This window comes from Janthinobacterium sp. 344 (genome assembly GCF_900112025.1).
GTDB lineage: Bacteria > Pseudomonadota > Gammaproteobacteria > Burkholderiales > Burkholderiaceae_D > Janthinobacterium.
This window is the reverse complement of the sequence record NZ_FOKL01000005.1, coordinates 1-57,671: the sequence shown is the minus strand read 5'-3', so window position 1 is coordinate 57,671 and position 57,671 is coordinate 1. Positions and strand designations below refer to the sequence as shown.

Annotated in this window: 45 protein-coding genes and 5 pseudogenes (1 of these 50 running past the window's edge); 29 read left to right on the top strand and 21 right to left on the bottom strand. The window is 53.0% G+C overall.

Going from position 1 to position 57,671, the window contains the following annotated elements:
* The 7 genes from BM193_RS14825 to BM193_RS14800 form a co-directional block, all read left to right on the top strand.
* A protein-coding gene (locus tag BM193_RS14825) for a PD-(D/E)XK nuclease family protein (protein WP_175533297.1) crosses the window boundary here: on the top strand, positions 1–488 show its 3' portion. The gene continues 70 nt to the left of window position 1, outside the view; 488 of the gene's 558 nt are visible here — the last part of the coding sequence; the start codon falls outside the window, past its left edge; its stop codon occupies positions 486–488.
* A gap of 278 nt (positions 489–766) precedes the next feature.
* Positions 767–2,926 carry a type VI secretion system Vgr family protein gene (locus BM193_RS14820; RefSeq protein ID WP_092797256.1) on the top strand — a complete coding sequence of 720 codons (2,160 nt, stop codon included), beginning with the start codon at positions 767–769 and terminating at the stop codon, positions 2,924–2,926.
* 6 nt (positions 2,927–2,932) lie between these two features.
* The gene (locus BM193_RS14815) at positions 2,933–4,390 is read left to right on the top strand and encodes a DUF2169 family type VI secretion system accessory protein (RefSeq protein ID WP_092797255.1); all 1,458 of its coding nucleotides are present in this window, start codon (positions 2,933–2,935) and stop codon (positions 4,388–4,390) included.
* A gap of 77 nt (positions 4,391–4,467) precedes the next feature.
* A complete protein-coding gene (locus tag BM193_RS14810) occupies positions 4,468–5,928 on the top strand; it encodes a PAAR-like domain-containing protein (RefSeq protein ID WP_254786202.1) in 1,461 nt (486 codons plus the stop codon).
* 17 nt (positions 5,929–5,945) lie between these two features.
* Entirely contained in the window at positions 5,946–6,377 is a 432-nt protein-coding gene (locus BM193_RS28410) for a tetratricopeptide repeat protein (RefSeq protein WP_139176078.1), read from the top strand.
* Entirely contained in the window at positions 6,378–6,809 is a 432-nt protein-coding gene (locus tag BM193_RS14805) for a tetratricopeptide repeat protein (protein WP_092797253.1), read from the top strand.
* A gap of 189 nt (positions 6,810–6,998) precedes the next feature.
* Positions 6,999–7,391 carry a hypothetical protein gene (locus tag BM193_RS14800; protein ID WP_139176077.1) on the top strand — a complete coding sequence of 131 codons (393 nt, stop codon included), beginning with the start codon at positions 6,999–7,001 and terminating at the stop codon, positions 7,389–7,391.
* A 1,521-nt stretch (positions 7,392–8,912) separates the two neighbouring features.
* Here the strand turns inward: BM193_RS14800 and BM193_RS28400 are convergent.
* Positions 8,913–10,025 carry a hypothetical protein gene (locus BM193_RS28400; protein ID WP_139176075.1) on the bottom strand — a complete coding sequence of 371 codons (1,113 nt, stop codon included), beginning with the start codon at positions 10,023–10,025 and terminating at the stop codon, positions 8,913–8,915.
* A gap of 244 nt (positions 10,026–10,269) precedes the next feature.
* Here BM193_RS28400 and BM193_RS28780 point away from each other — a divergent pair, with 244 nt between their 5' ends.
* The 9 genes from BM193_RS28780 to BM193_RS14760 all read left to right on the top strand — a co-directional run bounded on the left by BM193_RS28780 (position 10,270) and on the right by BM193_RS14760 (position 19,798).
* Positions 10,270–10,542: a hypothetical protein gene (locus BM193_RS28780; protein WP_175533296.1), complete on the top strand. Its 273-nt coding sequence runs from the start codon at positions 10,270–10,272 to the stop codon at positions 10,540–10,542.
* Positions 10,506–11,135 (top strand): hypothetical protein, encoded by a 630-nt coding sequence (locus BM193_RS14790; RefSeq protein ID WP_139176074.1) that lies wholly within the window; start codon positions 10,506–10,508, stop codon positions 11,133–11,135. Before BM193_RS28780 ends, BM193_RS14790 begins: the two co-directional genes overlap by 37 nt.
* 251 nt (positions 11,136–11,386) lie before the next feature.
* Positions 11,387–12,157 (top strand): translesion DNA synthesis-associated protein ImuA, encoded by a 771-nt coding sequence (gene imuA, locus BM193_RS14785; protein ID WP_254786197.1) that lies wholly within the window; start codon positions 11,387–11,389, stop codon positions 12,155–12,157.
* Between the two features lie 16 nt (positions 12,158–12,173).
* Entirely contained in the window at positions 12,174–13,559 is a 1,386-nt protein-coding gene (locus BM193_RS14780; RefSeq protein ID WP_368087077.1) for a Y-family DNA polymerase, read from the top strand.
* Positions 13,560–13,561: 2 nt separating this feature from the next.
* A complete protein-coding gene (locus BM193_RS14775) occupies positions 13,562–16,711 on the top strand; it encodes an error-prone DNA polymerase (RefSeq protein WP_092797248.1) in 3,150 nt (1,049 codons plus the stop codon).
* A gap of 468 nt (positions 16,712–17,179) precedes the next feature.
* A complete protein-coding gene (locus BM193_RS14770) occupies positions 17,180–17,536 on the top strand; it encodes an RRXRR domain-containing protein (protein WP_092797247.1) in 357 nt (118 codons plus the stop codon).
* Positions 17,537–17,607: 71 nt separating this feature from the next.
* A complete protein-coding gene (locus tag BM193_RS14765) occupies positions 17,608–18,324 on the top strand; it encodes a hypothetical protein (RefSeq protein WP_139176073.1) in 717 nt (238 codons plus the stop codon).
* A gap of 498 nt (positions 18,325–18,822) precedes the next feature.
* Positions 18,823–19,299 (top strand): hypothetical protein, encoded by a 477-nt coding sequence (locus tag BM193_RS28395; RefSeq protein WP_139176072.1) that lies wholly within the window; start codon positions 18,823–18,825, stop codon positions 19,297–19,299.
* Positions 19,300–19,558: 259 nt separating this feature from the next.
* Positions 19,559–19,798 (top strand): hypothetical protein, encoded by a 240-nt coding sequence (locus BM193_RS14760; RefSeq protein ID WP_217638439.1) that lies wholly within the window; start codon positions 19,559–19,561, stop codon positions 19,796–19,798.
* Between the two features lie 198 nt (positions 19,799–19,996).
* On the opposite strand, the gene BM193_RS14755 is transcribed toward BM193_RS14760, so the two are convergent.
* Together BM193_RS14755 and BM193_RS14750 are read right to left on the bottom strand one after the other, a co-directional pair.
* Positions 19,997–20,614: a GAD-like domain-containing protein gene (locus BM193_RS14755; protein ID WP_092797998.1), complete on the bottom strand. Its 618-nt coding sequence runs from the start codon at positions 20,612–20,614 to the stop codon at positions 19,997–19,999.
* A gap of 8 nt (positions 20,615–20,622) precedes the next feature.
* The gene (locus BM193_RS14750) at positions 20,623–21,981 is read right to left on the bottom strand and encodes a DUF6861 domain-containing protein (protein ID WP_139176071.1); all 1,359 of its coding nucleotides are present in this window, start codon (positions 21,979–21,981) and stop codon (positions 20,623–20,625) included.
* Between the two features lie 384 nt (positions 21,982–22,365).
* Between BM193_RS14750 and BM193_RS14745 the strand changes: the two genes are divergently transcribed.
* From BM193_RS14745 to BM193_RS28390, 4 genes and pseudogenes are all read left to right on the top strand, one after another.
* Positions 22,366–22,671 (top strand): cyclic-phosphate processing receiver domain-containing protein, encoded by a 306-nt coding sequence (locus BM193_RS14745; RefSeq protein ID WP_076573160.1) that lies wholly within the window; start codon positions 22,366–22,368, stop codon positions 22,669–22,671.
* Positions 22,672–23,266: 595 nt separating this feature from the next.
* Positions 23,267–24,652, top strand: coding sequence for a KAP family P-loop NTPase fold protein (locus tag BM193_RS14740; protein ID WP_092797244.1), 1,386 nt, complete (start codon positions 23,267–23,269; stop codon positions 24,650–24,652).
* Positions 24,653–24,845: 193 nt separating this feature from the next.
* Positions 24,846–25,650: pseudogene (locus BM193_RS14735) on the top strand (IS5 family transposase).
* A gap of 134 nt (positions 25,651–25,784) precedes the next feature.
* On the top strand, positions 25,785–26,132 hold the full coding sequence (locus BM193_RS28390) for a hypothetical protein (protein ID WP_139176070.1): 348 nt from the start codon (positions 25,785–25,787) through the stop codon (positions 26,130–26,132).
* 517 nt (positions 26,133–26,649) lie between these two features.
* Here BM193_RS28390 and BM193_RS28385 read toward each other — a convergent pair.
* Positions 26,650–27,771: a hypothetical protein gene (locus tag BM193_RS28385; protein ID WP_139176069.1), complete on the bottom strand. Its 1,122-nt coding sequence runs from the start codon at positions 27,769–27,771 to the stop codon at positions 26,650–26,652.
* A gap of 821 nt (positions 27,772–28,592) precedes the next feature.
* Here BM193_RS28385 and BM193_RS14725 point away from each other — a divergent pair.
* Positions 28,593–28,964 (top strand): transposase, encoded by a 372-nt coding sequence (locus BM193_RS14725; RefSeq protein WP_254786194.1) that lies wholly within the window; start codon positions 28,593–28,595, stop codon positions 28,962–28,964.
* Between the two features lie 79 nt (positions 28,965–29,043).
* The gene (locus tag BM193_RS28380) at positions 29,044–29,481 is read left to right on the top strand and encodes a hypothetical protein (protein ID WP_139176068.1); all 438 of its coding nucleotides are present in this window, start codon (positions 29,044–29,046) and stop codon (positions 29,479–29,481) included.
* A 480-nt stretch (positions 29,482–29,961) separates the two neighbouring features.
* Here BM193_RS28380 and BM193_RS14715 read toward each other — a convergent pair whose 3' ends face one another.
* The 3 genes from BM193_RS14715 to BM193_RS14705 form a co-directional block, all read right to left on the bottom strand.
* Positions 29,962–35,265: a sacsin N-terminal ATP-binding-like domain-containing protein gene (locus BM193_RS14715; protein ID WP_092797243.1), complete on the bottom strand. Its 5,304-nt coding sequence runs from the start codon at positions 35,263–35,265 to the stop codon at positions 29,962–29,964.
* A 260-nt stretch (positions 35,266–35,525) separates the two neighbouring features.
* On the bottom strand, positions 35,526–36,461 hold the full coding sequence (locus BM193_RS14710; RefSeq protein ID WP_092797242.1) for a DUF4238 domain-containing protein: 936 nt from the start codon (positions 36,459–36,461) through the stop codon (positions 35,526–35,528).
* A gap of 767 nt (positions 36,462–37,228) precedes the next feature.
* On the bottom strand, positions 37,229–37,933 hold the full coding sequence (locus BM193_RS14705) for a hypothetical protein (protein WP_217638438.1): 705 nt from the start codon (positions 37,931–37,933) through the stop codon (positions 37,229–37,231).
* Between the two features lie 791 nt (positions 37,934–38,724).
* Here BM193_RS14705 and BM193_RS28375 point away from each other — a divergent pair.
* From BM193_RS28375 to BM193_RS14690, 4 genes and pseudogenes are all read left to right on the top strand, one after another.
* The gene (locus tag BM193_RS28375; protein ID WP_139176067.1) at positions 38,725–39,069 is read left to right on the top strand and encodes a hypothetical protein; all 345 of its coding nucleotides are present in this window, start codon (positions 38,725–38,727) and stop codon (positions 39,067–39,069) included.
* Between the two features lie 110 nt (positions 39,070–39,179).
* Entirely contained in the window at positions 39,180–42,671 is a 3,492-nt protein-coding gene (locus BM193_RS14700) for a CHAT domain-containing protein (RefSeq protein ID WP_175533295.1), read from the top strand.
* Positions 42,672–43,085: 414 nt separating this feature from the next.
* Positions 43,086–44,285, top strand: a complete 1,200-nt coding sequence (locus BM193_RS28370; RefSeq protein WP_139176066.1) for a PIN domain-containing protein — start codon at positions 43,086–43,088, stop codon at positions 44,283–44,285.
* Positions 44,286–44,405: 120 nt separating this feature from the next.
* Positions 44,406–44,801: pseudogene (locus tag BM193_RS14690) on the top strand (SDR family NAD(P)-dependent oxidoreductase); the annotation flags it as partial.
* 190 nt (positions 44,802–44,991) lie between these two features.
* On the opposite strand, the gene BM193_RS14685 reads toward BM193_RS14690, so the two are convergent.
* The 3 genes from BM193_RS14685 to BM193_RS14675 are packed head-to-tail and all read right to left on the bottom strand — an operon-like array spanning position 44,992 to position 47,632.
* Positions 44,992–45,855, bottom strand: coding sequence for an HNH endonuclease family protein (locus tag BM193_RS14685; protein ID WP_092797238.1), 864 nt, complete (start codon positions 45,853–45,855; stop codon positions 44,992–44,994).
* A complete protein-coding gene (locus BM193_RS14680; protein WP_175533294.1) occupies positions 45,852–47,207 on the bottom strand; it encodes an AAA family ATPase in 1,356 nt (451 codons plus the stop codon). The genes BM193_RS14685 and BM193_RS14680 overlap by 4 nt, the downstream gene beginning before the upstream one ends.
* A 29-nt stretch (positions 47,208–47,236) precedes the next feature.
* Positions 47,237–47,632, bottom strand: a complete 396-nt coding sequence (locus BM193_RS14675) for a hypothetical protein (RefSeq protein WP_092797236.1) — start codon at positions 47,630–47,632, stop codon at positions 47,237–47,239.
* A 156-nt stretch (positions 47,633–47,788) separates the two neighbouring features.
* Between BM193_RS14675 and BM193_RS14670 the strand changes: the two genes are divergently transcribed.
* Together BM193_RS14670 and BM193_RS14665 are read left to right on the top strand one after the other, a co-directional pair.
* Positions 47,789–48,187: a hypothetical protein gene (locus BM193_RS14670; protein WP_092797235.1), complete on the top strand. Its 399-nt coding sequence runs from the start codon at positions 47,789–47,791 to the stop codon at positions 48,185–48,187.
* A gap of 299 nt (positions 48,188–48,486) precedes the next feature.
* Positions 48,487–49,190 (top strand): annotated as a pseudogene (locus tag BM193_RS14665) (IS3 family transposase); the annotation flags it as partial.
* A gap of 175 nt (positions 49,191–49,365) precedes the next feature.
* Here BM193_RS14665 and BM193_RS28365 read toward each other — a convergent pair.
* From BM193_RS28365 to BM193_RS29365, 10 genes are all read right to left on the bottom strand, one after another.
* Positions 49,366–49,617, bottom strand: a complete 252-nt coding sequence (locus tag BM193_RS28365) for a hypothetical protein (RefSeq protein WP_139176065.1) — start codon at positions 49,615–49,617, stop codon at positions 49,366–49,368.
* A gap of 24 nt (positions 49,618–49,641) precedes the next feature.
* Positions 49,642–50,028, bottom strand: a complete 387-nt coding sequence (locus BM193_RS29370; RefSeq protein ID WP_368087085.1) for a cytochrome c-type biogenesis protein — start codon at positions 50,026–50,028, stop codon at positions 49,642–49,644.
* Positions 50,029–50,038: 10 nt separating this feature from the next.
* Positions 50,039–50,596, bottom strand: coding sequence for a DsbE family thiol:disulfide interchange protein (locus BM193_RS14655; RefSeq protein WP_175533293.1), 558 nt, complete (start codon positions 50,594–50,596; stop codon positions 50,039–50,041).
* A complete protein-coding gene (locus BM193_RS14650; protein ID WP_092797996.1) occupies positions 50,593–52,545 on the bottom strand; it encodes a heme lyase CcmF/NrfE family subunit in 1,953 nt (650 codons plus the stop codon). Before BM193_RS14650 ends, BM193_RS14655 begins: the two co-directional genes overlap by 4 nt.
* Complete coding sequence (gene ccmE / locus BM193_RS14645) at positions 52,542–53,003, bottom strand: cytochrome c maturation protein CcmE (RefSeq protein WP_092797232.1); 462 nt, start codon at positions 53,001–53,003, stop codon at positions 52,542–52,544. Before ccmE ends, BM193_RS14650 begins: the two co-directional genes overlap by 4 nt.
* A 166-nt stretch (positions 53,004–53,169) precedes the next feature.
* Positions 53,170–53,931, bottom strand: a complete 762-nt coding sequence (gene ccmC, locus BM193_RS14640) for a heme ABC transporter permease CcmC (RefSeq protein WP_092797231.1) — start codon at positions 53,929–53,931, stop codon at positions 53,170–53,172.
* 37 nt (positions 53,932–53,968) lie between these two features.
* Positions 53,969–54,607, bottom strand: coding sequence for a heme exporter protein CcmB (gene ccmB, locus BM193_RS14635; protein ID WP_302847648.1), 639 nt, complete (start codon positions 54,605–54,607; stop codon positions 53,969–53,971).
* Between the two features lie 20 nt (positions 54,608–54,627).
* Complete coding sequence (ccmA, locus tag BM193_RS14630) at positions 54,628–55,251, bottom strand: cytochrome c biogenesis heme-transporting ATPase CcmA (protein ID WP_175533292.1); 624 nt, start codon at positions 55,249–55,251, stop codon at positions 54,628–54,630.
* Between the two features lie 7 nt (positions 55,252–55,258).
* Complete coding sequence (locus tag BM193_RS28360; RefSeq protein WP_139176064.1) at positions 55,259–55,939, bottom strand: hypothetical protein; 681 nt, start codon at positions 55,937–55,939, stop codon at positions 55,259–55,261.
* Positions 55,940–56,035: 96 nt separating this feature from the next.
* Positions 56,036–56,410 carry a PhoD-like phosphatase N-terminal domain-containing protein gene (locus tag BM193_RS29365; RefSeq protein ID WP_368087084.1) on the bottom strand — a complete coding sequence of 125 codons (375 nt, stop codon included), beginning with the start codon at positions 56,408–56,410 and terminating at the stop codon, positions 56,036–56,038.
* 657 nt (positions 56,411–57,067) lie between these two features.
* On the opposite strand from BM193_RS29365, the pseudogene BM193_RS14620 reads away from it, so the two are divergent.
* Positions 57,068–57,295, top strand: a pseudogene (locus BM193_RS14620) (IS110 family transposase); the annotation flags it as partial.
* A 23-nt stretch (positions 57,296–57,318) separates the two neighbouring features.
* On the opposite strand, the pseudogene BM193_RS14615 reads toward BM193_RS14620, so the two are convergent.
* Positions 57,319–57,671 (bottom strand): annotated as a pseudogene (locus BM193_RS14615) (IS5/IS1182 family transposase); the annotation flags it as partial.

Genomic DNA, 57,671 nt, shown 5'->3' with positions numbered 1-57,671 from the left:
GTGGAGTGAGACGGCATGCCAGGTGTCGAACGCGCCCCAGGTGGTTCCCGGACGAATTGCGTTACGCCAGCCTGGCTTACGCAGAGCAAACTTTCTCACTCGATCACCCCATCAAACTCATCGCGCGTGTTGATCGAGCCTATCGCCACCAAGGAAGACTCACATTAATGGAGTACAAAACCCGACGTGTGGAACGCGTGTTCATGTCGGACGTGATCGAACTCTCTGTCCAAAAGATGATTCTGGAATTGGCAAGCGGAGCCAAGGTAAACAATTATGGCTTTGTCGTTGTTCAGCACCCAGGGATACCTGAGCGTAGAGCCATGAGGGTTTTCTTACTCAACCACAAACAAATCACCGCGCTTTATCACCGCAGAATGGCTTTATTGAATCAAACGATTTCAGCCAACCACGCGGAATCATCATCGCAATGTCGTCAATGTGAATTCATGAGAGTTTGCAAAACGTATCCTGAAAGTACGCCGTAGGCCATATGCTACTCGGAGAATGCACTCTGTGAATATTGCCGCCTCCGAATCGCTCATTTCCGCCCTTCTTGATGGGTCTTGTCGACAATTATTTGCTGAAAGAGGCCTTTCTTTCACTGAAAACGGACACGAAGTGCTCCGTTGCGCAATAAAAGTATCCTGAGTCCCTTCTTACCCATCCTTTTCTCTGAATGATTTGGTATTGCGACTTCGCAATACCTTTTTTGCTGTGCCCGCTAAAGTCTCTGCTAACGCACTGCAAAGGCCACGAAAGACTCATGAACTTCTTTGACGGCGACACCATTGCACTGGCAGCCATGGCCGATGATATGCAAGGTGACCGCCTGCTGCGCCTGCATTTCCCTGATGGCGACGCGCCCGCCAACACGCTAATGCTGGTCAACAGCCTCGACGCCAGCGAAAGCCTGTCGCGCGATTTTTCCTACGTGGTGGAGGTGCTGTCCGACGATGCCGCCATTGCGCTCGACAAAATCATGGGCAAGATGGTGGCCATCGCACTGGTGCGCGAGGATGGCACCCTGCGCTACTTCAATGGCTATGTGTTCGAGTTCCGTTTCCTGCGCACGGACGGCGGCTTCGCCTGGTATGAAATGGTGCTAGAACCGTGGCTTGCACACCTGCATCTGCGGCAAAACAATGTCGCTTTCCATGGCTTGACGGTGGCCGCGCTAACCGACAAGGTCTTTGAAGACTACCTGATGCGCGACTACAAACTGGCAGCCACCGGTATCGATCCCGCCATCACCTACACCTGCCAGCACAATGAAAGCGACCATAACCTGCTGCACCGCCACTGGGAGCAGCTGGGCTGGCATTACCGCTATGAACACCGGCTTGACGGACACACCCTGTGGCTCTCCGACGACAGCGGCAGCGGCAAGGCCATCGATGGCGAATTGAGCAGCATGCCCTTCCAGCATCAGGCCGGATCATCGGAAGACGATGGCGTGCATAACTGGAGCACGGTGCGGCGCATGGCGCCCGCGCAGATGACACTGGCCAGTTTCAATTTCAAGAATCCGCGCAGCGCCCGCGCCAGCCGCGATTCCCTGAACCGGCAAGGCGCCGTGCCGGCGCTGGAAATCTATGAAAACACGGGCAGTTACGGCTTCAAGAATATCGATGACGGCGAAGCGCTGGCCCAGCGCCGCATGGAAGAACGCGACGCGCAGGGCCAGCTCTTCGAGGCCCAGGGCAACGACCGCACGGCGCAACCGGGACGCTGGTTCACCCTGGACGGACATTTCAACACGGCCACGACAGGCAACGGTGGCAAGGGCGCCAGCGAATACCTGATCCTGTCCGTGCACCACCATGCCAGCAATAACTACCAGCAAGGCAGCCACGCCACTTCCCACTACAGCAACACCTTTACCTGCATAGAGCGTGCCATTGCCTGGCGTCCGGGGCGCAATTTTCATAGCCGCGAACCGAAGATCTATGGCGTGCAGACGGCCACTGTGGTGGGGCCGCCCGGCGAAGAGATTTATACGGATGGGTATGGCCGGGTCAAAGTGCAATTCCACTGGGACCGCCTGGGTAAGTTTGACGACAAGAGTTCGCCGTGGATACGAGTGATATCAAACTGGGCCGGCCCGAATTTTGGCCATATCAGTCTGCCCCGGGTGGGCATGGAAGTGGCCGTGCAATTTCTCGACGGTAACGTCGCCATGCCCATCATCATCGGCTGCGTCTACAACGCGCGCAATATGCCGCCATGGGATTTGCCGGCCAACAAGACGCAAAGCGGCATGCTGAGCCGATCCTCCAAAAAAGGTTCCGCCGCGCACGCCAACGCCCTGCGCTTCGAAGACCGCAAGGATGCGGAAGAACTGTGGCTGCATGCGGAAAAGGACCAGCGCATCGAAGTCGAGCATGACGAGTCGCACTGGGTCGGCAACGACCGGCGCAAAACCGTCGACCGCGATGAAACCGTGCACGTCAAGCGCAATCGCACGGAAACGGTGGGCCACGACGAAGACATCACCGTGCACAACAACCGCAAGGAACGTGTAGATCGCGACGAGCACATTGATATTGGCAAAAATCGGACAGAGGTTGTCGGGAAAAATGAATCGGTACGCATTGTTGGCTTTCGGACCGAAAAGGTCGATCGCGCCAAAACCGAAACGATCACCCTGGCGAAGGTACTTAATATTGGCGGTGCCTATGCTGTTACGGTTGGCGCCGTGATGCATACCATGGTGGTGGGTGCCAAGTACCTGCGCGCCTTGCGCAATGTGATCAAGATCGCGGAAAAGATGGAGATCACGGCGGGGACGGAGTTTGAGGTCACCGTTGGCCAGTCCCACCTGAGCATGTGTTCCGATGGAAAGATCACCATCACCGGTAGCGATATCACCATTGGTGCGACCGGTCCGGTGCAGATCAACGGCCACGACGTAGATATCAATTGACCAGGTATGGAAACCATCAATCACACGCCGTTTCCGGCCCAGGTGTTTGAATCCATCGACCAACATGGGCAGGTTTCCTACGTGGCCACGTTGCGCCAAACCTTCGCCTTGGTCGCAGGGGAACTCGTTTTTAGCGATCATCAGTTGCCCTTGGCCGAAGGAATTAGTCACTTTCAGGAGCGGGTATCCGGCAGTGTCCGCCAGGAATCGGATTATTGTCCCTTCAAACCACACTGTGATGTGCTGATCAATGCCACAGCACATGCGCCGCGCTCCGCAGAGTTGCAGCGTTTTGTTGTCAGGTTACGCGTCACCAGGCCGGGCATCGCACGCTCGTTGCCTGAGCGCCCACGGGGCCTCAGCCCGCATATGTCGCCCGATCCTGCCGTACTCGCAGTCTGGCGACAGGAGGTCAATCGCCTCAACTCCCATCCAGATCCCCTGGAAATCCTGATCGACAAAACGCTGGCGATTACTGGCCGGCGGCACTTCATCAAGAAGCCCCGTTGGGTGCGCTTACTGCACGCCGTCGTCTGGATCGCCGCACTATCGACGATTCGCTTTAACCCCTGGCGACTGTCGCGTCCCACTCCTTTACGTTCGCTCCCCTTGCTCCACGAATATGCATACGGGGGCGAGTGCAGGATGAATGCTGGAACACGGGCAACGCCCTCCTTGCCAGCACGCTACCACCTGACTGCAGCTCAAGTTGCCGCTCACCCGGATGCGTCCTCGGACCAAGCTCCATTGGCACACTGCGTTGATGAGAACAATCCATATGGCACAGGTTTCGCGACACACTGGTATGTGCGTGCCATGCGCCTGCAACAGGTATTGGCGCCGCAGATCGAGGCCACGAGCCAGCAGATGAGCGCGCTACAGTTTTGGAAAATGCAACACAGTTACGAGCTCAATCCACTCGATCGGACAAACTGGAGCGATCCGATTGGCTTGGTGGCACGCCCGAATACCCACCCTACCAGGCGAGCGCTCGCGGGGACCATGGACGATGCCTTTATCAATGGCACTGCCGCGCTTCCTACCGATTTCAGCGAGGCGTACTGGAATTGCGCTCCACGAGACCAACAAATCCCCTATTTGCGTGGAGATGAGCGCGTTGAGTTGACCAACCTGTGTTCACCAGACACGCCGGGTGCAATCATTGACGCGCATGGCAACACGGTTTTGCACTTTACCTTGCCAAAACAATCCACGTTTCTCCTGCTTCGCCAATACGATGGTGTGCTCGCTACCATGAATCTGCAAGCGGACACGGTAATTGTCGAACCAGAACAAGGCATCGTCGCACTGGTCTGGCGCGTGCGTTGGCCAAAAACGTCCACCAGTACTCTGCGTGTGTGCGAGTTCCGTGCACGGATTGGTACGAACCGGGCCAGTTCTGTGGCGTCGTCTGACGCACAGGACTCCTCACTCTCAACAATGCAGCATCCCGCAAACGCATGAGTACCGCTAGGCCTCCTGGACCAAAGGCGGCTGCACCGATACCTGGTGTCTGGTCTTCCAGGGAACACGAGGACGTATTGGCTCAGGCGGTGCAGCATATTAACCAGGACGAAAAAGCGGCAGCTCAACGGGCCGCGATAGTTCGGACATCCGTGCCTAGCGGGACCAATCGCATCGGTGCACGCCGGGACGGCGGCTTTAAAGCCATCAGTACGGCGCCATCAATCAACAAAACTCCCATCGGGCCGGCGATGGTCCCTCTGCCCTATCCCACCGTACAGGATCTGTCCAATAGCATCAGTACTGCCAGCACTGTGCGCTTCAATGGGAAACCAGCCTATGTCCTGGGCGGTAGTACGCAGCCAAAGGGAATGGGAGATGAAGCAGGCACCGGTAAGGGCGTACGTTCAGGCACCGTCGCTGGCGAGATCAAACCGGTCGTCGGCAGCAGCACGGTACGCGTGGAAGGGAAATACATCGTGCGGGACGGCGACGCCTGCACCATGAATGGTGGAAATAATCCTGGTATCTACGTCACGGCCTCAGCGCCTGCCTGTGGCATCAGCAAAGGCAAATTCACCGGAGAGACTAACCCGTTGGTGCATGCACAAACGCCAGCGGAGGAAAGTTGGTTGTCTAGCTGGTGGAAGAACACCAAACACGAACTCAATGAAGCTGTTGAGCATCCTTGGGAGGCGGCGAAGGGAGCGGCCAAAGGCATTGCCAATATTCCCTCTTCCATCGGCGAGCTGCTGATGAAGGGTGCCACTTTGCAGAGTGCCAGCGACATGGAGCAGGCCGCCGCCATGCAAAGCGTGTTTGGCCAGACAGAGGCTGCGCAGAGGATGAGCGCAAGTGCCGAGCAGGTACGCCAAGGCGTCGATGCAATTCATCTTCCAATGTTTGAGATGAGTAACGCCGCTCAAGCGGGAGGTGACAAGATCCTGACGGCGGCAACGCTGGCTGCTGGCGGCGTCGGTATCGCGCGGAGTGGCGTCAAAGGATTGGCGGGGTTAGGCAAGAGCGCCAGCATTGCCGATGCGGAAGCAACAAAAGTCATGAGCACGGGTGCCAAAGCCGCTCAAACGGAACAAGCACTCTCCAAAAGTGCCGTTATGGCGGATGACCTTGTGGCGGCCCCTATCGCCACTCCCGCTGGCAACGGTGTAAAAATTCTGCGTAAGATAAAATCATTGCGTGAAAAATATCTTGGTAGGACTCCTGGCAAAGAGTCTCGCACCGGGCGCGAAGTACAAGCGAGAATGCGTGCGGATAAGACCCTTCGTGACAATGCGTTTACTGGACAGCCAGAATTTCTTGCAAGTGATAATAAATGGTATGAACTGCGCTTTGCTGATATGGCGCATAAAGAAGATGCCGTGTCGTGGTGGAATCGTGTAGGGCGCCAATACGGTGCTCAGGCGCCAGAGGTCAGGACTTGGATGCTAGAGTCAAAAAATTATGTACTCGACCTAAACTCACTGAACCGATCAGCAGGCGCCAAGTTAAAAGTCCGTTATCTACCACCACTGAAATAGAAAGGCAGGAAAAATGCATGATTCCTCTTGCTAAAGAAAAAATGGCAGAAATGCAAGAAATTGGAGGGCGAGCACGAGCTGAAATTGCCGCTGGCAATCCCGATGCCGCGCAAGTTTTGCTTGAAAAAGCATGGCAGTTGATCCCTCTTCCACGTGCGCAATGCCATGACAGTGTATCACTTGCGCGTGGTGCACTACGATTAATGGCCTTTTCTGGCAAGCCTTCGCTCGCACTGCGATGGATCAGTGAACTCAAAAGTTTACCCGTATCAGACCTTGATCCAGGGCCTGACTTTCTCCAAGGGGTCACGTATTATGAACTCGGTGACCTGAACCGGGCGTATGAACACTTCCAACGCTCGTTTACGATGTCAAAAGGTAGATGTTTTGTAGATGAAGATCCCAAATATCTGGCATTTTATAGAGAACACGCAGCAAAAGGAAAATGAATGGACTTACCTTCCAATGTAAGCAAGCAGATCGATTTACTATCAGAAATGGGTAATGACCTGGCCGATCAAGGAGAGTTCTCCCAAGCAGCGGAGAGATGGACGCAGGCTCTTGATCTACTCCCTCCGCCGCAGGCAGACTGGGAAGCGTATACCTGGCTGAAGGCGTCGATTGGCGATGCGCTCTATCAACTTGCGGACTTTTCTGCAGCTCGCGAGGCATTGTTCGATGCGCTCAATGGTCCTGATGGCCAGGAGAACCCGTTTATGCATTATCGGCTTGGACAGACGGAACTGGCCTTGAAAAACGACGAGGCTGGTATCGCGGAGTTGCTCAAGGCGTACATGCTCGACGGTGAGGAAATCTTTACCGAAGAAGAGGATGGGCACATCTTTTTGCAAAAGCTTCGGGATGCCGGCCTGGCCAGTTAGCAAACATGGTGGATTGTGTCGAGGTGCTCAATGCGTAAAATTCTCATGATCGTCGTCGTCATCCTGCTCGCGAGTATCGCGGGATTGTTGGCGATGGACAGATACGACAAGCATGTGGAAAAACAAAGGCAAAAGGCGTTCGACGAGAAGTTTTTGAAATAGTAAATCGGCACGATGTGGGATGTAGCCATGATTGACGAACTTTCGCCAAATCAATTCCGTGTTGTGGTGGAGAATGACATGGATCGGGTGCGCCCGCTGTTGTGGAACAGCTTGCGTAAGGAAATAGAAATGTCGATCATCAGATTTAAGCCCGTGAAGGGAAGCGCACGGTTCGCACATCAGCAAGTCGAAATCGACGAGAAGATTGTGGGGGAGGTATGGCGTGAACAGTCTCGCGTTATCGTCAGCAAGCTCTCCCAGCCTTTACGCCAAGAAATTAGGTGGCGGTGGTTCGGCAAGGGCGAAGGTGATACGAAGACTCTTGGACGCGATCGTCAAGGGCTTGTCGGTCTAGGCTTCACCTCGAAGGATAAAGTTGTAGAGGCGCTGGTGACGGCGGTTGTTTCTAACGCAAATTGATGGTTATTCAGCCTAGAGGGCGTAGCGGTACTCTGAATCGCTCCGTAGATAAACAACGGGGGCGAAGTTTTCGTACCGTTCGATCCGATGTTTGTGTTCAGCGTGTCCGACCTGTCGTTATCAGCGCTCCATTGGAATGTACATGGCCGGGGCCGGGAAATGCGCTTCGACTTGAGCGCCAACAGTCGAAGTTGGGCGATTCTGCTAAACCACCTGTATCAATCACTCCCTCTACCGGAGATTGAACCATAACCGCCTTGAAGAAAACGCCTCCCCCCCCCCCAGAACAGTGCCTACAAATTGGCAGCGGCCACTCGCCGCGCCAAGGTTGCTTCCATGGGTGCGCCGATCATCGGTGAAGTCAAGCCATCCCAGGGCAGGATCCGGGTCACGCTGGGAGGCAAAGCCATCGGCGGGATGCCAGTTCGGCCGTGTTCGGACCGTCTTCGATCGACATTCCGGAATTTTCCAGCGTCCGGAAGCCCAAGTCAGCATAAGGAAGCGGCCAGTGGCCGCTTATTTTTCGCGCGCGACACCCCTCCGGCAGCGCACAACCGCCATGCTCCAAGACGGCCAAGGATCCAAGGAAGCCAAATAGCGACACTCGCTGCCGCGCAGACAACTCCTCCTAGGAGAGGTATCGTCTTCCCGAACAAGCTCAACAGATAACCGATCCAGTACTTCTGTATACCAACCAGGTAGGTCACTTCATCCCTGGCGTTCCAGTTTTTTTAGTTGCTATATTTTTAATATCCTTCGCTTGCGCCGTTTCGCCGGTGCACATCCATTCTGGCATCACGACTCGATCCATGTGCACTTGCATCGTTCGGACTTTAGTGTGCCAAAAGCCCGATGGCGTGGTGGCACCGGGTTTCGTGCTCGCGATGTGAATCGTCACCAGCAACTTAGACTTTCCTGATCCATGGTTCCTGAAAGATGAAAAATCGATGGATCCTGGGGGGGGCTTGGGTGTCCTACCACACTCTCGGTGTGCGATCTCGTAGCTGCCTGATCTAACGGCGAGATCGATGCTGGTCTGACCATCCTCCGTGCTCTGCAGAGACTCCTGCCGCGCGTAATAATGCGACTGTGCAAGTTGATACTCGATTTGCCGAAAAGTGGAATTAATTCTGTTTCATGTACGTCGACAATTCCGTCTATACGGTGAAGACCGGATAACTTAAGGACGCTATCATGAACCAGAAAAAAATCGCCAGTAAAATTCCAGTAGTAAAATCAGCGGGTCGGAGGTCCTCACCACCACCAGCGGCAGTCATCCACCCTACCCCGAAGCCAAACATAAATGCTACCAAGTCATCGGCAACGCAGAGTGATGGATCTAGGCGGAAAAGTGCGCAACCCATGAGCCCTGCCCCAAAGAAAATTGTCATGGACGCGACGACTATTCACAACCGGGAACAACAACTTAACATCAATAATGAACGTTTTTGGACAGGGCGTGGTCACGATAGGCGCCCAGCTAACTGGGAAACGCTAAGCCCGGATTCCCGCCACAAACAATCAACGTAAATCCGACATCCAGGTCTTTACACCAGCGCGTGGTGCATCGAGATGCACCTCAGACGTTTCGCGTTGACGTGCCCACCATTCGAGATAAAGTTCTGCGCCGCCTTCCGCGATCGACAGGTTGTTCTTTTCTACACTTCCGATCACGAATAAGCGTGTCAGAACCACGGCGGCGTATAAAAGAGGCGCTGGTGGTGAAGGACGGCTATGTTCAGGGAAGCGCTTAAACATATCTAGCCAAGCATTGTCAAAGTCGTTCACCGTGAACTGGCGGCCCATGCGCCACTTTGCGAGCATTGGCGACAATACGTCCATCCATATCGCTGCTTCGCTAACAGAGGGGATTTTTGCCGGCCATTTTCCATGTAAGCGGTAATAGCGCAGGCATGCCATCATGTCGAGAAGTTTGCATACTGGCAGCCTAACCTTTCCACGTATGCGTGGGCCACCGCTTTTGCACGCCGTCCGGGCTGGAAATAGTCCATGGAACACTGGTACTGGTTCGAATTTAGGTAGATAGCGCGCGCTGAACTCGTGATCGAGGGTAGCCAGAAGCTGTAACTGGAGGTTAATCAACAATACTGTCGTCGGCAATGCAAGATCCCCCCACTGCATCGCGTGATTCGTACTTTCCCTCAAAGCGGCGGGTCCGAGCTTAAGTTCAGGATTCTTGAAGTGTTCATCCGTCAGCCAGGCAGTATGAAAGAGCTGCACGAATCCGGCCATATCGTTGCGTTCCCGCTGCTCTCCTAGGGCAAGTGAAAGCGCATCAATGCGTCGGGCAAGATCCAGTGCGGCTGGGCAACCATCTTGGCCTCCCCAATGCAGAGTTTGGATGATTGCACTTGCCCCGCCGCGACTTTCCGCAAGCTGAGAAAGGTAGGCTTCGCGCTTCTCCTCCGGCCACTTAGCCGCGATCAATTCCTTTTGTAGCCATGACATGCTACGCCGAACAAAAGCATCCCGTTTTCGGTCACTTGGAACAGCTTTCCCGTTCAACCAATTGCGTATTGTCCGTTCCGACACGACACGTGTCCTTGCGATCATCCCTGGAAATGCTATCCCGTAGAATCGCTCCGCAATTGACAAGAAATAGAGTTCAAACATTTTTCTTTTCGAGGCTTACATTGGTGAACATATGGGTGGTGATGCTATCTAATCCAGTGGGGACGCGCATCCGCACTTGCTCTTTGGGTTTTGTTGGCGGCCAGAAGTAAATAGAAGAATATCATTGCATAATCCGCCACTCTTATACAGCTAGTATTCATGTTCTCACGCAAAGTCACCTGTCCTACAGAGAGTTAGGATAAAGCCAATCATCTCCTGAAAGTGGAAAATGAGAAGGCTGTGCTTGCATGCGTTTGTCATCATTGCATCAGGATGCGCGGCCAGCGGGGATCGCGCACCGGATCATTTGATTGGCCAGAACAGCTTCGTCGCCGCCGCCCGCTACGGCACGCCCGGCAGCTATCGACACGAGGAAGACCTTCTGCAGCTCAACTATGGGAGCGAGGCTGCCGGCTGCCGGATCATTATGTTGGTGGACCAAGCGCAGCGGGTCGTGGGCTGGGCCAGCACTGGCGCTAGGTGCGCAAAGCTATCGAACAAGCCGACCACACCTTGATTTATCCTGTTTCATGGCCGTTATTGGTGGAAGATCTTAATCCAGTTGTGTTACCTAAGTGTTTTCAACACCATTGGCTAATGGAAGACCTCCAGATGTCCCTCGCCCCATCCAAGATGTCTCTTGAGTCGATGCTAAAAATTCTCACGATGATTGGCACAATCCTTGCGTTTTTCTGGGGAGCATATCAGTTTATCGCCACACAGCGGGGCCAGGCGGAAACGCGACGGATCGAAGCCACCAGGCCATTTCTCGACAGGCAATTGAAGCTCTACACTGATGCCACTCAGGCTACGGCCACGATGGCAACGTCAACATCGCAGGACGAGATCGCAGCTGCACGGAGCAAATTTTTTCTACTCTTCTGGGGCGAACTGGTAATGGTGGAGGATCGTAACGTTGAATCCGCTATGGTAGAGTTTAGGAACGCGCTTAACGCAGGTAAAGAAGGGCCAGAACTCGAGCAATTATCACTCGCACTTGCTCGATCATGCCGCAATTCACTGGCGCAATCCTGGGGCGTAAAGCAATGGCAGGACCCGCACTCATCCACACACTCATCCATAGAACAACAAAAACAGCAATTCCTCTAGCACGATCGGCCGCACGGTGCTCGCCTGCGATACAAGTTCCCAAAGTCATGACGGTGACTGAGAGAGGCCTGGCGAGAGCGAATGGTGTGAGACTTCAATAAGACGTACCCACAAAAATGTACCCTGAATGAAGCTTCTCTATTGACTCTTTTACACCATCGCAACTATTAGTTTCAATTCAAGAAATTCATGGGCCTTGCAGTTTTTGACGTCCTCAGCATATACTGTGTTTATGTACAGTAGTTTTGAGAATGCTCAACAACCTCTCACCAGTCGCCATGCTTTCACCTTCCCTTCAACGTAGCAGCCCTACCGCACTGGCCAATAGCGCCCTGTTGCGTGACGTCTGGCGGGCGAGTGAACTGAGCCGAGGAACAGTCAGTACCGTCACTACCGGTCACAGCATCTTGGATCGTGAGCTTCCGGGCAACGGTTGGCCGCAATCGACCTTCACGGAGTTGCTAGTTCAGCAAGCTGGTATCGGGGAAATGCACTTGTTGCGGCCAGTGCTGGCGCAACTATCGCAACATCGCCGGATCGCCCTGGTGCAGCCGCCGTACTTGCCCAACTCCGCCGCCTGCAAATTCATGGACCTGAGCTGCCCAAACCTGCTCTGGATACGTGCCCCCAGTACCGCCGATGCGCTCTGGTCCACCGAGCAGATCCTTCGCAATGGCAGCTGCGGTGCGGTGCTGCTGTGGCAAACCAATATCCGCGACGAAGCACTGCGGCGCCTCAATCTGGCGGCGCAGACAACCGAAACGTTCTTCTGGCTGGTCCGGCCGACGAGCGCGGCGGCCGATGCGTCACCAGCGCCGTTGCGCCTGGCATTGCGCCCTGCCGCCGGTGGCATTTCCACTCACATTATTAAACGGCGTGGCCCACATCATGAGGCGCCACTCTTTATCCCGCTGGCTGACATGCCGGCCCGTCAACGATTTTTGGACGATCAAAATGCGGTTCTGGTTCAGCGTACACCTCCCACTGTTGCCTCTCGAATGCCTCAGGCCGCGCTGGTGTGAGCCGGGGCCGTACGCGGTGGTCGAGAAAGGCCGCACCATCACAGTCTCGCAACAAGCCTTTGCCGAAGGCGTGCGTGTCGGCATGCGCCCTGGCGGCGTGGCGGCTGTCTCGCCAGATACCGTGATCCTGGAGCGTAATGTTGAGCGTGAATTGATCACCAGCAATGCCATCGCGCTCGCCCTCCTCCAGTTTACCCCGGAAGTGGCGCACGCCGGCGACTTCAGCCTGCTGCTCGACGTGACCGCCAGCTTGCGCCTGTTTAACGGACGCGCCGCCATCAGCCGGCGCATTCGCGCTGCCCTGCAAGCACTGGGCGTGACCGCGCAGCTCGGCACGGCGCCGACGGCCATGGGGGCATGGCTGCTGTCGCGCTGGCAGCCAGCCAAACGCCAGGTCATTTTGCGGCGCACCGTGCACATGCGCTCACTCGAGCGCCAACTCGACCGCATGCCCTGCGCGTATCTACCCAGCACGGCGAATCACCTGGAGTGGCTCACCGACATTGGTGCTGATCATCTGGCGGCGCTAAGGCGCCTGCCCCGCCCGGGCATCCAGCGCAGGATGAACAAACTCGTGCTCGATGAGCTCGACCGTGCCTATGGGCTCGCTCCTGAACTGTTTGAATGGATCGCCATCCCCGAGACCTTCTCTGCGCGCATCGAAACCTTTGACCGGATCGAACACGCTGATGCCCTGCTGAACGGCGCCACTGGCCTGCTGCAGCAATTTGTCGGCTGGCTGGTCGCGCGCCAGCAGGCGGTGAGCGTTTTTGTTCTGCTGCTGGAGCATGAGCGCGGCAAGACTGCGATCCCGCCCACGCTGATCGAGCTCGGGTTGGCGGAGCCGACCTGGCGCGATGAACACCTGATACGGCTGCTGAAGGAGCGCCTGGCGCGCACGGAACTGGTTGCCCCGGTCATCGCCCTGCGCCTGGAAGCGCGCCTGCTCACCGCGATGGCACCACCGACACAAGACCTGTTTCCCGAGCCGGGCGGCAACCCCGCCGACTATAAACGCCTACTGGAATTACTCAGTGCCCGTCTTGGCAGCGACAACGTCCTCTCACCTGTCGAGCATCATGACCATCGGCCGGAGGAAAGCAATGCCTGGGCTGCCGCCACCGAAAAGCGCAAGGTAGTCAACGCCGAGGATGAGGCGTTTGAGCGCCCGTTCTGGCTGCTACCTAAACCTATCCCACTGCTGCTGCGCGGCGAACGTCCCTTCTATGGTTCTCCACTAAAAATGCTCAAGGGGCCGGAACGCATTGAGGCCGGCTGGTGGAACGATCAAATCGTGGCCCGCGACTATTACATCGCGCAAGGAAGCGATGCCACCTGCTACTGGATCTACCTGGAGCGGATAGTCGACGGCCGCTGGTACCTGCACGGCATGTTCGGCTGATCATGGACAAACTGCCAGTTTCCACGCTGCCCGACTATGCCGAGCTGCAGTGCATGAGCCATTACTCCTTCCTGCACGGCGCCTCTCCGCCCGATCAATTGGTGGCGCGCGCGGCCCAGCTGGGCTACCAGGCCATCGCCGTGGCCGACGAGTGCTCCCTGGCAGGCGTGGTCAAGGCGCATGTGGCCGCGCGGGAGTGGAACATCCACCTGATCATTGGCAGCCAGATGAGAGTGACACCGGAAGACGGCACGCCACCTTTTACTATATTGATCCTGGCCATGGATCGCGATGGCTACGGCAACCTGAGCGAGCTCATTACCGCTGCGCGCACACGCGCCGACAAGGGGAGTTACCTGGTGTGGCCGCGCGACATCGCCAACCCCAACGGATCTCTCGCTCACTTAAAAGGGCTGCCTGGCTGCCAGCTTATTCTGTGCCCCAAATATAACGCCCCCTATGAAGAGATCGAGCGGCAAGCCGAGTGGCTGGTGCGTAGTGCACCAGGCCGCGCGCGCGTCGCTTTGACGTTGCATCACCGCGCGCAGGATGACCGGCACCGCGCCATGGTCGAAGCCATCGGCGCCGAGTTCAGCCTGCCGGTGGTGGCCACGGGCGACGTCGTCATGCACCTGCGCTCGATGAAAATCATCCAGGACACCATGACCGCGATTCGTCTGAGTACGCCGGTGGCGCAGTGCGGCTATCAGCTGGCCTCGAATGCCGAAGCGCATCTGCGTTCGCGTTTGCGGCTGGGTAACCTGTATCCGCGCGACGCCCTCGATGAAACCCTGCGCGTGGCCCAGCGCTGCACCTTCTCGCTTGATGAACTGCGCTATGAATATCCGGGCGAGATCGTGCCAGAGGGACAGACCCCGGCCAGCTATCTGCGCGAGCAAGCCTATATTGGGGCGCACTGGCGCTACCCGCATGCCATTCCAGACAACGTGCAGGCGCAGCTCGAGTATGAGCTGGAACTGATCGGCGACATGCAGTACGAGCCCTATTTTTTGACGGTATTTGACATCGTGCGCTTTGCCCGCTCGCAAAAAATCCTCTGCCAGGGGCGCGGATCGGCGGCAAATTCGGCTGTGTGCTACTGCCTCGGCATCACCGAAGTCGATCCCTCGCGCGGCACCCTGCTCTTCGAGCGCTTTATCTCACGCGAACGCGATGAGCCGCCCGACATCGACGTGGATTTCGAACACCAGCGGCGCGAGGAGGTGATTCAATACATCTATCGCAAGTACGGCCGCATGCGGGCCGCCCTGACCGCCGTCGTGATTTCCTACCGCCCGCGCAGTGTCCTGCGCGATGTGGGGCGCGCGCTGGGCGTGGATCTATCGGTGGTCGACAAGGTGGCCAAAGCCTCGCATAGCTGGGGCGGGCGGGCCGACCTGCAGCAGCGTCTTACCACCTGCGGACTCGATCCGCACTCCCCCATCGCCGAGAAATGGGCGGCAATTGCCGAGCGCCTGATGCGTTTTCCACGTCATCTTTCCCAGCATCCCGGCGGTTTTGTCATTTCTCGCGGTCCGCTCTCCCGCCTGGTGCCGATTGAAAACGCGGCCATGCCCGAGCGCACTGTGATTCAATGGGATAAGGACGACATCGATGAACTGGGTCTCCTAAAAATCGACATTCTGGCGCTGGGCATGCTGTCGTGTATCGCCCGTACCCTGGCTTTGATCTCGGAGCAGCGTGGCGAGCGTTTTGAACTGGGCGATATTCCCCATGAGGATGCCGCCACGTACCAGATGATCTCTAAAGCGGACACCGTCGGCGTGTTTCAGATCGAATCGCGGGCGCAGATGTCGATGCTGCCGCGCATGCAGCCGCGCGAATTCTATGATCTGGTCATCGAGGTGGCCATCATCCGGCCAGGCCCCATCCAGGGCGGCATGATCAATCCGTATTTGCGCCGGCGCCAGGGACTGGAAGCGGTGACCTATCCGAGCCCGGAGATCGAGGCGGTACTTCGGCGCACGTTGGGCGTACCGATCTTCCAGGAACAAGTCATGTCGATCGCCATGACGGCGGCCGGTTTTACGGCCGGTGAAGCCGACCGACTGCGCCGCGCCATGGCCGCCTGGAAAAGAAAGGGTGGACTGGAACAGTTCGAAGACCAGCTCATGAGCGGCATGGCCGAGCGCGGTTACAGCATCGAGTTTGCCACCTCCATTGTTGGCCAGATACGCGGCTTTGCCGAATATGGTTTTCCGGAATCCCATGCACACAGCTTTGCTTTGCTGGCCTACGCCAGCAGCTGGCTCAAGTGCCATCATCCCGCCGAGTTCCTGGCCGCCCTGCTCAACAGCCAGCCCATGGGTTTTTATAGCCGCTCCTCTCTGGTGCAAGATGCACGCCGGCATGATGTCGAGGTCAGACCCGTCGATGTCTGCGCGAGCGGATGGGAAGCGTCCCTGGAGCCGACGGCGGACGGCAGACTGGCAGTACGCCTCGGCTTAAATAATATCAACGGGATGGTGAAAGAGGCGGCCTGGCGCATTGAGGAAGCCCGCGCTGCAGCCCCCTTCAAAAACACACGCGATGTTGCCATGCGCGCGCAACTCGATGCGGGGGATATGAAGGCGCTGGCCTCAGCCAACGCCCTGGTAACGCTGACGGGTAACCGGCGCATGGCCATGTGGGATGCCGCAGCGAGTGTGCCGGAGCGGGATTTGATGCGCGCGACGACCATTGCCGAACCCGTGCTGGAGCTGGCGCCGCCGACGGAAGCCGATGACATCGTGGCGGACTACCGGCATGTCGGCCTGACACTGGGCCGCCATCCACTCGCTCTCTTGCGCGAGCGCCTCAACAAAATGCGCTTTGTACCGTCGGATATCCTGAACACCTTCAGCGATGCCCAGCTGGCCAGGGGCTGCGGCATCGTCACGGTAAGACAGCGGCCGGAAACGGCCAAGGGGGTGATCTTCCTCACCCTGGAAGATGAATTTGGCACCATCAACATCATCGTCTGGCCCGCGCTGGTGGAAAAGCAGCGGGCCGAACTGATGAATGCCTCACTCCTGGGGGTGTACGGTATTTGGCAATCGAAGAGCGGCGTGCGCAACCTGATTGCCAAGCGGCTGGTCGATTGCTCGCATTTGCTCGGCCAGTTAGATACGAAGAGCAGGAACTTTCACTAACGAGTGCACCTTCGCAATTAATTATGGCAACAAAGTGCCTACTGCAATCGTGGCGATTCACAATGCAACTTCAAATAACCCGTAAAAACGCGAGTATATTTGCCAACAACATAGCGAAAAATGGTTCAACATGGAGCTACGCAGTTGCAAACGAACGTTGGGAGGCTGAACGTCAACTACCCGCCCTAAAGGGAGGAGCTTGAAAGGTGGTAGCCTCAATAGCTCAGTTTGACTCGAGACAGTGCAAGGGGCGATAGCCCTCCGGCATTACGTTGCAAGTAGGTACAAGAGCGACGCCGGGATGCGTCAACCAGTCCCGGATAGAACCGCGCAAGCGGTGCCCTCGAAGTTGCGGTAGCAGACAAGCTACAGGGTATGCACGAAACGGACGTCACTAGGCGCGTAAGCGCACCGGCCACGGGTGTCAGTGACACATAGTATGGAAGGGTCAGAAAGGAGGGAACTGGCATGCCAGTCATCGTTTTGGATAGATACAAGCGGCCGCTCATGCCGTGTACCCCGAAGTGCGCGCGCACACTGCTCGCGGCCTGGCGTGCTCGGTTGCATCGGCTGTTTCCGTTCTGTATCCGGTTCGCCGACCGCCCTCTCGAAATCAGCATCTTGCAGCAGCTGCGGGTACCACTCGACCCAGGCAGCAAGACCACGGGCCCGGCGCTTTACCGTAACGAGGACACCGTCGATCCCGACGACGAACCTGTCATGCAAAGCCAGTTCCAGCTCGCGCTGGGGCACCGCGTTGCCGCATCCGTAATGCACTGCACGTCCGCGCGGCCATGCGGCCATGCGGCGCCGACGCCGCGGTAATCTGCGCCACCGAGCACTGCGCTTCAGCAACCGCCCCTGCCGGATGCTGCAGCGTGCTGTCGGTTACAACTATGCACGGCATTCTCGGAGCAACAATGATGAATCCGTCAAACGCCAACGTCAGCGTGATCCGTCAGGATCACGGTGAGATGAATCAAAAATTGCTGGAACGTCAGGCACCGGCGTCGCTTTCTCCAGTCGAGTCAGCCGGTCGTATAGTCAAAATGAGCCTTTCGAGCCCAGAAGGAAAGCGTCTTTTCCTCCGTTATTTTGATATCACACAACTCCACATGCACTACATTTCCAAAATTGCGCGCCTGTCCTTACCTGACGCCGATATCAAGAAGGTCGAAAAACAGGTATTTGATCTTATCCAGGAAAAAATCAATATCGTTGACAAGGAAATGGTCAGGGTCGAACAGGAACTTCGCAAACACAATATCGACTCATTGGCAACCTATACGATCGTACCCCTTACGCTTGAGGCACGTGTGCTGGGCAAAATTGGACGCCGCCTGTTAGAGTTGACTGGCAAGATCGACCAACTGATGCCTATGCTTGAAACGATGGCGATCGATGAATTAATTTCAGAAAGTCAGCTCAACATCAAGAAAACTTTTTTTAAAAAGTCAGTCCGTTCCGTTGCCAGCGTCGTCCGTACGCTCAAGACCGGCCTGCAGAAGAAAAGCGCCGCGCTTGCCAATACCGACAAAACTGCTGATGGAAAAAATTCCACCGGAGACCAAACCGACCATTCATCATCAAGTGATTTTTGCGTCCGAGGATAACGTTGCCGACGTTGTTATTACTGACACTGTCCTGTCAACCGACATCAGACTCATGACCAATAAATCTGGCAACGAAAACGACACCATTAGCAGGGAGATTACCAAACTGGTCGACGCGACCGAACCCATATAAGTAACCGTAAAAGAGCATACATGAATCGACAACTACGCCTCCATTAACAAAGGCCAAAATTGTGAGAAAAAAATAGGCATTTCCACGATACATCAACAAGTAATTATAAAATCAAGAAGCAACATTTAAGAATGTCGCATTATTGCCGCGAGAAGAAATGATGATGCAATAGTTGCATAACACCTATCGGGACATATAATAATCACAATTGATGTCACAATTTAAATTAAACTAAAATCCAATTTCAAAAATTCAATTGCGATAACATGGCTTCACTATCGACACAAAGATGACAATTTACAGATTGAAAAATATAAACTTCTTTCACCGTTAAGAATATTTAACATTTTACGGAGATTACGCCCATGAAAAAAATACCATACTCAGTTCCTGCCACGTTAAGCGTAGCCGCTATTGGCTATGGCCTGGGAAAATTCTTCTTTGATATGGTAGTGGGACTTTTCACCGAGTGCAATTCGATGATTTTAGCTCTTTCTTCCCTATATTATTATTTGGCTCTCGCATGCGTTTATTTTTGGTCATTTTTGATGAGCATTGTCATAGATTTCTTTTGGAGAAGCAATGTTAAAACTGAAAAACCCTCTGCATTTGCCAGACTAGTTGTTACTAGTATGACTACAGTTGCAGCTATCGGCGCCTTTGGAGTTAATAATGCCGGTTTCGCTCTAATATCTACCGAGCTAACCGTGGCCCAATTATTTTTTGTGCTACCGTCCACGCTAATTTTGACCATTATAGTGTGGTCAATTATTGTGACTATAATTATGCCATGCAATCTCCGCTATCGCCCCATCAGCGTGCTGTGGGAACTTGTTGATTGATAAGGAACAAATAATTCAAAGACATCCACTCGCCCAACCGATCAAAGAATTTTACAAAAAAAAGGATAATTTTAAAAAGAGCCTTCGCTAATAATAATGCATCACGCAAAGACGTTGTCAGCAATTGCGGCGTGCCGACGGTAACGGCTATTCACAGCAAACGACGCTTCTATATGACTGTTGACAGAGGCTGCGACCGCTATGCGGTCGGCGCCTGTCCTCGCGGGAAAGAAGGAACGGGTTTTCGGAGCAATATCAAATGAATCTTTCCGACAAAAACAATATGTCATCCAAAATGGAACAGGTCCCTGTGACCTATGATACATACGGTCGTATGAAATTTCACTCTGACTACCATGGCAGGCAAAAAACACCACGGACGACTTCCGATGAAAAGTTCCTGATCGAAAACTACGCCAAGATTGGACCGGAGCAAGTCAGTTTCGCGCTGGAGCGAACGATTCACACGATCATGACGCGGGCATACGAGCTGCGCTAGTCCGGACGTATGGACAAGCCAATCAAGGCCCGCTTTGGGGCGGAAGCGGACGGAGCCGATTAGCGCTCTGAGGCGCTGCCAGTAGCTCGCTCTCCTGATTAAGGACGCTGCCGGAAACCCTGCACCGATGGGTTCGTGGCGTACCACCGATGGCCGCGACGTGGCAATGGTCATCCCTCGCGGATACTCATCCGGCCATCAAGGCGGCGGAGAAGTAATGACGTCCAATGGCGCGAGTTGTGCAAGCAGCACCAAATGCTCGACGGCCTTCACTTTCTGCAAGTTAGCAGGCGTAGAAGTGCCACCCAAGGCGAGGGCGGGCACGAAACCATACATTTCGTCATGTTTCAGACGCCCTAGTTTTGCTAATGCGGGGGTGAACATGCCAGCAAAGTCATTTGCCTTTCGAGACAGTGCACCAAAAAACAGTCGCATCCCGAAGTCCATTTTCTCGCCAACGAATCGCGATTTGCGAGGGATGCAGTAAGAACCGGGCGCAAAAATTCCCAATGAATCTCCTGTCTTTTCGCCCCAAAAATATAGCTCTCCAAATGCACTTCTGGCGATGAGGTGATAGGCGTCTTGCTCCATGAATGAGGTATCGCCAATCCACGCCTCTAGTACTGGATCATACTCTTGGGGGTCAACAGTCCAAAACAGGCCATTGGCATAGCCGCACCAACCATGCTCTGCCCAATAGGACAACAACTGATCCGGCAGCTTGCCACGATAGCGCTCGATACTTGACGGCGGCACATACCGCTTGTCGAATGCCGGGCCAAAATCGTTCAGGAAACCCGCGAAGTCTTCATCCATTTTTTGCCTCATTTGCATCGTTCAAGTTTTGCATTCATTTTGCTACTACGCATGGCTTCTGGAACTGCGTTTGCCGCCCTGTCCAGTTCAACCAAGCGTTGCCCTTTATTCCATTGCGCGCCAATGCGTGAGTTGATATTCCGATCTCCGAAGTCGCCAATTTTATCCTTGCCTGCGGCAACCATGTCCGGGTTATGTAACGCTGCCAACGTCTTCATTTTATCGGCGGCTATTGCGGCAGATTCAACCTTTGCGTCCGAGAAAGACATTCCTTTTTCACGAAGGCTGTCTAACGCATCTTTCTGCAACAAATTTTGATAGCCCACCCTCGCATTTCGCGCCACGTTCGGATCGCGCACCGAAGTACCGGCCGTAAATGCCTCACGTCCTTTGATATACTCAGCAACCGTCATGCTATTGATGCCAGCCTCTTGGCCTGCGAGTTGGCGGTCAAACTCCGGAACGCCGCCTTGGGGCAGTCCGTTGACCTTAAAGCACGGCACTGTCTTCTTCGGCATGCCATTGGGCCGGGGGCGCCCCGGCGCCCGCTCTGAGCCGCGTCGGCGCGGTGGTGGTGGTGACTCCCCGTGGCCCATACCCCCGCCGCCGCGTGGCCGCAGTTGGGGAAGGCTGTTCAGCTTACCCTGGTTCTGCTCGACCCATTGCGCCACTTTCGGCCCAAGGCGCGGGCTCTTGCTGATCTCCTTCAGCGCCGCCGCTTTGCCGCCCTTGCCCCTGGTGACGTAAGCCAGCAGTACCGAAAGGATGGTGGTGATCATGATGACATGGCCATGAGCCAGGTAGAACGCCCCGGACGATGGGCTGCCCCCTGCCATGCCGTAATGCGACAGCCGGTCCTGCCTGGTCGGCCCCCACGCCTCACGGAAACCCTTTTCGTAATACTCCAGCGCTTGGGGAACGGACTGAACCACGCCTTCCACCAACGATTTCAGGCCCAGCAGCGACAGTACTGCGCCGCCCGCATAGCTGCCGGCAGCAGCGCCGGCAGCAGCGCCTGGCACAGCACCGACGCCGCCCAGCAAGGCCCCGCCGATACCTCCGATCAGCCCGCCTGCGATCACCGATCCCCCGTAGTACAGGGCGATGTCCTCACACACCGCCATGAGGATGCTCCAGATCGAGGACAGGTTGATGCCGGAGAGTTCTCGAGCGATCATGTGCTGCGCCGCCGGCCCCGAGTCGGCCAGTGCCTGGCGCACGCGCTCTACCCGCCCCATCTGCTCGTAACCCCAGCTGGTGCGGGAGATGTCGGCCGACCGCCCCATGCTGTCGTAGGACTGGCCAGAACCACCAAAGTGGCCACCCCACTTCAGCTCATCCTCTTTACGTCTGAGATCGAACCACACGCGCCACGCATCGCCTGTTCTCATCCGAGTACCCCCAGCAACGACCAAGGGCCATTCTTGCTTGGATGCAATGCGGCGACGTTGACACTGCGCAATGAGAGGCAAACAGGGGAAGCGGAAAAAGTAGTACGTTAAGGACGTTGCGCAAACGATCCTTCGCGCACGAACAACGTGTTTGATCGCTCACCGGTTCTGCCAGGCGCCTGGTGAGCGTTCTCGTAGCTGCCTGATCCAACGACGAGATCGGGTCCGACCTGGCTATCCCCTGCCCTGCAGAGACTCCTACCGCGCTCAAGCCAAAGGTTGTCCGAGCTTCGGAGCATTCGCACAGGGTATTATTGGAAGGGAAGAAATATTCATCAAATTATCCAAGGGAACGAAGGAATGAAGGTTTATCTCGATGATGAGCGAAGTACACCGGAGGGTTGGACCCGAGTATATTGGCCTGACGAGGCAGTAGCACTACTTGCCGCCGGCGAGGTTGCCGAGATTAGTCTTGACCATGATCTTGGGGATGACGAGCGCGGCACCGGCTATGACGTCATTCTGTGGATTGAGGAAGCGGTCGCGTTGCGCGGTTTTAGTCCTCCAATTATCTTCGTTCATTCGGCCAACAGCTCCGCACGTGAGAAGATGGAGGCAGGAATCGCTGCGATCCGCCGGTTGGCCACCGGACACAAAGTCAGTTAACGGCCAGGTACGACGGCGGAAGCGGACGGTGCCATTGGGGCAAAACGCTATCGGTCACTCGGACTCTCCTGATCAATGGTTCTTGAAAGGCGAAAAACTGATAAATCGTGTCAGGGGCCCGGGTGCGCTGCCATGCTCCTGGTGTTCGATCCCGTAGCTGCCTGATCCAACGACGAGATCGGGTCTGGCCAGTCTATTTCCCCTGCGCTGCAGAGACTCCTACCGCGCTAGCAAAAGCTGGCCTTCCCTAGCCGCAACCGCCGGCGAAGGATGGTTTATCCGATCGAGGCAGCAACAGAGCGCCCGCTTCTGAGCGCTATGACGGCACAGTTGGCTACGATAAACTAGCCCGTCATCAGCTTCGTGCGCAAGGCCAGATCAGAGACTTCGCGCGCTGGAGGTGGAGTTGCAATCACGGCTGATGCGACATGGCACTTGGCGGCATCACGCCAAAACAGAGGCTTGCCTTGGCCGCTTAACCTCTACTTTTAGAGCGTTCTAAAAATGGGGGGATTACCTAGTGCCAGCAATCAAATATAGCCGTTAAATAGAGTGGCATGCTAATCTCTTCCTTTGTTCACTACTTCTTACGACTATGTCCTTTCGCCTCCCTGCCATTGAAGTCTCCGACGACACCCCGTTCGCCAATGACGCTTTAGACCGAGAGAAAATTGTAAATTTCGTGGCGGCGATTGTAGGCAATACCGGAGGACATCCACTTGTCCTAGCGATTGATTCCCCCTATGGCACTGGCAAGTCAACATTCGTGGATATGCTCGGGAAGGTCTTAAAACAGAAGAATTTCCAGACAGTGTATTTCAACGCTTGGAAGGCAGACCATGTTTCCGATCCGCTGATAGCGATGGTTGCTGCTCTTGGCGAGGCATTTCCCCGTTCCGATGGTGGCACTTTGATTGCAGTAGACCATATGGCACGGGTCAAAAAGATCGCGGGAATACTGCTCAAACGTGGTGCCGCAGTTGGGGTGAAGATTGCCACCGCTGGGATAATCGACTTGTCCGAAGACATCGAGGAGGCGCTAGGAAACACTGCAGCGGATGCCACTTCTGACGTCATCGAGACATTTGAAAGAGAAGAGGAAGCAGCGAAGTGCTTCAGAATTGAGCTTGAAAAGGTCGTTACTAAACTTCCTGAATTGAACAAGAAGCCAACACTCGTTTTCTTTATTGATGAACTGGACCGTTGCCGGCCAGATTTTGCGATGTCGCTCTTGGAGAGGGTCAAGCATATGTTTGATGTGCCGAACATGGCCTTTGTGCTTTCCGTCGACAAAAAGCAGCTTGAGGCCGTCACAGCCGCAGTGTACGGCGAAAAGATCGATGCTCCAGAATACCTACGCAAATTTATTGACTTGGAATTCGGCCTGCCAAGTCCATCAAAGGAAACGTTCATAAAGAATGCATTCACTCGAGCAGGCTTGGATGAGAAGTTCGCAACTAGGCGACACGCCGATAAGAATCAAATTATTCGCTTCCTTACTCTGCTTGTCAATATTTATGGCATGAGCCTCAGAGCAATCGAGCGGTGCATCATACGTCTAAAACTTGTACTTACCGTTACGCCAGAGAACCATGACTTACATGCAATCCAGATCGCTTTGCTCATCGTATTGCGCTCAGTGGACAAGGAGTTGTTCGATCAGGTCACACGCAGGCAAATCGATCCACTGCGTGTGATGGAATATTTCCGTTCTCTCCCTAATAGCCGAGGTTTGCTTGACGATTTGGACGGCCTGGTTTTGGAGGCGATGCTCATTGCGGAGCTTTTCGATGAGCAATCACGTGGTGCATACCGGCATGAGCAGAGAGCAATTCTGGACAGAGCGGAAACAAATGACAACGAACGGAACAAGGCGCAGCACAGACTACAATTGCTGGACTCATTTACTGGAATTTGGTTCGGCGGGAATCTTTCGCGAATCGCCGCCAACATTGACATTGCAGCGAACATCCGCGGTTGACTGCGCCAGCTCTAACGGCGGGTATTGTCAACTTGCTGATGCGGGGCGACGAGTTGTAGAGTTCCAAGCGAAATTGCCGTTGGTCGGGTAACACGGTGTCAGGGATTAGAGCGCCTAGCAAAACGTCGTCCAGGGAAACAAAGGGCACCGATGCTGGTCAAACCTACCTGACATCATTTCCGAGGGCCGCGCCATGGCTAAAGCTCTTCTTCTTGGCGACCTGTGGGCGCTGATTCAGCCATTGCTACCAGCATATCGTCCTTCCCCCAAAGGTGGGCGTCCTCGCATTGACGACCGCGCCGCCTTGACCGGCATCCTGTTCGTCTTCAAGACCGGCTTGCCTTGGGAATATCTTCCCCGTGAACTGGGCTGCGGCAGCGGCATGAGTTGCTGGCGGCGCCTGCATGCATGGCAACAGGCAGATAGCTGGCAACGCATCCATGACGCCATGCTGCAGCACTTGCGGGAATACGACCAGATTCAATGGGAACGCGCCAGTGTCGACTCGGCCAGCGTGCCATCCCCCCCTCGGCGGACAGCATACCGGCCCCAATCCCACCGACCGCGGCAAGCTCGGTTGCAAGCTCCACCTGCTCGTCGATCAACGCGGCCTGCCTCTGGTGGCGAGCATATCAGGGGCTCAGGTACATGATTCCCGCATGCTGGTTCCCCTGCTTGAGGCCGCCCCTTCAGTAGCAGGTCTTGCTTGCCGCCCACGCAAGCGTCCTGCCAAACTGCATGCCGACAAGGCCTATGCTTCGCGCGCCCATCGGGCATAGTTGCGCAGTCGTGGCATCGCTCCACGCATAGACCGCTACGGCATCGAGTCGCGCGAACGCCTGGGTAAATGGCGCTGGGTGGTCGAGCGAACGCTGGGCTGGCTGCACCGCTTCCGCCGATTATGCATCCGCTACGAACGCCGTGCCGATATCCACCAGGCGTTTCTCTCGCTTGCCTGCATACTCATCTGCTGGCGATATAGTCGGAGATTTTCTTAGGCCTTCTTAGTCTATCCTGTCTTGGCATCGATATTGGTTAATGAGACTGAACCGAGTAAGGTGTGGTATACAGCGGTGAGCCACATTCCAATTTTTTTATTTGGTAACTTGCCATCGTCGTAGTTTGGAGCAATATGAAGCATCCGTATCCACCGTATTCTGCCATTGAGCTTGCGCTGAACGAAGTTATTCTAGCTGCTCGCTTGAAAGGGGTGAGCTTCAAGAATACTGAATTGATTACTACGTCAGAGGAATGGGATAGAGAACTGGTGGTTTTATTTTTTTATCAAAATGACACTGATGTGCAATGGAATCAAGAAAACGGCATTAATGAATGGTTGCAGCGAAAATTCGTTCATGAACTGAATGCCACCAAAGTCCGCTATGGTTTTTCTGAATTTCCAGAGATCACTTTCATGTTTGACTCCGAAGAAAATGTTAAGCTGAATTTTCAAGGGGATTATTTTTTCCGGCTAAGGTAGCGTCTCGTGACCATCGTTTAATTCGCAATCCAGTTGCTGACACTCATTTTGGAAGGGGTGAATTGCCACCCGTCGCTTAAACTCTTCTGATTCATAGTTCTTGAAAGATGAAAAACGATGGGTCGTGTTGGGTCTGGGTGTTCCAGCAAGTTCCTCGCGTGCGATCTCGTCGCTGCCTAATTCAACGACGAGATCGGGTCTGGCCTGTCTATCTCCCCTGCCCTGCTGGGACTCATGCCGCGCTCAAGCAAAAGCTGCTTGAGCTTCGGCGGAATTCACCATGAACTCTTCCGTGGCTAAACCTCTTGCGAAATCGATTCGAGTTCTTTTTCTCATCATTTCGTTCTGCAATGATGCATTTAAGTTAAAGTGTTGCGTTGATCGATTTAATCCGTAGAAAAACGCGGCCGTTGCCAAATTTTTTTACTTAGAGTAGTAGATCTGTAGGTTCATTTAAAGAAATCAGCATCCATTGAAAATCGTGGCGGTTCACTTAGCTAAAATCATATGAAGGCTGTTACTTAGCCGTGTGCGAAGTTGGAGTCTTGGCGTGCTGATTTCTTTTAGCATTGACAATTTTAGTGGCGGGTGATCTTGGCTTTTCCAATGCGTGGAGAATCTCATGTCGCGCTAATGCTATTTTCCAATATGTTGTTTCCTTCATATCTTTTCCTTTGTAATTGAATATTTTATCTTTAAGATAAAAAGAAACCTCTTTTAATTTTGATGTTTCCTTAAATAGATATCGTTCGGTTAGAAAGTAGTTGATTCTACCGACTGCATCCCTGTGTCTAATAACTCTTCCAGAGTGTGTTTCGACTAGGCAGGAGTAGAAAAATCCCATCTCAACAAATTCTTTCTCCGTTAACTTTTCACACATATATATATTTATACTTTTTGCAAACTCGTACAGAACTGCGCCGAAATAAATGGAATTTTCTGGTGATAAGACAATTCGATTTCCTCGAATCAAATTCGGGAGTGGTGGCAATTCTGCGCGCGCATATTTCTCCCTAAATTTATTGTGTGCGTCCAAAACTTCCCTGCTTTTTGCAAAGTCCTCCAACTCGGAACCGACAATTCCATCACTATGTGCTATGCGATTTCTGCAGAGTCGTGCCAGATGAAATAATGGTTCTATTTCAACTAAGTCCGTCGATATTTTCCAATTTGTCATCGAAGATATTTCCGACAACCTGCTTTTTAAGTCGGTCAACTTATTTCCAACTTCATTGCAGCATGAAGAAACGACCCATCGTCCTTGCGGTGACATTTGAACAAGTGTATGTTCATGCTTTAATTGCGGGCAGTGTTTTCTAGCCCAGTCAGAAAATCGAACGAAGTCCGCTAGAACGGATTTACTGAAGAGATCAAATGCTGAAATCTGTTGAACCAGAACATGGTTACATAGCATTTCGCCTATTTCTTGTGTCTTGTCGACGGGGTTTGGAAATCTTTTTCCTTCCCCCCAATGTGTCACTTCACACGCATCTACAAATTGACCTAAGAGTCTTGATCCATTTTTCACAGAAACATTCAGCTTTAAAAGTTGAATGGCAGCCGCGCCAATTTGAGTATATTCAGCCAATGATTCTTTTGCTTGATGGTACCTCATAAAAGCTTCAATATTTTTTTTCATGTGCAAAACTTACAGTAATTACATTTATTAAGGTCAATAAAAGCGAATTCGAAAAATTATTCATTTCAATTTTGTCATTCAATGTAGCATTGTGGGTGGGATCTGTCTATTTAAATATTAAAAATTATACGGTTGTCGCATTCGATGCTTTGCCATCTATTGAAAATGCTCACATCTCAATAATTTTTAGATTGAAAATTATTTTTGCCAGAAGTGTGTTTTTTCTTGACGCTGTAGAACAATCCGGTTCGAAAAATTCCACATACCCTCGATGCGTAGCTGTTTAGTTTCGCGTGATCACATTCCTCGTTGCAACATGGCCCTGTTCCGTGCCAGAGCCTTGCTTGACGAGCTGATCGGCGGTTCGCCACCGAGATCGTCCCACCGGTTGCAGCACATCGCATAAACTTCAGTCCATGAGCTCACGCATTCATCCCCAAGCCCGCACCACCCCGAAAATCCGCCAGGAAATCAAAGACTCCGACCTGTCCGACCGCTAGGCTGCCAAGGAAGCCAACAAGGCCTATGCTTCGCGCGCACATCGGGCTTGGGTGTCCTGCCAGGCACCTGGTGTGCGATCTTGTAGCTGCCTGATCCAACGACGAGATCGAATGTAACCTGGCTATCCCCGGCCCTGCAGAGACTCCTGTCGCGCGTTAGCGAAGCAGGCCGTCCTAGCCATAACTGTCGGCGAAGGATCGTTTATCCGATCGAGGCAGCAGCAGTGCGCCCGCTTTTGCCTCGATAGCGGTAAGCGTACAGCCTGCACCGTCTAGACACTGAATAGCTCCAGTAGCCAAGATAGTCCCCACTAAATTTTGGTGGGGACTATCTTGGGGAGTGGAGTTGAACACGGCAGGCGCCGGCGCAGCACGAACTACCCGTTGGAGTTCAAGCGGAAGTTAGCTCATCAGGCATGCGAACCAAGAGGGTCAGTCGCACAGCTGGCCTTGCAGCATGATCTGAACACGAATATGCTTTGCAAATGGCGGCGCCAGTTGCGCGCCGGCCTCTCTGATCAACCTGGGCTCGTTGCGGTGACACTGACGCCAACGGTACCAGCGCGCCACCTGCTTGACCGCTGCAATCTTGAATTCCTCTGTGTACCGCTTACCGCTCATATTTTCTCCTCGTGTTCGACATGGCTCAAAAGTGTCTACGATAGTCGTGGCGATTCAAAGCAGATGGGGTGACACTGAATGAATCATCAATTCATTCAGTGCGTGCTTGTAACTACGCATCCCTTCATTACAAATTTCTTGGAGCAAGAAAATGAAAACTTTAAAAGCAGCAAGTTTTATGTTTTTTCTTGTATTCGCATCGGAATTATTCGCCGAAGACCTTCAAAAATTCGAAAAAAAAACCGGAGGGGAAGAGCGCTGCGTGTCCGATAGTGGCAATGAGGTGAAGGATTTTAGATGGATCGAAGCGCCAGCAGGCCGATTCTTTTCCTCGTTCACCTTCGAGCCTGAAGGCCCGATCCGCTCTTGGGCCGGTGGTGATATTGGCTGTTCGATTAGAGAAAGGAAAACTGAATCAATAATGGTCACATTGCATGGGGCGCAAGTTCCCGTTGAAGTTACTACCGCCTACTACACTCTAGCTCACGCTGATTGTGGATCTGGTGTAGGTCGAACAGCTGCGCATATTGCTGCCAATGAAAGTGCGCGAGCGGTCTGCGTCGCTAACGGTAAAACGGCTCTAAAGTAGCTTGAAGTCGTAACTTGGGAGGTGAGGCGGCGCTACCTACCTGTCTAGTTTCGTGTGATCATGTTCCCCGTCGCAGCATGGCCTTGTTCCGTGCCAAGGCCGTGCTCGATGAGATAATTGCTGGCTTCTCGCACAGCGTTCGTGAGCCCCTCTCAGTACGGCACCATGTCGAGCATGAGTTCACGCATTCATCCGCAAGCCCGCACCACCCCGAAAATCCGCCAGGAAATCAAGGAGTTTGGACTATCCGACCGCGAGGCTGCCACGGATGCCGACGAGGCCTATGCTTCGCGTGTCCGTCAGGCCTGGTTGCGCAGCCGTCGCACGCTCCCCGCATAGCCCGCTACGGCATCGAATCGAGCGAACGATGAGTGTGTCTATCGCTCAATCATCTAGCCGGCGGGGTCGGCGCCGGGTTTATCGAAGGCAAATGACGGTATTGCTCCCACTGCGCAGGTCGTGTCGACGGCCGCGCAGGGTCTAGCGCTGCTCAAAGCGGTACCGAACGGAGCCGCTTCGCACGACACGGAACTGGTCGCGCGTTTTGGTACCGACCGGGTTCGGCAGGGTCTTTACGTTCCAGCGGGTCGGGTCGAACACGAACGGAACGTACAGGATGCGGTACTTGCGCTTTCTGTCCTCTCTTGCACTGCCGGCGACCTCAAGCTCTCTTGCCGTTAGCTCGAACTCGCCGCCTGCATCAAGTGCCGACTTAACCTCATAGAGGTATTCGTGGCGCGCAGTCACTACGCGGAAGTCGTAGCCCAAGGAGTCGTCGCCTGCCGGGCCGGTGCAAAATTTTTCGCGATTTGACGAGACCCAGCACTCGTCCGACATCTCCTTCGGATGACGCAGGAAGAGCAGCTTCCACGCCAGCCACTCGCTTGCCATGCCCATCGCCGTGCGGATTGCGTCAGACGGTTGGTTGCGCCAATTTCCGCCCTTCCCCCCACCGCCCCCGCTGGATCCTCGCTGCGGGTTGCCAGCATCCTCCTGCTGAAGCAGGCGAGCAATGCGACTGCGCGTGAACCACTCGTTGCTTTGTGCGATGGCCTCATCCGCGAGGTTCTCGAACTCGAGAATGAAGTTGGGGCCTCCGGTATCCAGTGAGCGTCCGGCAAAAAGGATGCTGCGGCGCGTCACCTCGGCCTTCAGTTTGATTTCGCGAGCCTCCCTCTCCTCCTGCTTCAAGTCCTCTGCCGTTAGGCCCAGGTCATGCAAAGCCTCGGTTGTTGGCATGTTCGCTGGCCACCAGCTGGCGCGACGCAGCAGTGCCGGCAAGGCATCTGGCTCGATAAGCTCGAAGTCCAGCAGCCCCGCCTGATCCAGCTTGCGCACGAGCTGTTGAGCATCAGTTGTGTCCAGGTTGGTCGATTGCTGGGCACCGTTCTTTCTGCACCAGGCGCGTATCAGGTTCGTTAGCTCCGCGTGCCGCGCCGTTACGTGCTTCCGGTTTGCCGCTACGACGACCTCCAAGTCCTCAAGCTCGACGGCGGGGTCGTCGGCCCCAAGCCTTGCCTCCACCGCCTGATTCGCGTGGGCGACGACGCGGGCTTGATCAAGCTGCTCCAACTGCAGCAGCCACTGCGGATCAAACTGGATGAATTCAAGCGTTCGCAGGGTGACATACTCGTCGAGCGGCGCAGCTGCCTGCCAAGCGGGCAGAAAGGCTCGCCTCAGCCGAGCGCGTATCAAGGGAGCCAACTCGGCGAGGTAGGCACTAAAGAGGCGGCGGAAGTCCGCCTCGTCGTTGATCGGCGGGTAGCCGAGCTCAGTGAGCGCACAGCTGAAGGCAGCGAAATTTAGGTTGAGCCGCACACAGATTGCCCTCTGATCGTCGGTCTCGGCGACGACCTCGAGTAACTGGTTGGCCAACTCCACCTGGAGTTCCCCTTCTAGCCAGGCGCGAAGCTGCAGGGCAGTGCCCAACTGGGCATGCCTCTCGCGAAGCCGCTCCGCCGCCTCCAAGTCCTTGAGGTAGGCCACCGCCGGCAAGACTGCGTCGACGCGGCGCTGCACGCCGCCTTTCGTCGCGGCGAAGTGTTCGCGCACGACGCCTACGTCTCTGCCAATGGCACTGGCCAGCATGTCCTCGGACGGCCCCTCCACGCCGCCCCTAAAGCCGTCGCGTTGCAACCTTCCCAGCAGAAGCTCGAGAGTGTTGCGGCGCGACCCGAGCAGTTTGGTGAGCGCCTGCGACGCTTCGAGTAGTAGCTGCAGGTCGATGAGACCGTTTGTCCTCACGAGCAGCGTCGGGATGCGGGCGTGTTGTACGGCGTGCACCCGCTCTCTGCCACGCACCGGTATATCGAGCCCCGAGATGGTGAGGGAAAATTCGCTGCAGCGCTTGACGCGTATCGCGCGAAGCCGACGGTCAAGCTCGTCGGAGGGCAGCGTGCGCATCTCCAGAGGGTCGCCAAGGTGCTCGTGCGCCATGACAGCAACATCGCTCAGCCATGACAGTTCGCCAGCCACGAGTGGGGGGGCGTCCGGCAACGCCTCGAACGGGACGCCGTCGACGACCAGCTGCACTTCGCCAGAGTCCGTTAGCTGCGGGAAAAAGCGACCGGTCGCCCTGAGCAGTTCGCAGATCAGAGGGGCATCGGTTTCACCTACGTCGAGCACCGCCTCACCAGCGTCGCTTAGAGCGCGAGCGGCGAAGGCCTGTGGCTCGCTCGTTACGTAGACGACTGGCGGATCTTGCTCGAGCCCCTGCAGAACTTCGAGGCTTCCCGCCCGCTCTACTATCAATTGAAGCGAGGGGGGGAGCGCACTTCGACTCTGTACGACGTCAGCCCATGAGCGGCGAACTTGGTCGCGCAGGTCGCGCCTTTCGGCTGCAGAGAGATCCGGGAGCACCGCAGCGAGCGACGCTAGGCGGCTGGGCGCGCTAGACGGGTGCGACCAGTCGCGTAGGCCGATCTTGGGGTCGAAGAGGATTGGAGGGAGCTCCTCGCGGGTGCCGGGCTCGGATTTGAACCTCGCCACGAAACGCGGGGGATGCTGACGGAGCACCGTCGTGGACCAGCTGTCGCAAGGTCGTGCGAAGACGACTTCGTCAGAGCGTGCACTCGCTGGCCACCCGCCATGTCGTAGGAAGACGTACAGGGGCGTCGGAAGAGTGACAGACTGACGCCCATGCCATGACCGGATGTCGAACTCAAAGTGCTCCTGTCCATGGACTCTCAGATAGGCGACCAGTAGGTTCGAGAGCGCCTCCTTTGCTGAGTTCGAGAGATGATCATGCTCAAGCTGGCCCGGCACTCTCCACGCCTCGTCGTGCATGCTGTACTCGGTTTGCGGGTAGTGCAGTATGTGTCTTGATGCGTACGTGGTCCAGGTCTTGTCGAACCCTAGTTTGAGGTTGCCGGCGCGCAGGAACGAGCTCCAGTAGCCGTTCGGCGTGCCTGTACGACGCAAATTGGCAGCTATTGGCTCCAGTCCGTCCTTGACTCTGAGAATCTGCAGGAAGCGGGTCCAGTCCTCGCGTCTATCGTCGGCACGTGCGCGTGGCCAATTGGAAAAAGCGATCAGAAGGCGGTTGCGCTGCACCTTGCAGTCCAGGGAAACCGCTGCGGCCTCGTCGAAATACTGCTCGAGCGTTCGTCCGATGATGCTCCACGACGAGGACATCAAGGCGTCTTCGGCGCGCATCCAGCCGCCCAAGCACGGCACGCACAGTTCGGCCTGACGTAGTGCGGTCTCGACTGACGCCTCGCCCGTGGCGAGCCAGACGCGAAATGCCCACGTCAGTGCTTCCTGTCGTTGGTTGTCAGTCCCATACTCCAGTGCCCCATTGAGGGCCGCCAGCGCTTCGACGGGGTCGTAATGTCGAAGGAGGCCTGCCTTCTCGAACTTGTTGATGATGTCTTCGGGGACCTCGACATACGGGTTCAGAAACCGGAACTTTCGCGCAATGGCCGAAGGTGGGTTGGGAGGCTGTTGGGTGCGCTTCCCGCGTTTACCCGTCATCCGCGCAAACACAGGCGGTGCGTCGTCCAGGCTGTCCGCAGTTGCGACGAGAAGCTTGTTGTCGCCGAGAAGCACCTTCTTGCCCACCAGCGCGGCCAGGTCGGTCTTCGACGCGACGAAGATCGTGAGCACGTCTTGGTAGAAGTCGCGCCAGGCGGATGTGATGGCCTTTTTCTTTTTCGAAAAGAGATACTCCGCCATCGCCTCGACCCACACACACAGCTGTTGCGCGTGCAGCTCAAGCGGCATCGACACAGCGGACGCAAGCGCCCTAATCCGAGACAGTTGATCGTCGGATATGCTGGCAAGTATATGGGCATTGGCGATCGACTCGAGCCGCGATGGGGTCATCTGCCTGGTACGGACGTCCGGCCATGCGTAGAGACTTCTCAGCGGTGCCCATTTGACGCCTTCGCTAGACGTTGCGGGCCAAATCGCAGCGTCTGTGATCGGCCGGCCAAGCGCCCTAAACGCTTCGATGATCGTTACCATCCTCGGGCCCGACCAGGCGGCCATATCTACAACTGCGCTGAAAGGTACGGCCAAATCCTCGTCGACGATAGCTAAGCAAGCCTTCGCCGCAGTGTCGGCAGCGGCTTCGATAAGAAGCTTGTTCAGCGGTAGGTCGGTCTTAATGGTGCGCCGGTCGATGTCCGCGAAAAACGGCGCGTCGATGTGGCCAGACATCGGCGAGATTGCGTGGTCGTCCATCGGAAGAAAGTTGTACAGCCGCGGCGCAAGCGCCCTATCGAGGCACACGGCGATCGAAACGTCAGCGTCGCCTTTCCAGTTAAGCCAGCGCTTAAGTGGCGGCGCTGCCGGAATGCTCTTCGCGACTGCCGCGAGCACGGCTTCCTTATGTAGCGTCTGACTGACAACGAGGAATGCGCTTCGGTCACTCAGCGTGACACGTTGCATTCGAATACTCGACGACGGGTGCCGCAATAGCGGTTCAACCTCGCGCGACAGCGTCACCTTTTCGATCTCGACCCCGGCTCGAACGATCATGACCTCCAGCGACGCGAGGCGATCGAGAAAGAGCTGTACTGGCGCCGCAGCGTTGGTAAGCGCAGCCACCTGCTTCTCTGCCAGTGCGACCTCGCGCGACGAAGCTAATGGCAGGCAGATGACCGTCGCATACCCCAGGGAGGCGAGACGGCGTACGGCGTCTGATTGCTCAGTAACGGCGACGGGCACTAAGTAGCGTGGAACGTCGGCGGCAACCTTAGCGGCCATTTTCTGAGAAGCACCAATCTCCTCCAAGAACTCTGCGATCTCTTCGGTTGATGCGAACCGGAAGCAGTAGCCGTCGAACATGGGAGCCGGCATTTGAGCGCTAGCGGAAAAGATATGGACGTCGTTGGTGAGCGCCTCGACGCTTCTAAAGCCGAGGCCCTTGTTTCCGATCCCTTCGCCGATTTCTTTATCGCTCGTTCCGATGTTACGGATCGCCTCGAAGTTCGAGTCGGAAAAGGGGCGTCCCTTGTTGGCAACTAACAGCAAGCCAGAGTCGTCGTTGGCGACTACCAAGTGAATGGCGACCTCGCCCTGCTCGCCGACGGCGTGCGCATCGTGGGCGTTTTGAAGCAGCTCGAAAAGAACGCGGTCGCCGTACTGCGTACCGATGATCTCGTTTAGGCTCCTGAGGCTCTCGTATACCTTCAGCCCGCGCCGATGCCCATCTAAAGCGTGCTCAAGCTGCGAGCGAGTGACGCTATTAATGAGCACCGCGGCCGATGTGAGCTTCGTCGCAACTGTAGATACCAACTTCTCGGTGTAGCCGTCCTCCGCTTGTATTAGCGTTTCATCCATACCTGGCCCCCTTCGATTGAGCTAATTAGATAGCACTTCGCGAAATGAAAAGCAAGGTTTCGATACTGTCGAAGGGACTTGCAGCACGGGGAGCGTTGATAACTCGTCCCTCGCCAAGCACGATCACCACTTTCTCACGCAAACCGGAAATGCCCACGAATGCCATAGCAGTAGACGCTACTCCGCGTACGCTCATGGTACGAAAGCTCATCGCCCGCTGAAACCGACGATTCTCCCGTGAAGCTCGAAGGTCCGCATGTCTAACCAATCAGGGCCGCTCTCAGACCCGAAACAACGTGTCGATCATCGGGAGCGGTCGGCTTGCGCAGATATCGAACAATCATTGGCTCATGGCGTCGATTGGTGGCGTATATGTGCGTGTCAGCCACTTGTGTTGCCTCTTTGTTGAACGTCGTGACGAGGTCTCTCGCTTTCTCTGCCGCCAAATTTTGCGAAACGTGCAAAGCGTTGGTGGCGACAAACCCTATGGTTGGAGACAACGGGAGCATGAAAAGATACTGCTCGCTCATTCGGCCTTCGTGCAGCAGTGGACGATCACCAATTACCAAGTCAAGATTTGCATTGCTGACATTGCAAACCGCCCATGTGGCGTCAAGGAAGACGCTGTTCAGCACGCGCGATTCAATTATCGTCCGCAAAGCACACAGAGACTCGTTATCAAGGAGCCAGGCGCCGTCGGATTGTAAGTATTCCTGGAGACTCTGCTCTTGAGATTCCAGTGGGATTCCGATGTACTCGGGCGGTTCAATCCCTTCGATGTCACGCAGCATAAGTTGCCGCCCTCTATCTATGAAGAACTGAATCATTGATGGTACTCGGATCATTTGCGCTACGAGGAAGTTGCTCCAAGCCTTCCTTTCATCAGCCGTCAATTCATTAAGTTTGCCATCAAGAAGTCTTCTGTGAACATTTGAACCAGGCACGTCGACAACCTTTCCGAAGACATCGACTTCAATTTCAGTGTTCATATCCCCTGATGGTTGCCGCAGTGAATACAGGTGTTCCTTAGCTCCCGTGCCGCGCGTCCCGCAGCGGTCGTTGTGCAGTACGCCGTCCGGCCGCCAGTTGAAGTAGGTTAGCTTGTTGTCCGCACCGGTCCAATTTTTGAGTAGAAATTGCGGAACAAAATGATGATTGCGATGTGATTTACCCAAGGCTAAGTCCTCTTTTTTCAAGCCCTATATTATGCAGTGATCCGCTTAAATCGCCACCGCTAGTTTAGACAGTACTGATCCATAATTCCTGGAAGATGATATACCGATGGATCGTGTTGGGGGCCTTGGCGTCCTGCCAGGCGACTACTATGCGATCTCGTCGCTGCCTGATCCAACGACGAGATCGGGTCTGGCCTGTCTATCTCCCCTGCCCTGCAGAGACTCCTGCCGCGCTAGCAAAAGCGGACCGTCCCTGCCTACAACTGTCGGCGAAGGATCGCTTATCCGATCAAGGCAGCAGCAGTGCGCCTGCTTTTGCGCGCTATAGCGGCACAGTTGGCTACGATAGACTAGCCCGTCATCTGCTTCGTGCGCCCGGCCAGATCGGGGACTTTGCGCGCTGGCGTGGAGTTGCGCTCACGGCCGGCGCGACATGGCACCTGACGGCATCACGCCAAAATAACGGCTTGCCCAGGCCGCTTAATGAATCGCCACCAGTAGCTTAGCCTCAACGGTGATAATACGGATTATCACGGAAGAATAGATGCATCCGATGTACTAAGAGAGTATTCAGTAGAGAGCGCTAACGTCCGTTGAAACAAAAGTGCCCGATTAGCTGAAGCAAATTTGCCAATCACCGGCATCACGGAAGCAAAAGTGCCTGCAGAGTCTAGGGGCTATTCCCACAAGAACTAGGTGCCTTCCATGTTAGCTGTGCAGCTAACATGGGCGGTTTGGCTAACAATCTTAAGCGGCTTCGCGCGTCCAACATTCAGGTGCCGTGATGCTCAATAGTCAGACATCGACATATGCCCTTGGCGAATACGTAGTCCTGCGCTGCAGGACTTCACGATATAGGTCAAATCGTGTAGCTCGGGGATTAGAGGGATGCCGGCGATGGAAACTGATTCATCGGCGACAGTGATTGGCAAACCGAGTCGACCTGTGTCCATCTCAACGAATGTCTTGCCAGCTTTGAGTCGTTTGATTTGCGCCGAATGCAGCCAGAACAAAGTCAACTTGGCTCCATTGAATTCATAAATCGACAGGTTCCCGTCGCGCCTGAGCTTTCGCCCTTCAATCGACGCAAGCATCTCTCTGTACTGCATATGATCACGATCCACCGCCCGGCTTGCATCTGGATCGTCCCCACGCTCATAAGAGCCAGGATCTGTCCGGCCACTTAGTTCCGACAATAGTACAAAGACGGTATACCGATGTTCGCCTTCGCTCAAGAAATCGACCTCATCTGCATCCATCGCCACGAATGCTCCGCTTTGGTCCAACAAAGCACTCTTGACTTGGACTTCGGCGTTTAGGCGTTCCTCATCAAAGAATCGCCCCCTGGCCACGTTTGTAATTAGCCAATCGATCCCGACGTCGGGCGATGCTTTGTGCGCCTCGTAGCCGTAAAAGTAAAACAAACTACTGACATGGTGCTCTGCGAAGGCACCTTGAAAAAAATTCTCCCAATTGCTACTGGTTATTGGCATAAAGGCTCTCAGAAAAATCATTGAATTGAAGGTAGTCTCGCGCTATTTTATCTGACTAGATTGGAAAGGGATTGTGGACAGTGCTTGCGCTTGAACTACCCTGGGTAATCCCCCCATTTTTAGAGCGCGCTAAAAGTAGAGGTTATGCGGCCATGGCACGCTTCTGTTTTGGTGTAATGCTGCCAAGTGCCATGTTGGGCCGACCAGGTCCGATTGGCACGCGAAGCATGGGCCTTGTCAGCATCCTTAGCGGCCTAGCGGTTGGACAGGCCGGAGTCCTTGATTTCCTGCCGGATCTCTGGGGTGGTGCGGGCTTGGGGATGAATGCGTGAGCTCATGGACTGAAGTTTATGCGATGCGCTGTAACCGGTGGGACGATCTCGATGGAAAACCACGGATCAACTCGTCAAGCACAGCTCTGGCGCGGAACAGGGCCATGCTGCGACGAGGAATATGATCGCACGAAACTAAACAGCTACATACCAACTGATGTAGGCCAGGATGACGTCGATAGGAAAGCGCATTCCTTGAAGTTGAGCATATCGAGTCCAGTGTTCTGGTGTTTTAGTCAACCTGATCGACATCTGGTGGGGCGCTAATCAGCAGAACCGGGCGCTCTGCAGCTGCATAGAAAAAGGGGCGGCGGCGTGGCGCCGACGAGCTGTAGTGTTGGAAACGAACAAAGCTTTAACTCGTTGAAAATGGTCTTGACCGATGGGCCAACTGTATTTATAGTAAATTAATTGCAATAGCCGAGAAACGGCGCCAACATTTTTTAAAATGAGGAATAAATGGCTCAAAGTAATACGCCGGCGAGTAAATTTCAATTATTCTTTTATGGGTGTGTCGGGGCGGCAGCGCCGGATATTATTCAGCTCTACTCAAAACGATGGACGATGCCTGGAGTTCATTTTAACCTCACGCAATACCTTATCGTTTCCGCCGTATACATTGCCCTAGGTGGCGTATTAGGGCTTGTGTTATCTCGTCGTAATGCGCCTGCCGCCTTGGCTATCGGAGTAGGCACCCCGGTTGTCGTTGGGCTTTTGGCAAATTTTGCAAAATCGACAACAGGGGTGATGAGAGGAGAGCCGAGTAACATAGGTTCGCTAAGCGATCTTTTCATGTTCCCCTGATGAATTGGATTCGTCTCCCTGCTACGGTTGGGCTGTTTGTCTTGATGTTGCTGGGAGCTGGAATCTGGTGGGGGCAAAAGTCACTTTCTTCTAGGAATGAAGGTGAACTGATGAGCGTGCTTGTTGAGCGCGCAATAATCAGTGATGGCAGTCTTGGTGCCGGTAATCTCGATCAGCTATTGAATGCCTTAGCTAAGGAGGAGGAAGGCCGTTCGGTGAGAGCAGATGTTTTGCGATACGCAATTGCTTTACACAGCACAGAACTCAATCCCAACCAGCTAGGGCAATTTTCTGCGTTCCAGCGTCGTGACGGAAGCAAGGCTGAGAAATTCTCCGAATCCATACCTCGGGTGCTGCTTAATTTTTCTCATATGACGACTGATAGTGTCGCGATGCATCCTTCGGAAGTTCGCCAGTTCGGCATTGATAGCGGCTTGTTTGATGAGCCATTATTGCTACCTATGAGTCAGACGCGATGGCGTCGTTATTTGACTGCACCTGTGATCCCGGACAGGAACAGCTTATTTGTTTCGCGTGCGACAGCGCTCATAACGAATATGAGTGATGTATTCGAGGACGCCAAAAAGTTGGCACAGCTAGATGCCGATGTTCCCGCAGAGTCCAAAGTCCTTCCCTCTCCGCCCTATCCGGTCGCAGGACAAATTCGGGAAATGCTAGAGAACTCGCTAACACTTCAGTCCACAAATATACCATTGCGCGGGCGCAGGACTGATTCAATGCAAATCATTGCAGTTGGACGCGAAGCAGAACTGACAAGACAAGTTATTAAGTATTGTGCGCCCAGTGCCTCGCTACGTCCATTTGAGTTTGACCAGGGCCTACGCAATAAAATATTGCAAATACTAGCTAAAGCGGGGATCAGAGGAGCGCGGTTGCAAACGGCGGGTTGCACCGCTGATTCCCTTTTGATTTCAGGAAGCGGAACAGAGGGGCTACGTGGCAACTGGATGATGGTTTTGCATCCTGCGCTGAGATCGCAATCCGCTGGAATTGTCTTTATCAATGTAGCAAAGACTTTTTCCGTTGAAGCCGTCGGCACGGTCGGGAATCCTGCGATATATTTAGCACGCCAAGTTGGTGGTTCCGGCGGATTTTTAGATGCATTTGTAATTGATTTATCCCGCAGGAAGATCCTGGCTTCGATATCCGCGCTTCCCAATGGACAACTGGATTATTTACTAAAGTCAAATTATGGGCCGCAATATCTGTTTTTACGGCAGAGTGTCGTGACGTCAGCACGCACCATCCGTAATGCCGCCCCTAAAAAAATATTGACCACGGTGCTAAGAATGGACCGAGAGCATGGACACTATAGAGTGCTTAATATCCGTCTCTCTCGCCGCGAGCACAATATGCAAAGAGCCGGCGATTTGCATCCCTCCCAAATTCCAGACGTCGCGGCCAAGATAGCTTGTAGATCGTTTGAGACTTCCAATCCCAATTGTGAAATGGGGGCCAAGTCGCTACTGGCGGAGGCAGAAGCACACGAGAATATGGATGATCCCCAGGGAGCGGCGCGGCTGTACGAGGCTTTTTTGCGCCAATATCAAGCTTCGTTTGCACTCGGTGATATGCAGCTGCGGATGCAACTATTGAATATATTTTTGAATTATTCTGTGGCATTGCTGCAATCTAATCAGTATCAGCGGCTTTCCGGGACGTGCGAGATGCTTTCCACGGCCACCTGGCTTCCAGCATTGGGGCCAGAGGCGGTTGCCCAATCTAAATCTATGTGTGCTAATTTGCTCGGACTTGCGCATCGCATGCAGGGAAATTACGCAGCTTCAGTGAGACAATTTGAGATTGCAAGTGACGAAGATCCGAAAGATATAGCGCCCTTTGGAAATATCATTCGAAATCGCATTGATGTCGAGCAGCCGCGACAGGCGCTGAGCCTGCTTCTTTCCCGGCTATTTGAACCTGGTAAAAGCACTTTTTATACGGAATTTCAGCGGCTTCAGTTTGCACAGGTTGTCACTTTGCTCAATCGCCCAATTTCGGGACTCATCTTTTTACTCCCCAGTGGACCGTTGTCAGAAGGCCATTGGGGAATGACGCTGGCTATCGGCGGCGCATCCTTAACTCGCAATGCGAATGATACCTCCGCGTTGGCGCTAATCGACGAAAGTATCCATTACATAACCAGCCAAGGCCTAAGGGATCTTGGTGTCGACGCGATGCTGAATTATGCTAGGGTTGCTGGGCGGAATGGAAAAAAGAACGAGGCGTTGCTTTTGATTGAACCATTGATCGATCCGAATGTTGAGGTGCCAGCTGTGATTCGTTCACAAGCATATGAAATTTTATCTGGCATCGAGAGTGTGGCCGGAGACAAAAAGTTGGCGTTTCAATTTTCCGAACGTGCTGTGCGTGCGCTGGAGAAAAGCTTACCGGACAAGACTGATCATGAAAGATACTTCTCATCGCTCCTAGGTATGAATCGATCCATCATTGAGCGGTGGTTCGAGTTGGCGCACCAGGAAGGCGTATCGCCACAAACGCTCTATCATCGTTCCCTTTTTTGGAAGTCCAATCCCGCGTTCGACCACATGGATGATGTTCCGATACCGAAGTTGGGATTGCATGAATGTGCCCTAGATTTCTTGAAAATAAATCTGGAAATTTGGCGGTTTGATACTTGCGCAAATAATCAGACCTCCATGCGTAGATTGGCGGCTGGATATCCTGCGATCGAGGCTGCAATCAAGCAGGTGGGGGCGGGACGGTTCTCTTCTGCCCATACCCTGAAATTGTCATCAATGTTATTAGAAGGATTTCCTCTTCACGCAGTGGAAAGAATATTTGTTACTCCTGACAAGGGGATGGGGGCAATCCCATGGACGGCGCTATTGGATCCAATATCGCATCAGTTTCTCGCTGAATTCACTCGCGTTATTCTTTACTTTCCTGGGCGATCATTGATAACTCGTCCGACTCCGTCAAGTCCATCCCGTCTTGGAATCATTGCAAGCGCCGGTGCTGCTCACGATGCCGATGGACTTGTATTGCCATCACTTCCTCAAGTTGCGGAGGAAGTTAGTGCGATCATGGAGGTGTGGCCATCGCCTCCAATTGCGGTGCTGACAGACCTAAACTTAACGGTGCCAAGCACTTCATGGCGGGATGTGGTGGCGAGATCTAACGTATTGCATGTGGCAGCGCATGGAGAAATCAACGGGCTTCAACCAGATTTATCGACCGTTGTGTTAGCTGATACTTTGCATGGTCGAATTACGCCCCGGGATTTCGCAGAAATGAATCTCGGGCACGTGCGTCTTGCTGTCTTGAATGTTTGTTCGTCGGGTTATTTGAGGCCGGGTGATGCTTTTGGCGACGTGGGTTTCCGGACGACTCTGTTGGGCCGAGGTGTAGCCATGGTTGTCGATACCGGGTGGAAAATCAATGATAAGCGAGGGGCCGAATTTGCTCAATCTTTCTATCGCAATGTAGCGCTGGGGGCTTCGGTTGATGAAGCCTTCTTTCGCTCTCTTAAAGTGGCAAGGGAAAAGGATCCTGATCCGCTTAGCTGGGGTGTTTATTCGCTTGCTGTTCGAGATATGGATGGCCTTTCCTTGCCATAATGGACGGCGAAGGATGACATATTCAACCAGTCAGCAGCTGAGCGCTATAGTGGCACAGTTGGCTGCGACAGCCTATCCCACCATCTGCTCGGTGCGCTCGATGAAGCCTGATATTGTGCACGATGGCGGTGAAGTTGCCATCACGAAGGGCCATCATAGTACTTGGTGGCATTACGTCAAAAATAGATGCCTGCTTTGACCGCTTAAGATTACTTTTAGCATGCTCAAGAAATTGGATAGATCTCTTTGGCGATTGACTTTAGTCAGGCAGATTCGCCAATTTCTATTAGAGTCTTGTTGGTCCGAGCTTCTCCAGGTGGGGGAAATAATTCAATATTCTGCAGCAGCTCTGTTTGCATCAATTTTCATTGACGAAATCACACCTATTTTTAAGTAATTGAGGGGAAGTATTAAATGTCTAGAAATGAGAAAATGAATGAAGAGGTAAGTATTGTGTCGCTCCCTCGTCTTCGTCCAAAACGAGTAGCCGTTTCACTTCAGGATGAGCAACTCAGCTTATCGGATGCTCTATTCTCAAATCTCTGCCCCGTTTTCCTAGACACAAATATTCTGATTTGGAGTTTTGGTCTCAACGAGCTCGCCTCTGAAGCATGGCAAAAATGGTTGTCGTCGTTACGTGAGCGCCTAGTCATTCCGGCTTGGGTCGTACACGAGTATAACCAGCACACAGACAAGCCTGAGATCGTCAATCCTTACAAGACATTGTCTCGCAAGCTCCAAGTGGATTTAAATGAATTAAGTGACTGTGCCTCACGTGCGTTGGATGATAGTGCCGCCATAGAGCTAGGCTTCTCGAGCAAGGCTGAGCTTGAGCAAGGGTTAAGTAATGCGGCGGCTCTTTCTTTGCGCGTAGCCAAGGCTGTGTCAAGAAGTGACCGCGGACATCGAACCGATTTACTCAAGTTCTACGAGAGTTTGCTAGATGAGCGTGGTCATCCTGCGAACATCCATGAACTGTCGCTGGAAGTGGATCGGGAGTTTATGGCACGGTCATCTCTGAAATTGTCACCAGGTGGTGAAGATTCTGATAAGTCAGAGAATCGCTGTGGCGATCTCATCATATGGAAAGAGATCTTGCAGCATTGTGTAGATGCGAAGCAGGGCCGGGCTCTTTTTGTCAGTAACGATGTCAAGCGCGATTGGTGTTACTCCCCTGTGAAACTTCTGCTCGATGGCGGTAAAGAGATTCCCTGGTCTAAAGAGGCGGCACAAAATTTGCGATTGCCAAATCCGGAACTGCTTTTGGAATTTCAGATGCATACTGGAGGAAGCGGTATCGTCTTTGCGACTATTGAGCAAGTTATTGAGACGCTGGCATCAACTGCACATAACACGATAGATGCAATTCAATTCAGGGAACTTGCTCGAGCCCTCAGATCTAGCCGTACGCCAACTGATCAGGCGGTGGATTGGATTCACCGTTCTGAGGATGTATTCCACGCTGGTTTACGAGGTCCAGCATCTTGGGATATTTCTCCTTCCGAAGTGAATATGGATGAATTTGAAGCTTGGTGTCGCCATCAGATGATAGGCATAGATATACCACTCGACAAAGTCAAATGGAGCCTAGTTTTCGCTGCATTATACTTGTGACATAAGAAAGTCGTTGGGCGCTCCCTCAAAATAACAGACTATGTAGAATGCCATATCTGGCCAACACAACAGCAGAAAGCCGGCTTCTGAGTGTGAGGTGGCACAGTTGGCTACGACACCTTCGGCGGCACCGGCGGCTACAGCGCCTCCAAGTGGGCGCTGGAAGGGATGAGCGAGGCCCTCTCCCAGGAAGTCGCGCCCTTCGGCATCAAGGTCACGATGATCGAACCCGGCACCTTCGCAACCGACTTCGCGAGCTCGGCGGTCTTCACCGCGCATCGTCAGGACGCCTACGGGCCCCTCTACGGGGCACTGGCCGAGATGGGCGCCTCCTCCCAGGCGCCCGGCCCCGAGGGTGTCGGCGGCGCGATCCTCCAGATCGTCGACGCCGAGGAGCCGCCGCTGCGCGTGTTCTTCGGCGAACAGCCCACCCGGTGGATTCCCGGGGTGTACCAGCAGCGCCTGGAGACCTGGGCCCAGTGGGCGCACGTGTCCAAGGCCGCGGAAGGCAAGTAGGAGACGCCCGGCTCACGGGCCATGACATGCCGGGCCGCCACCGCCGCCCATATGGATCAATAGCCGCCATCAGGCTGAACGAGCACCAGTCCAGGATGCGCAAGAGCAAGACGATTGTTGCCTCGACAACAACTCTGCGACGGCATCTCTACCTTTCGAGCAGCATAATCCTGCTTGTACGCTCAAATGGCTATCGTGGCCGCAGTGCCTGCGCAGCCTCCCCCAACTGTTCAGCCAACACAACATCTGTTTCCCATAGTGCGAGATACGCCTTGCCGCAAGCGCTGAAACATGATTTTGGTCCGATTAACAAATCGATCTGCTCTTGAAAAACCTTCCCTTTCGCGGGGTACAGGTCCATGGCAAGAAGCGCCACGTAGAGGCCACCTATCACTTCCGCACGCCGCGTTGTCAAGTCTTCATGATTGAGGTCAAAAAAATCAATTGTGATACGGGCGCGCTGGTAGTGAGCCCCTTGCTTGTATCTGGGGACCGCCTGCACGCCGACAAAAGTGATCACACTCTCGGGATCAATGTCAAAATCTGAGATCGGATAAATTAAAAGCGGCTCCTCTATTAGCAGCTTGCCGGGGTCTTGTTCCGAAAACAATCGATTAGCGCGTACCGGAAAATAGTCGGACTTCAAACTGGAGTTACAGCGTGTGCACGCAATGGCGTAATTGAACGGGTTGTACGCCAATAAATGGTAGCCACCAGCGCTCGCTGCGCCAGTCGCACAGGGCGGCACATAAGCCGTCAACCGCGGCAGTGTACCGGGCCAGGCGCGCACCCTACTCTTCGGCCGGAAATGCTCGACCTCATGCACCTTCGAGGCGTATGTGATACCCGCCAACTTCGTTTCACAATATGCGCATTTCTCTCCCTGGAGCGCGATATACACCTCCTTGATCTCGCCCCAGAATTCGCTGCCGTCACCGTAGGCACCCTGTTTCCGATATTGCTCAGTACGCTCGTCTGCACGTCTTAGCCAACTCGGCTTCTTGATATTGATTGCGTCAATAAGCGCCGCAGGCGCGATGGCATACCGTATCATCGCACCGCCTTGGTAGCGCGCTTCTTTTCGGGCAAGGACGCAGCTACCGTTTCATTACCCAATGTCTGATTCAGCAATCTCAAGTACTCCAATGCCGCTTCCGGATTTTTTGTAGAGACACGCTGCGAAGTCTTGCGCAGGTTTTTCTCAACCTCGGGCGCCCGGGTGCTGCTGAGCCCAAAGTATGGACTCAGCAGGATTTGCTCCGCACTGGCACCGTGCACGCGCTCCGGTCGACGGGTGACCTCGACACCGTGCTCTCCCGCTTCCAAAACGAACAGATTAGGGGCCTGCAACGACCCAACCACCAAGGGACTGTGTGTCGTTACAATAAACTGCACATTAGGCAGCGCCCGGGACAACGTCGGCAACACTGATTTTTGCCAAGCGGGATGCAGATGCAGGTCTACTTCATCGATCAACACGACCCCATGATTCTCGACCAGTTTCTTGCCCCGTGGACTGTTCATGCATACATGGTAGAGCATGTCACCTATCCAGCTCATATAGGCGCGGTAACCATCCGACAGCGCGCTAAATGGAACATCGCTGCCGTTCATTTCAAAGAAATAATCCGGCCCTTTGCTCGTGTCAAAACCTGCCAGCCGGCAGTTATCAGGCAACAGTTTGTTAATCAAATTCACCACTTGGGTATAGCGTCCTTTGTTCTCGACCTGCAACTTCGGTAGCCAAGAGCTCAAAGGAATCATGGTGATCTGGTCTTCGAACAGACCTGCCACGCGTGCGTATCGTGGAGCGCGCGATTTCTCACGCGCATATGGATCGAAGCGCTCAGACGGCTCCACGCGTCGTGTCGTGCCATAACCAACGATAAAAAACGCGGCACTTTCTCTGGCCCAAAATACATCCATCAAATGTCTAGCGTCAATCTGGCGCCATGGCAATTTCTTAGTGGTCGCCTTCCAGGAAACCCCGCCAAGGTTATCCCATAAGAAAGTCTCGAAGTCACCGCGCCGACTGATTTCGCCGGTCAACTCGATATCCCGATCGTACTGGTCCACCGCGGCTGCAAACGGGAAGCCATCCTGTTCATCAAGATGGAGCACCACAGCTACATTTCCGGACTTCGGATCGCTTCGCTCCAATTTGTCTTTGGTATCCAACGGCGGCCGTCGAACCATTGAGTCGGGACGATAGCCAGAGTCTGACATGATGGGAGCTAGTACGCCCAACGCCAACGCGCGTAACACGGTGCTCTTGCCCATTCCGTTATCGCCAAGTATGACGTTCACGTTGGGAAATTTCATGCTTTTATCGTCAGGAGAATTCAACTCCAACGATGTGCTAGCGATAGAGCGGAGATTTTCAATCCGAACGGACTTGATATACATAATGTTCCTGGCGGCTGCGATACTTTTTTTCATTCTACATTAAAGCGCACGCAAAGCCGGGAACGTATCGGTGCCCGCTGTTCTTCGAACAGCTGCTTCCAGCGCAGCAGGACAATATCGCCGACGCCGCGGGGGCTATGGAAAGTATCGCCCTCTGCATCTTTTTTCATCTCACGCCAGATCGATTGGCCCCCTTTTGCTAGGTAGGCGGCGCACAGCACCTCTTCCACCATGGTCGTGTATGCCCCGTGATCGGAGCCGGCGCGGAAGCGGCCAATCACCGCAAGTACTACCTTGGCCACGAACTTTGCAATGGCTAATCCGCTGAAAACACCTTTGGTTTGCCCTGGGCCTGATGGGAACATCTCGACGAGCGCCTGCTCATCAACTAGCACCTGTACCGGCACCGGTGCCACGGGCAGCACAACCCCTTTCAGATTTGTGTCCGCACTGACCCTGCGGATGCAGCCTGTCGAGCGAGCCTAAGGAATTTTCCGTTTGGCAATCTGATATGTTGAGGCGAGCGGCCGGGTTCGGCCAGAAGCAGTCATTTTCATCAGCTAGTTTTCCAAGGACATGATGTGTTATTCGAAGTCGAGAAAAAGCAGCCGAAACAAGACCCAACAGCTGCTCAAGTAAGTTCACAGATTGCGAAGTTGCGCTCATACGGCCCATCATCTTTTGCGTCGTTGACAGATGAGCTTGGGAATTATCTTCAAGTGGCAGGAGGTGGCCTTACCTGCCTACTTGAAAAACGTACTGTAGTTGATGGAAAGCACTTCCGCGCGTATCTTGAGACGCCGAGCGGCATACATCCAGATGGTACTATCCTCGCCTTCGGTGGCGGCCAGGTAAGGCTTCGAGCCGACGAATGGCTATCAGCTCCGTTGGTTACTCAATATTTCACCGCGTTCTTGCACGGTAACGAGCTCCCGCACAGTATCAGGTGGCGAGAAATCACGTCTTTACTCAGCAGTTGAAGGACCACTTCGGGGCGGTAGCGGACGGTGCCGTTGAACCGCTGCCAGTAGCTCAGCCTCTCCTGATCCTTGGTTCTTGAAAGGTGAAAAAACGGTGGATCCGGTTAGGAGCCTGGATGTCCTGCTAGGCACCTAGTGTGCGATCTCGTAGCTGCCTGAAATACCGACGAGATCGGGCCTGTCTATTTCCCCTGCCCTACAGAGACTCCTGCCGCACGCTAGCAAAAACAGGCCTTGTAGTGGTTTAATGTACCCGGACACTGATTTAGGCGAGAATGCTCGCCATGGAGAGGTGTTTGATGAGCAAGCAGAGACGTACGTTTTCCCCGGAGTTCAAACAGCAGGCGGCATGCCTGGTGCTGGATCAAGGATATAGTCACATGGAGGCAAGTAGGTCGATCGGCATCGGTGAGTCAGTACTGCGCCGCTGGGTGCAGCAGCTTCAATTAAAGCGGCAAGGCATCACCCCGCAGAGCAAGGCAATGACGCCAGATCAGCAGCGAATACAGGAACTCGAAGCACGCATTGAGCGTCTCGAGCGGGAGAAGTCCATTTTAAAAAAGGCTACCGCGCTCTTGATGTCGGAAGGGATAGAACGTACGAGGTAATCGATCAGATTTGTGGTGACGAATCAATCGAGTTGATCTGCGCGGTGTTCGATGTAGCGCGGTCATGCCTGTATGCGCATCGGGAGCGCGCCCGGCACATTGATGTTGAGCGCATGGCATTGCGTGGCCGCGTGCACGAGCTGTTCGTCGAGAGTCGCAGTTCGGCGGGAAGTCGCAGCATTATGGGCATGATGCGCGAGGAAGGCACGGCAATTGGCCGCGTCAAAGTCAGTCGTTTGATGGAAGAATTGGGGCTGGTCTGCAAACAACCTGGCAGCCATGCCTATAAGCAGGCTACGGTGGAGCGGTTCGATATTCCGAATCACCTCAATCGTGAATTCACAGCAGAGGCGCCAAATCAGGTCTGGTGCGGGGACATCACCTATGTCTGGGCGTAAGGCCGATTTGCCAAGCGTCGCTGCGACGTGATGTGCGCCATGATGCAGAACGGGGCACTTTTTTGACCCGCGCCGCTCACAACTGCTTGACGAAGGGCATATGCCCCCTCAAAAAAAACTATCATTATATTGATCGATGATCAAAAAATCATCACCTATCAACCAGTCCAAATTATTTTGAGGCAATTTTTGACAAAAGTGCAAACACCAATGGCATCCCAGCGCATAAAACAATTACTGACATTGCAGCAACAATTATTCCATCACGGTCACCGGCTTTCATTAAGCGCCAAAAATATCCTAAATCGCCACGGTGATATCGGTTTTCTTTGATATGCCGATAGTCAATATATCGCGCCACTCCTCCGGCAACAAAGACAATAAACATTAAAATCCCGCCATTGCCAAGAATCCAATTTGCCATTTTCGAACCTTTCAATCTAATTATCTACGAATACGTTTTTTGTTCCTGACGCCAGAGCATTGCTATGCCAAACATTATACATAAACAAGGCAACAGCCATAGAAAAAAAGTTTTCCGGTCAAGTTCTGGACTGTAGCTAATTTCCGGTCCATAACGATGTACAAGGTACGCCACAATCTCATCATCCGAGGCTCCCTCCGATGCCATTTTTTCTACTCTGTATCTAATGGCAATTGCGGAGGGTGCTTCGGACTCTGCAATGGATTGGTTGGCACAGTTCAGGCACCGTAGATTTTTTGATAGTTCATGGGTTCGATATTTCGCTGCAGCCGACTCTGTCAGTGTCGTTCCTGTCGCAGTATTTATAGCAAAAAAAAGGCAAAGTACAATTAGCCCCTTGCTCCAAAGCATATTACTCATATCAGTTTTTTGAATTCTCTAGCCTGTTGATTATCGGTAGAATTTTTTCTTCAATAATTAATTTATTCAAAATTCCAGAGTGTCGGTAGCGGATTACTCCCTTTCCATCAATAATGAATGTTTCCGGTAATGCACGGACGCCAAAGCCCACGCCGATTTCCCCGGAAGAGTCAAAAATTGATTCATGGTATGGATTCCCCAAGCGATCTAGCCAAAAAATTGCCCTGCTTCGCTCATCCTTGTAATTTAGGCCAATAACTTCATTGGGAATTCGCTTTTTCAATTCAATTAAGGTTGCGTGTTCTGCTGTGCAGGAAGTACACCAGGAAGCCCACGCGTTGAGAATCCACACCTTCCCGCGCATTGATTTTGAATCGAAAATTCTCGTTTCGTCTTGAAGGGCGAGACCCATAAAATCCGACACTGCAAGCCCCTTGACGTCATGTCTTAATTTAGGCTTCTCCTTGATCATGATCGCTATGATAAAGGCTAAAAAGAGCAGCATCGCTGGCAACAGATAAGCGAAACCTCGCCAGAACTGTTTCTTGGGCCACCTCATTGGTTGCCATCTTGCTGAGGCAAGATCCGAATGACGCTGCGGCTCAGGCGTCCGCAAGCAGCTATGATGCCGCCGGCCACCATCAACAAGCAACCAGCCCACAGCCAATTCATAAGTGGCTTGAATTGAATGCGAGTTATCCATTCTCCATATTCATTCTGGCTTCCAAGTGAAATATAAATATCAGATAGTAAGCCGCGATGAATTGCGGATTCATTTAACATTATTTTTCGCATGAGGTATTGTCGCCTTTCTGGGTGGAGTACTATTTCCTCATTGTTGCCATTGTATAGTGAAATGGTTGCTCGCTCAGATCTGAAATTTACGCCATCAATTAGGTCAATATTTTTTAAACTAATTATATAATCGTCTATTTTGAAATGTTTCCCTATTGATAGTGGAATGTCCACGCTCGTTTCGTTACTTTTATTTATGGTAATGGAAATAAAAAGAACTGCGATGCCCATGTGAGCAAAAACCATGCCCCAGTAAGTGACGGGTTGATTTGTGAAAAATGATGAAAATGAAATATTTTTCGTTAATGCCATTCTTGTGCGTCGAAAAATGCTGCTTGCCGTGGTAAAAATTATCCAAATTCCTGCGCTTAATCCAGCTGACGCCATAAAAGTAGGTGCTTTCCAAATTGCTATCCCTACGCCCACGGAAATTGCACTTGGCATCAGTAACAATCCGACATTAAAATTATTTTTCTCAGTATTGGTAGTTTCTGAAAGGCTCACGCCAACCCCTATTAGAAATGCTATCACTATCATTATGGGTGTAAAGACACTTTCAAAATACGGAGGGCCAACTGAAATGTTGCCAAGCCCTAGCAAGTCAAATATTAAAGGATACAATGTTCCTAAAATTAAACAAAGAGTCGCGGATAAAAGCATTATTCCATTGAGAAGAAGAGCTGCGTTCAATGTAGATAGCCGCATTGGACGTTGATGTGAAAAAAATGGGCCGCGTAAAAATAGAAAAATTAGCGACGCTAAAGATGTGATAGAAAAAAATATCAAAATCAGGAAGCTGCGCCGTGAATCACTTGAAAAGGCATGGACGGACGCTATTATTCCAGAACGCACAATAAATGTTCCCATTAAGGATAGCAAGAATCCTGAAATCCCAAGAAAAAGCGAGAATCTATTTGCGCGATCATTTCTGTCGCTGACCGAAAGCGAGTGAAGTAACGCGGTACATATGAGCCAAGGAATCAAAGACGCATTCTCCACTGGATCCCAGAACCACCATCCTCCCCAACCCAATTCGTAGTAAGCCCAGAAAGCACCCGTGGATATCCCAAGAGTTAGTGCACTCCACGCTATCGCCACCCAAGGACGAACCCATCTCACCCAGAGGCGATGGGCCCCGTGCGACATGAGCGCTGCTATTGCGTAGGCGAAGGGCACAGCCATGCCAATATATCCGAAGTATAATATTGGTGGATGAATCGTCATCCCGGCATCCTGCAACAATGGATTCAGATCTCTTCCTTCAAATATAGGTAGTTCTATGCGCACGAATGGATTGGACGTGAACACTAATATGATTAGAAATCCAAGAAGGAGCATGCCCAGTATCCCAAGTACACGCTTGTGGAATTGAGGAGGAATGTGTTGTTTTGAAGAGGCAATAATACTTCCCCAGACCGCTAAAACAACCACCCAAAGTAGAAGTGATCCTTCATGGCCTCCCCAAGCAGCAGCCAGCCTATAATATAAGGGTAAAGTTGCGCTTGAATTTTTTGCAATGAAGGTGATGGAAAAATCATTTATTACGAATGCCGCTAAGAGTACACCAAATGCAAAAAATATAAATGTGGTTTCCACGAAGACGAACTTTTGCACCGTTTCTAATCGTGTACTTTGACGAAAAGCAATAATTACTTGAGCGCATACAGAGAGTGTCGCCGCCACAAGAAATAAATTTCCCATTAAGCTAATCATTTACAACCCATTGGCAGGCTAATTGCGCTATTAACGGTGGAGCCCCGCTGCGCGGCCCGGGCGATTTCTGGGGACATATAGTTTTCATCATGCTTCGCCAATACTTCTTGTGCCATAAAAATTCCTCTATTTAATAACTTTCCCTGTGCCACTACGCCTTTTCCCTCAGCAAACATATCAGGAACCATGCCAGAATATTGAACTGCAACAGTGTGGTAGTTGTCACTGATGGTGAACATTATTGACATCCCATCGGCGCCATACTTCAAACTACCGGGAGCCACTATTCCGCCAATTCGAAAAATCTTATGATGAGGTGAGCATCCTTCGACGACCTGGGAAGGTGTGTAAAAAAATATCATATTTTTCTGGGCCACTGAGACGGCATATGCCGCAGCGCCCAGCAGAATTGAAGCGCCAGCGACTAAAAATAAGGCCCTCCGCATCTGTGGCTTCAAAGAATCTCTCCATCATGTCGAATGAACTTGCTCCGCCGACAGTATTTAAATAACAGAGAACACTCAAGTAGAACATGTGCAAAGGTTGTTAATAAGGCTAAGTGCACATAGAAAGTCCGTTCATTCAGCAATGCCAAAATCAAATTTTCATAATTTATCATACTAATTAATCCGAATATTTTCGAAACCATAAAAATTCACTCTCTCGATCTCTAACAATACATGCTAACCGACGCAATGAAGTTCCAGCTGAATAAAGCCATGCCGCAACACTCATTACTAAAATTCCCAATAGCATAATTGACTCAAGCCGAACTTCGCCATTCAATTTAATGGATGCCCCCTGATGTAAAGTATTCCACCACTTGACGGAAAAATAAATAATTGGAATATTAGCGGCGCCAATTAAACAATAAAGAGAGGCAATCAGATCGGCGCGCCGTTTATCTTGTATAGCCTCGTGCAGACCAATATATCCAATATATAAAAATAGCAAAATGAGCTCTGAGGTCAGGCGAGCATCCCACACCCACCATGTACCCCATGTCGGGCGCCCCCAGATTGCCCCCGTGAGTAAAGCTAAACTTGTGAACATCGCGCCCGTAGGTGCCAGGGCACGAACCAGCATGGCGGATAATCGAGTCTTAAAAACTAAAGAAATTCCTGACCAAAATGCCATTATTAAAAAAATGAACATCGACATCCAGGCCGTAGGAACATGCAAGAATATAATCCTGTAGGTTTCATGTTGCTGGTGATCCGTTGGGGCAATGACGAAGCCGATCACTAGCCCAACAATACACATGATCACAGCCCCGCATAACGCGTAGTTACCCACGTATACAGCAATAGGATAAAACGCTTTTGGTGCTGCATATTTTAGTAGCCTGCGCTGGATAGACGTCGTAAACTGTCTGCGTTTATTCATAAAATTCAAATTTCTCACCCAAAAAAGAACTCTAACGTTACTCGATCGACGTCCGTAAAGCAGCTGCTCCTATGGCTGGGGATACCACCATCGAAAATAGCAGCAACGCTGTTAGAAGCGGAAAGTGAAAACCCATGATTTCGTCAACCCCATAGGAAGCTGCACTTGTGCCGAGAATTAGAACAGGCACGAAGAAGGGCAACATAACTATCATTAGAAGAGCTGCTGAGCCACGTGCTCCCAAGGTAAGTGCTGCGCCTGCGACGCCAATTAAACTCAGGGTAGGAGTGCCAACAAGCATTGAGATAGCTATCGCATTGGTAATATTTTGTGGTAGGTCATACTGTAGCCCGACAATTGGAAGCAGCAACGTTATAGGCAAGCCCGTCACTAGCCAATGGACTATAGCCTTAGCACAGACGACCAGGGTCAATGAGTGGCTATTAAGTAATAACTGTTGGAGTGTTCCATCATCTGCATCACTGGAAAATACGCTGTCTAGCGCCAATAGTGAGGAAAAAAGCGTAAGTACCCAAACGACACCCGGAGCAATCGTGCGTAGCAAATTCTGATCAGGGCCAACAGCGAGTGGAAACAAGAGTAAGGAAATGAGGAAAAAGGCAACCGGCATGGCAACTCGGATCGGCCGTGCGAATAGAGAGCGCAAATCTCTCATTGCAACAAAATACACGACTCTTAGCATTGTTTGTTCAGGAAAAAATTTACTTGCGTGGAATTTATTTCTTCATATCCGTGACTCGAAAACATCACGATACCGCCATCGGAAATGTGCTGTAATAAAAGAGTTTTTAACGATGCTATTGCGTTTTGATCTAACGCGGAAAAAGGCTCATCGAGAAGCCATAAAGTTCGCGATCTGCAGAAGTGCAGACGGGTAAGGGCAATCCTCTTGCATTGTCCAATAGAAAGGCAGCGCACCGGTACCTGTGCCAGATATAGCAAGCCTTGTTGTTCAAAAATACGGAGAACCTGATCGGTGCTAAATCTGTCTCCCTGCGCTTCGAGGAAAAACCGTGTAGCATCTAGCGCACATAAATCAGCTTTTAATGCGAATTTATGCCCAAAGTATGCCAACTCCGAATGAAACTCGGAAAGCCTGCCTTGTACATTTCTTCCGCGCCAGTTAATAGATCCGATTTGTGGCGCGGCAAGTCCACATAAAATGTTCATTAAGCTGCTCTTCCCGGAGCCATTTTCTCCGCTTAGGCGCATGATGTCGCCAGAACGCAAGGTAAAGCTTAATCGCCCAAAGAGGTGCCTGGAGCCGCGCATACACGCCAAATTGGAAACTTCGAGCAAAATTTTTTCATTCCTGCACATGGCAATCTTTACATTTCCATTGACTGGTTCCGCCTGTGCCCTTGGGTGGAGGCATAGGCCATTCGATAGATTCTTTCCAACTATAAGTTGTGCCGTCTTCAAATATCATCATGACGCCAGCTACGCGCGTCCGGGTTGACATAAGCTCTTTATAGGTCACCAGCTGTCCCGTACTTGTGACTATCATCTGTGGCATGTCGACCACGGGTTTTTCTGGCCAAATGCTTTGTGCAAAATCCGTGACCGCGCTCTCCATTTTCTTGCGATTATCAGATGAAATGACGCTATAGATATTTGCAGCAATTCCAACCACGGTGATAACGGCTAGTGCTGGCGCTCCCGCCCCCGCGAAGAATGCGAAAGTTGCAAGGTATCCTGCAGTCGCGCCAACTAAAGTCGCTACGTCACCTGTATTAAGAGGTTTCCCATCCCGAACATCTAGAATAATTTTCAGAAATGTTAGGTTTGCCGCGGAGGTATTAAGAGTCATCGTAAAAGGTCTTAGCATTGGCACCATGCCCACGACAGAGGCGAGTACAACGCCACTGGCGGTAACTACCCTGAAATTGTCATTATTAGTCGTATATGCTGTATAAATTGAATCGGCAGTTGCAGCTCCACTTGCGGCGTTATCAACAAATCCCAGCACTGCTTCAACTCGAGCCATAAATTCTCCGATTAATTATTTGATAACTATTAAGCAATGCCCGTGCATTCGCACGCCACCATTATGTGGACGGGGCATTTAGAACATTGAAAGAAGTTACCGATCAAGCCAAGGGTCGAGTTTCCCTGTTTGGCTATGAGGCAGGCGAGTCGAAGTAGCGTTGCGCGACATGGTGGCGGCACGCTGTTTGGTGTCTGCCGAATCGATCACAGTAAAACGGAAGAAGAGTAGATTGTTTGTGACGATTGGCCGAATGTTCATACGAACGATGTATGAATTTGCTTGTAGAGCATTGACTTGTTGGGACAGAATTATTTGGGAAAATCGTTCATCTGTGGCGACATCCAGTCGAAGTCGGACTGTAGAACGAGGGTGTTCTCCTTGGGGCGATGCTCGCACCCAAAGATTCCAGCTTCCGTCCGGCTTTCTAAATGAGTGCACGCCATGATCAAACTCCACATCCTGGAACATTTCGCGTGGAATTGGTCCACCTTTTCTTTCCAAATGTGGCAATACTGCGCTAGCGACTGCACACCCGCCAAAAGAAAACGCTGCCGCCGCGACTTTGAGTACGCTTCGCCTCTCCATATCACCCTTCCAAAATAGCAATAAAAATATTTTTGACTTATCAAGTCGGAGTAAGCATCGTGGCGGGAGAGGCTGCGGCTTACCAATTTATTTATGTTACCACAAAAATGTTACGCGTGTTGCCTATAAAATAAAAATTTTAGGTGTGATTTGGATAATTATATCGAATTTCCTTTTTTTCAAACTTTACACGTAACATTTAAGATGCGAATGTTGGTAACAATCAATGATGTAACTATGAGATGTGCAACCTTGGTAAGGCGCATTATTTCAGTCTTTCCCCTGCACGGCGAACACTTTCGATAAACATGATGTTCCTAGTATTGGTATTAAACGCTATGTGATAAAGGGTTGTTTTCTGAAGGATTCAGGTGTGAAGCAGTCAAATTCGGTATATCGTATTAATTAAGTAGATACTAGGACCGGATCGAGTGCAACGCGGATACTGCATGGTTCTAATGGAATGGACGCTCTCTTTCAAACGGCATCGAGGTGCCAAAATAGGGGGTGATATCCCCTTAACCGAAAGGAGTGTCCACCATGAAGATTACTACTGCAGGCATTGATCTGGCAAAGAACGTTTTTCAGGTTCATGGCGTAGATGCTCAGGGTAAAGCAGTGCTGCGTAAAAAGCTGGATCGATCAAAGATGGCGGAATACTTTATGAATCTGCCTCCATGCTTGATCGGCATGGAGGCGTGCGGCAGCGCACATTACTGGGCGCGCAAGCTGTCTGCGATGGGGCATACCGTAAAGTTGATGGCGCCAGGGCCTAGAGGGTGTAGACGAAATTAACCCTTATAAGCAAGTCTGTTGAGTAGCATGCGCGCCTCAGCCAACCAGACCCAAGCTGCCGAGACATCGAGTTTGCGGTCGTGGTGCATCACCGTGCGGCGCCAGCGTTCAGTCCATGCATGGGTCCTTTCGACGACCCAGCGCATGGGAAGGACCATGAACCCGGCATTCACACCCGCAACATCTTCAGGGGTGGTCTTGGGATCGTGCAGTGTTCCGGTCGTGCCATTGGCTGGATGACGCACCACTGCAACGCGAATACGGTGCGCCTGCTCGATGGCATGCGCACATTTCCCGCCATACGCGCCGTCGGTATAGAGCTTGTCGAGGCGAGGACTCTTGCTGCACG

Bases quoted from the DNA above. Each gene is read 5' to 3' on its own strand.
- BM193_RS14820 (WP_092797256.1), top strand. From the start codon at position 767: ATGAACTTCTTTGACGGCGACACCATTGCACTGGCAGCCATGGCCGAT.
- BM193_RS14815 (WP_092797255.1), top strand. From the start codon at position 2,933: ATGGAAACCATCAATCACACGCCGTTTCCGGCCCAGGTGTTTGAATCC.
- BM193_RS28410 (WP_139176078.1), top strand. From the start codon at position 5,946: ATGATTCCTCTTGCTAAAGAAAAAATGGCAGAAATGCAAGAAATTGGA.
- BM193_RS14805 (WP_092797253.1), top strand. From the start codon at position 6,378: ATGGACTTACCTTCCAATGTAAGCAAGCAGATCGATTTACTATCAGAA.
- BM193_RS14800 (WP_139176077.1), top strand. From the start codon at position 6,999: ATGATTGACGAACTTTCGCCAAATCAATTCCGTGTTGTGGTGGAGAAT.
- BM193_RS28400 (WP_139176075.1), bottom strand. From the start codon at position 10,025: ATGTTTGAACTCTATTTCTTGTCAATTGCGGAGCGATTCTACGGGATA.
- imuA (WP_254786197.1), top strand. From the start codon at position 11,387: ATGCTCAACAACCTCTCACCAGTCGCCATGCTTTCACCTTCCCTTCAA.
- BM193_RS14775 (WP_092797248.1), top strand. From the start codon at position 13,562: ATGGACAAACTGCCAGTTTCCACGCTGCCCGACTATGCCGAGCTGCAG.
- BM193_RS14770 (WP_092797247.1), top strand. From the start codon at position 17,180: ATGCCAGTCATCGTTTTGGATAGATACAAGCGGCCGCTCATGCCGTGT.
- BM193_RS14765 (WP_139176073.1), top strand. From the start codon at position 17,608: ATGCACGGCATTCTCGGAGCAACAATGATGAATCCGTCAAACGCCAAC.
- BM193_RS28395 (WP_139176072.1), top strand. From the start codon at position 18,823: ATGAAAAAAATACCATACTCAGTTCCTGCCACGTTAAGCGTAGCCGCT.
- BM193_RS14760 (WP_217638439.1), top strand. From the start codon at position 19,559: ATGAATCTTTCCGACAAAAACAATATGTCATCCAAAATGGAACAGGTC.
- BM193_RS14755 (WP_092797998.1), bottom strand. From the start codon at position 20,614: ATGGATGAAGACTTCGCGGGTTTCCTGAACGATTTTGGCCCGGCATTC.
- BM193_RS14745 (WP_076573160.1), top strand. From the start codon at position 22,366: ATGAAGGTTTATCTCGATGATGAGCGAAGTACACCGGAGGGTTGGACC.
- BM193_RS14740 (WP_092797244.1), top strand. From the start codon at position 23,267: ATGTCCTTTCGCCTCCCTGCCATTGAAGTCTCCGACGACACCCCGTTC.
- BM193_RS28390 (WP_139176070.1), top strand. From the start codon at position 25,785: ATGAAGCATCCGTATCCACCGTATTCTGCCATTGAGCTTGCGCTGAAC.
- BM193_RS28385 (WP_139176069.1), bottom strand. From the start codon at position 27,771: ATGAAAAAAAATATTGAAGCTTTTATGAGGTACCATCAAGCAAAAGAA.
- BM193_RS28380 (WP_139176068.1), top strand. From the start codon at position 29,044: ATGAAAACTTTAAAAGCAGCAAGTTTTATGTTTTTTCTTGTATTCGCA.
- BM193_RS14715 (WP_092797243.1), bottom strand. From the start codon at position 35,265: ATGGATGAAACGCTAATACAAGCGGAGGACGGCTACACCGAGAAGTTG.
- BM193_RS14705 (WP_217638438.1), bottom strand. From the start codon at position 37,933: ATGCCAATAACCAGTAGCAATTGGGAGAATTTTTTTCAAGGTGCCTTC.
- BM193_RS28375 (WP_139176067.1), top strand. From the start codon at position 38,725: ATGGCTCAAAGTAATACGCCGGCGAGTAAATTTCAATTATTCTTTTAT.
- BM193_RS14700 (WP_175533295.1), top strand. From the start codon at position 39,180: ATGAGCGTGCTTGTTGAGCGCGCAATAATCAGTGATGGCAGTCTTGGT.
- BM193_RS28370 (WP_139176066.1), top strand. From the start codon at position 43,086: ATGTCTAGAAATGAGAAAATGAATGAAGAGGTAAGTATTGTGTCGCTC.
- BM193_RS14685 (WP_092797238.1), bottom strand. From the start codon at position 45,855: ATGATACGGTATGCCATCGCGCCTGCGGCGCTTATTGACGCAATCAAT.
- BM193_RS14680 (WP_175533294.1), bottom strand. From the start codon at position 47,207: ATGTATATCAAGTCCGTTCGGATTGAAAATCTCCGCTCTATCGCTAGC.
- BM193_RS28365 (WP_139176065.1), bottom strand. From the start codon at position 49,617: ATGGCAAATTGGATTCTTGGCAATGGCGGGATTTTAATGTTTATTGTC.
- BM193_RS29370 (WP_368087085.1), bottom strand. From the start codon at position 50,028: ATGCTTTGGAGCAAGGGGCTAATTGTACTTTGCCTTTTTTTTGCTATA.
- BM193_RS14655 (WP_175533293.1), bottom strand. From the start codon at position 50,596: ATGAGGTGGCCCAAGAAACAGTTCTGGCGAGGTTTCGCTTATCTGTTG.
- BM193_RS14650 (WP_092797996.1), bottom strand. From the start codon at position 52,545: ATGATTAGCTTAATGGGAAATTTATTTCTTGTGGCGGCGACACTCTCT.
- ccmC (WP_092797231.1), bottom strand. From the start codon at position 53,931: ATGAATAAACGCAGACAGTTTACGACGTCTATCCAGCGCAGGCTACTA.
- ccmB (WP_302847648.1), bottom strand. From the start codon at position 54,607: ATGAGAGATTTGCGCTCTCTATTCGCACGGCCGATCCGAGTTGCCATG.
- BM193_RS28360 (WP_139176064.1), bottom strand. From the start codon at position 55,939: ATGGCTCGAGTTGAAGCAGTGCTGGGATTTGTTGATAACGCCGCAAGT.
- BM193_RS29365 (WP_368087084.1), bottom strand. From the start codon at position 56,410: ATGTTCCAGGATGTGGAGTTTGATCATGGCGTGCACTCATTTAGAAAG.